Here is a 56,881-nt window from a genome sequence, read left to right on the forward strand (position 1 = left end):
AGCGCCCTGATCGCGGCCCTGCGGGATGCGCTCGCGCCGCTCGAAGGCGACGGCGCATCGAGATCGGCGGACTTCACCCTCCTCGCCCTGCAGCATCGCCAGACTATCGAATCGTTATCCTGTGACGATGAAGGCGTCGCCGTCGCATTCGACGGCCGGCACGGCCGTGCCCTCGCTGATGCTTTCGACGATCTGGTTGATGCGGGTGAGCGCAGCGGCCTGACGGTCAGGATCGCGGACTATCCGGAAACCTTCGAGGCCGCGTTCGGCGATCGCGTGGTGCGCCGGCCGCAGGCGACATCGGCAAGCCTGCGCATCTACGGACCGCTCGAAGCGCGTCTGACCCAATGCGACCGCGTCATCCTCGGCGGGCTCACCGAAGGCGTCTGGCCGCCCGCGCCGCCGACCGATCCCTGGCTCAGCCGGCCGATGCGGCACGAACTGGGGCTCGATCTTCCGGAACGGCGCATCGGACTGTCCGCGCACGATTTCACGCAACTGTTCGGCGCCGAGGAGGTCATCCTCAGCCATGCCGCCAAGGCCGCAGGCGCGCCGGCGGTGGCGTCCCGTTTCCTGCATCGGCTCGAAGCCGTCGCGGGCGCGACACGCTGGACATCGGCGAAACAAGCCGGCGCGCGATATATTCAGTATGCCGAAGCGCTCGATCGGCCCAGCGAGGTTACACCGATCGCGCAGCCCGCGCCGAAGCCGCCGCGCACGGCGCGGCCGACGCGCCTGTCCGTGACCGCGATCGAGGACTGGCTGCGCGATCCCTACACCATCTACGCCAGATACATCTTGAAGCTGCTGCCGCTGGAGGCCGTCGACATGCCCTTGTCGGCGGCAGACCGCGGCTCGGCGATTCACGACGCGCTCGGCGACTTCACCAAACGTTATCCGGCAAGCCTGCCCGACGATCCGGAAGACGTGCTGCGCGCCATCGGCGAAAGCCGTTTCGCGCCGCTGATGCAGCGGCCGGAAGCGCGCGCGCTGTGGTGGCCGCGCTTCCAGCGCATCGCGGCATGGTTCGCGGAATGGGAGCCGACGCGGCGGGCGCATCTGGTCAGGATCGACGCCGAGGTCAGCGGAAAAATCGAAATCCCGATCGACGGCGATCGCAGGTTCACTCTGTCGGCGCGCGCCGACCGTATCGAACATCTCGGCGGCGGCCGCTTCGCCGTTCTCGACTACAAGACCGGCAGTCCTCCGAGCAGCAAGCAGGTGCGGCTCGGCCTGTCGCCGCAGCTCACGCTGGAATCCGCGATCCTGCGCAACGGCGGCTTCGCGGGCATTCCCCCCGGCGCATCGGTCAGCGAGCTGGTCTATGTCCGGCTCAGCGGCAACAATCCTGCCGGCGAACCGAGACCGGTCGATCTCGATAACGGCAAAACCGCAACCCGGTCGCCCGATCAGGCGGCCGATGTCGCGCTTGAAGAACTCACCGCGCTGATCCGTGCCTTCGACGACGAGCAGCAGGGCTACGCATCGCTCGACCTGCCGATGTGGAAGGCCCGCTACGGGGTCTATGACGATCTCGCACGGATCAAGGAATGGTCGGCGGCGGGCGGGCCGGGGTCGGAGGAATGGTGAAAGCGCCGCGCCCCGTTCATCCCGACGCCAGCGCGCGCCAGCAGCGTGCGTCCGATCCGGCCACATCGGTGTTCGTGTCGGCCAACGCGGGATCGGGCAAGACGCACGTTCTCGTTCAGCGCGTGATCCGCCTTCTGCTCAACGACGTCGACCCCGCGCGCATCCTCTGCATCACCTTCACCAAGGCCGCCGCCGCGAACATGGCGGAGCGGGTATTCTCGACGCTGGGTCACTGGGTCACGCTCGACGATGAGGCCTTGAACGGGGCGCTGCGCGATGTCGGCATCGCGCAGCCCGGCGCGAGATGGCGCGAGCGGGCGCGAAAGCTGTTCGCCTCCGCGCTGGAAACGCCGGGCGGCCTGAAAGTGCAGACCATCCACGCGCTCTGCACGCGGCTATTGCAGCAGTTTCCGTTCGAGGCCGAAGTGCCGGCGCGTTTCACCGTGCTCGACGAGCGCGACCAGACCGAAATGATGGAGCGCGCCAGCCTTAAGGTCATGCTCGACGCCTCGCAAGATCCGGACAGCCCGTCCGGCCTCGCGCTGCGATACGCCATGAGCGCGGCCACCGATTCAACGCTGCGCGACGTCCTCAATCAGGCCTGCCTGAGCCGGGATCATGCCCTGACCCAGACGGACGACCGCGGCATCGCGCAGGCGATCCGGGACGCCGCCGATGCGCTCGGTGTGGACCCAGCCGAGCGCGTCGAGGACGTCGAACGCGAGATCGTCGACGGGCCGAACCTGCCGCGAAGCAAGTGGCTCGATACGGCGGCGCTGATCGCAACAGGCAGCTCGAACGACGTCAAACAGGCCGAACGGCTGCGTGCCGCCCATGCGGAAGCGGGCGACGCCGCGCGGGCCGATCGCTATCTCGACGTCTTCCTGACGGGTGATGGCAGCCCGCGCAAATCCTTCGTCACCAGGAAGATCAGCGATGCCCGGCCTGATGTCGCTGAAATGCTTGCCGATGAATGCCAGCGCGTGATCGCGCTGCTCGGACGCCGCCGCGCGATCAACATCCGCGACCGCACGCAATCCCTGCTCGTCATCGCCGCCGCGGTCGCCGCCCACTACCGGCGCGAGAAACACGAGCGCGGCCTGCTCGACTATGACGACCTGATCGACAAGACGCTTCGGATGCTGGAGCAGACCTCGCCCGGCTGGGTTCACTACAAGCTCGATCGCGGCGTCGATCACGTGCTGATCGACGAGGCGCAGGATACCAGCCCGAAGCAGTGGGACATCGTCGAGCGCATCATCGCGGACTTCACCACCGGCGAAGGCGCGCGCGAGGGCGTGCGCCGGACCGTGTTCGCGGTCGGCGACGAGAAGCAGTCGATCTTCTCGTTCCAGGGCGCGGCGCCGCGCGAGTTCGACGAAAGGCGGCGCAAGCTGGAGAGGAAGTTCACCGATGCAAAGCTTCCGTTCCGCAAGGAGGATTTCATCTACTCGTTCCGGTCCGGCAAAACGATCCTCGAATCGGTCGACCATGTGTTCCGCGATCCCGCGATCTACGCCAGCATCCACGCGGTCGGCGCCCACCCCGTGCATGAATCGCTGGCGGACGCCGCACCCGGCATCGTCGATCTCTGGAGCCTTGAGGAGCGGGACAAGCGCGAGGAGATGGAGGGCTGGCGCGCACCGTTCGATGCGGTCACCGCAACCAGCCCCGAGGTCAAGCTCGCACGACGCATCCGCGACGAGATCAAGTCGCTGATCGCGCAAGGCGCCATGACCGGACACCTCGGCAACCGCCGTCCGCTCGGTTATGGCGACATCCTGGTGCTGGTGCGGCGGCGGGGCAACGCGTTCGACGCCGTCATCCAGGCGCTGAAGCAGTCCGGCATTCCGGTGGCCGGCGCGGATCGTCTTAAACTCACCGAGCACATCGCGATCATCGACCTGATGAACCTTGCGGATGCGCTGCTGCTGCCAAGGGACGATCTGGCGCTGGCGGTGGCGCTGAAAAGCCCGCTGTTCGGCCTCGACGACGACGACCTGTTCAAACTGGCGTGGCAGCGCAAGGGCACGCTGCGCGACGCGCTCGCCGGGCACGCGACAGCCGATGACAAATTCCGCGACGCCTTCGAAAGCCTGAAGCGGTGCGAAAGTCGCGCCGCGCGCGATACGCCGTTCGCGTTCTTTGCATGGCTTCTGGGCGAGGAAGCCGGACGGCGGCGGATCCTGCGCCGGCTCGGCCATGAAGCCAATGATGCGCTCGATGAGTTCCTCGAACTGGCGCTGACCTGTGAGCGCAAGGCCCCCGCGTCGCTGCAAGGCTTCATGGCGTGGCTGCGCGCCGCCGATACCGAGGTGAAGCGCGACATGGAAATCTCGCGCGACGAAGTCCGCGTGATGACCGTGCACGGCGCGAAGGGACTGGAGGCCTCGGTGGTGTTTCTCGCCGACACCTCGACGTCGCCGGCCGACACCGAACGTCTGAGCCTGATCCGCATGGGGCGCGGCAACGCACCCGCCGGCGTCGCCGGGGTGACGATCTGGGCAGGCAGGAAGGCCGAGGACCCGCCCTGCGTGGCGCAGGCCCGCGCGGCCATGACCGCGGAAACCGAACATGAGTATCGCCGCCTGCTTTACGTCGCGATGACGCGCGCGGCGGACCGCCTGATCGTCGGCGGCTGCAAACCGGCCAACCGCAAGGATGTCCGGGAGTTCTCCTGGTACCACCTGATCGAAAAAGGTCTGGCCAATTCCGGCCTTGCGATGCAGGAGATCGAAACCGCAAGCGGCAAGGTCAAGCGTTTCACCCGGCCAGATCACGATGATCCTGGATCGAATCGATCCAGGATCATGAACGTGATCGATTCTAATATTTTAGAGCGGGATGCGGGCGGAAAACCGCTGCACACTTTTCCTCATCCCGCTCTAGAGGAAGCCGAACCGGATGCCGCGGGCCCGGCACCGCCGGCGTCCCCCGGCGCTACCCGGATCCCGTTGCCGCCGTGGCTGCATCTCGCAGCCGCGCCGGAAGCACCCGCGCGCCGATCGCTGTATCCATCGGATGCCGACGAGGCCGCGCATCAACGCGCGCCGGCCGGCGCCATCCCGGATCAGCGCCACCGCGCGCGACTGCGCGGCACGCTGGTCCATCGCCTGCTGCAATCCCTGCCCGAGGTGCCGCGGGACCGCCGCCGCGAGGCGGCGCTGTCCTATCTCGGGCGCAACGCGAGCGGCTGGGGCAAGACCGAGCACGACGCGCTCGCGGCGCGGGTCGTGGCGGTGCTCGATGATGCGAGGTTCGCCCCCGTTTTCGCGGAGGGCAGCCGGGCCGAGGTCGCGATCGTCGGGCGGCTGACGACGCGGCGGGGCGATCCCCTGCCGGTCTCGGGCCAGATCGACCGGCTCGTGGTCACTCCGCACGGGGTTCTGGTCGTCGACTACAAGACCAGCCCCGCACCCGCGAGCCTGGCCGACGTTCCGCCCGCCTATATCCGCCAGCTCGCGCTCTATCGCGCGATGCTCGCGGGCCTGTACCCGGAACTGCCCGTCAACGCGGCGCTGCTCTGGACCGAGACGCCTGAAATGATGGAGATTTCCGCCTCGACGCTGGATGCCGCCCTGGAAGCCATCATCTCGGTGTGAGAAACCTTGACCCGGGAAGATCGCCTTCTTAACTACATCCGCAGTTTCAAGCGCATTCTTTCGTCGCGCATCTCATCGAGACAACGAGGTATTCCATGGCTGTTGGCAAGGTTTCGGACGCCAATTTCGAAGCGGAAGTGCTCAAGGCGACTGGCCCGGTCGTGGTTGATTTCTGGGCGGAGTGGTGCGGCCCCTGCCGCATGATCGGCCCGGTGCTGGACGAAATCTCCAGCGCCATGGGCAGCAAGGTCAAGATCGTGAAGCTGAACGTCGACGAGAGCCCGAGGACGGCCTCGAAATACGGCGTGATGTCGATTCCCACTTTGATGATCTTCAAGGACGGCGAACTGGCCTCGCGTCAGGTCGGCGCGGCGCCCAAGCAGAAACTTGAGCAATGGATCACCGCCACGGTGTGATCTTTCCGCATTGAGATTTTTTTTCAAGCGGCCGGCGTCAATTCGCCGGCCGTTTTTGTTTGGGTAAGGAGAACGTTGAGGTCAGGGCGCACCCTCCCTTCTCGTCATGCCCGGCTTATTCTCGGTATACACGTCTTTGGAATTTCACGAAGCAAGACGTGGATGGCCGGAATACACCCATTCGAACACAGGATTCTACGCCGGCGGCGTGCCGTTTTCCGACAGCACGTGGCCGGCGAGATACAGCGATCCCGTGATCAGGATGCGCGGCGGAATCTCATAAGCGAGCCGCGCGACCGATCGCAGCGCGGCGGCGACGCTCACCGCGGTTTCGGCGCGCATGTCGAGCGCGCGCACCGCTTCCGCCAGTACCTCCGGCGGCATCGCGTTCTCCATGTTCGGAATCGGCACGGCAATGACATGCCGCGTCAGGCCGGCGAAGTTGGCGAGAAAACCCTTCGCGTCCTTGTTGCCCATCATGCCTGTTATCACCACCAGCGGTCGCGACACCCGCTCCTCGAGATCGCCGAGCGCCGCCGCCGCGATCCGCCCGCCATCGGCATTGTGCCCGCCGTCGAGCCAGAGCTCGGCGTCGCGCGGCGCCTGATCCACGATCCGGCCGGATGTCAGCCGCTGCATCCGCGCCGGCCATTCCGCGCCGGTGACGCCGCGCTCGAACGCCGTTGTCTCGATCGAGAAGCGATCCTGCGCCCGCAGCGTCGCGATCGCGAGGCCCGCATTGTCGAACTGATGCCGGCCGAACAGCCGGGGCGCGGCGAGGTCGAGCAGGCCGCTTTCGTCCTGATAGACCAGTCGTCCGTGTTCCGCGTGGACGTGCCAGTGCTGGCCGGCCGCGTGCAGCGGACTGCGCATCCGCTTCGCCCGCTGCTCGATCACAACTTCGGCTTCGGGCGACTGCTCCGCGCAGATGACGGGCACGCCAGGCTTGATGATGCCGGCTTTCTCGCCGGCGATCTCCGCCAGCGAGCCGCCCAGAAACTCGACGTGATCGATGCCGACGGGCGTGATGACGCTCGCCAGCGGCGTCTCGACCACGTTGGTGCTGTCGAGCCGGCCGCCGAGGCCGACCTCGAGCAACAGCACGTCGGCGGGACTTCGTGCGAACAACAGAAAGGCCGCCGCGGTCTTTATCTCGAAAAGGGTCAGCGGCTCGCCGCCATTGGCGCGCTCGCATTCAAGCAGCGCGTCGCGCAGGGCATCGTCGGCAACCAGCGTTCCGGCCAACCGCACGCATTCGTTGATCCTCACCAGATAGGGCGAGGTAAAGACATGCACGCGCAAACCGGCGGCCTCGAGGATCGCGCGCAGGTAGGCGACGGTGGAGCCCTTGCCGTTGGTGCCGGCGACGTGAATGACCGGCGGCAACCTGCGTTCGGGATGATCGAGCCGCTCAAGGACGCGCCACATCCGGCCGAGCGTGAGATCGATCCTTTTCGGATGCAGCTTCGATATCCGCGCAACAGCATCGTCGAGCGGGCTTTGCCGGGGCGGAACAGCGCTCACGCCGGAGGCGCGGCAGGCGCCGCCGGTGGAGCTTCCTGAGTCGCGGCAGGCTCGTCCGGCTCATCCGGCGGAACGGGAGCGGAGGGTTCCGGCTCCTGCTCGATCATTTCCGGCGCCTTGGTCAGCAGCCGGCACACCCGCGCCAGCGTCGGCCGCAACTCGTGACGATGCACCACCAGGTCGATCATGCCATGGTCGCGCAAATACTCGGCCCGCTGAAAACCGTCCGGCAGTTTCTCGCGGATGGTCTGCTCGATGACGCGGGCTCCGGCGAAGCCGATCAGCGCGCCGGGCTCCGCGATCTGAACGTCCCCGAGCATCGCATAGGAGGCCGTGACGCCGCCGGTGGTCGGATTCGTCAGCACTACGATGTAGGGCTGCCTGGCCTCGCGCAGCATCTGCACCGCGACGGTGGTGCGGGGCAGCTGCATCAGCGACAGCACGCCTTCCTGCATCCGCGCGCCGCCCGACGCCGCGAACACGATGAAGGGGCACCGTTTCTCGACCGCGAGTTCGAGCCCCCGCACGATCGCCTCGCCCGCCGCCATGCCAAGCGAGCCGCCCATGAAATCGAAATCCTGCACCGCGACCACGACGGCGGACCCTTCCAGCCTGCCGAACCCGACCTTCACGGAATCATGGAGTCCGGTTTTGGCGCGCGCGTCCCTGATGCGGTCGACATACTTGCGCTCGTCACGGAATTTCAGCGGATCGGCAGTTACCTCCGGCAACGCCACATCGTACCATGTCTCGTTGTCGAAGATCGACTTCAGCCGCGCATCGGCGCTCATCCGCATGTGGTAGTTCGATCCGGGGATGACGAACTGGTTGCTCTCGACGTCCTTGTAGAACACGAGCTGCCCGGTGTCGGGACACTTGATCCAGAGATTATCCGGCGTTTCCCGCTTGAGGATATTGCGGATTTTCGGCCGGACAACGTTGGTCAACCAATTCATGCCTTACTCCGTAACACCGCACCATCTGGCGACGGCCCGAACCTTCTCCCCTTGCGGGACAGGGTGGCAAAGCACCGCGAGGCAGGGTGCGAGCCGGGTGAGGGTTCTTCTAGAGCCTTTTCGCTTCTGATGGAATCAGAAGCGAGGCTCTATAATCTTGATTTGACGCGTTTTCTTCACGCGAACCGGTATCCACTTTGCTCGAAAACGCTCTATCGCAATCAGGATGACGGGACGACCCCTCACCCACCTCGCCGCATACATGCGGCTCGGTACCCTCCCCCACAAGGGGAGAGGGAAAAAAGCCTATTCCGCTGCTTGCCGCGCCGACCGCACGCCCTCGGCCAGCGCCGCCGCGAGAGAGGCGACCGCCTGGACGGTTCCGGACGTCGCCTTGCCTTCGGCGTCGAGGCTGGCGCTGAGCGCATCGACCAGCGCCGAGCCGACCACCGCGCCGTCCGAGCGCTCGGCAATGCCGCGCGCGGCATCCGGAGTGCGGATGCCGAAGCCGACGCAGACCGGCAGGCTCGTATGGCGCTTGATGCGCCCGACCGCCGCGCCAACCGCCGTCGAATCCGCCGCCGCGCTGCCGGTGATCCCGGTGATCGAGACGTAGTACACAAAACCCGACGTATTCGCGAGCACCGCCGGCAGACGCTTGTCATCCGTCGTCGGCGTCGCCAGGCGAATGAAATTCAATCCGGCTTTCATCGCCGGGATGCACAACTCGGAGTCTTCCTCCGGCGGCAGGTCGACGACGATCAGGCCATCGACGCCCGCCGCCCTGGCATCGTCAAGAAATTTCTCGACGCCGTAGATGTAGACCGGATTGTAATAGCCCATCAGCACGACCGGCGTCGAATCGTCGTCCTTCCGAAACTCGCCGATCATCCGCAGCGTGCCGGTCAGGGTCATGCCCGCATCGAGCGCGCGCCGCCCGGCCGCCTGGACCGCCGGACCATCCGCCATCGGATCGGTGAAGGGCATTCCGATTTCGATGATGTCGGCGCCGGCCCTGGGCAACGCCTTGATGATGGCGAGCGAGGTCGCGGGGTCCGGATCGCCGGCCATCAGAAAAGTGACGAAGGCCGAGCGTCCCTGCTTGCGCAACTCGGCGAAGCGCGTGTCGATACGGGTTGTCACTTCTTCCTGCCCTTCAGGATATCGCCGACCTGCGGCACGTCCTTGTCGCCGCGGCCCGAGAGGTTGACCACCATCAGGTGATCCTTCGTCCGCCCTGGCGCGAGTTCGATGACGCGCGCGATCGCATGCGCCGATTCCAGCGCCGGGATGATGCCTTCCAGCCGCGACAGCAGTTGAAACGCGCCAAGCGCTTCCTCGTCGGTCGCGGAAAGATAGGTGACGCGGCCGGTCTCGTGCAGCCATGAATGCTCCGGCCCGATGCCGGGATAGTCCAGGCCTGCGGAAATCGAATGCGCGTCCTCAATCTGACCGTCGCCATTCATCAGGAGATAGGTGCGATTACCGTGCAGCACGCCGGGCCGCCCGCCGGTGAGCGAGGCCGCGTGCTGCTTGTCGAGCCCGTGTCCCGCCGCCTCGACGCCGAAAATCTCCACCGAGGATTCATCGAGGAAGGGATGAAACAATCCCATCGCGTTGGAGCCGCCGCCGATGCAGGCGATCAGCGAATCCGGCAGACGGCCTTCCGCCTCCTGCATCTGCCGTCGTGTTTCCTCGCCGATGATCGACTGGAAGTCGCGCACCATCATCGGATAGGGATGCGGCCCCGCCACCGTACCGATGCAATAGAAGGTGTCGTGCACGTTGGTCACCCAGTCGCGCAGCGCCTCGTTCATCGCATCCTTCAGTGTCCGGGTGCCGGACTGCACCGGCACCACTTTCGCCCCCAGCATTTCCATGCGGATGACGTTCGGCTCCTGCCGCGCCACGTCCACCGCACCCATATAGACCACGCAGTCCAGGCCGAAGCGCGCGCACAGCGTCGCGGTGGCGACGCCGTGCTGGCCCGCGCCGGTCTCGGCGATGATGCGCTTCTTGCCCATGCGCCGCGCCACCAGAATCTGGCCCAGCACATTGTTGACCTTGTGCGAGCCGGTGTGGTTGAGCTCCTCGCGCTTCAGGTAGATTTTTGCGCCGCCGGCGCCGCCCGAGGCCGCGGAAATCTCCCGAAGGTGGTCGGTCAGACGCTCGGCGAAATACAGGGGCGACGGCCGGCCGATATAGTCCTTGCGATAGCGCGCCATGTCGCGCTGGAACGCGGCGTCGCTTTTGGCGTCGGCATAGGCCCTCTCAAGATCGAGGATCAAGGGCATCAGCGTTTCCGCCACGAAGCGGCCGCCGAACATGCCGAAATGCCCGCGCTCGTCGGGGCCGGACCGGAAAGAATTGGGGAGAGAACTCATTGTCACCCTTCGTCATGGCCGGATTTATTCCGGCCACCTACGTCTTGCGTGCTCTGAATTTCAGTAGAGATCGATGCCCGCGGCGCAGACAAGGTTACACAATCTGCGCCTGCTCTACGCGGGCATGGCGGCTGCCGTAAACTACGGCACATGTGACGTCGCTTCGCGTAAACTGGTTTCCGCCGCTCGCGCAGCCCGAATAAAATCCCGGACCATGCCGGCGTCCTTCACCCCCGGCGCGCTTTCCACCCCTGAGGACACATCGACGCCGCCGGCGCGCGTGATGCGGACCGCATCATCGACGTTGCCTGCCGCCAGGCCGCCCGACAGCATGAATGGAATATCGACGGACAGATTCGTCAGAAGACGCCAGTCGAAGGGTACGCCGAGCCCGCCCGGCCGGGTCGCGTGCTTCGGCGGACGCGCATCGAAGAGCAGGCGGTCGGCGACAGCGGCATAGCGTGGCAGGTCCGCAAGATCGGCGGCGATCTCGACGCCGATCGCCTTCATCACCGGCAGGCCGAAGCGCCGCTTGATCTCGCGGATGCGCGGCACGGTTTCCTTGCCGTGCAGTTGCAGCAGATCCGGCCGCAAGGCCTCGATAATGCCGCAGAGCGTCTCATCATCGGCGTCGGCCGTCAGCGCGACCTTGGCCGCCCGGCCTCGCACCTGCGCGCCGAGCTCTTGCGCGCGCGCAAGCTCAAGATGCCGCGGCGACGGCGGAAAGAACACGAATCCCACCATATCGGCGCCGGCCTGCAACGCCACATCGAGCGTCGAAGGGGTGGACAGGCCGCATATCTTGACGATCAATGACATGGTCTCGAATGGTCCGGCACAACCCGACCAATGGCAGGCCGGCGTGCTGCAATCAGCGCGATGGGCCGGTTCTACAACGTCGCAAGCGGCTTGTCTCGCTTGCGTGGACGCGGCCCGAACGTTCTTTCCCTTTGCGACGGGGACGCAGAATCATGGCGATCGCGGGATGCGGGTCACAAGCCCGAGGACATGCTCGACAGCGCTATAACACCGCTACCCGGCCCGCCGGGTCAGTTCCGGCAGCCGCGTCACCTCTTGCGACTCGTAGCGTGATCGCAAATCAGCAAGCTCCACATGCGCTTTCCGCGCATCCGATTCGTATTGACGGGCCGCGTAGCGCCAGCGGCGCTGCCCCACCCAGGTCGCGACGCTGCCGGCGACCACGCCGAAAATAGCCACCGAGATGATCAGAATGAACAGCGGCAGCGTGACGCCGGTCTGAGGGTCGGACCCGCCGAAGGGGTCGAACGTCACCGTGACCAAACGGCGGTTGGCGAACGCGAACACGATGAAAATAACACCAAGCGGAATCAGGATCAGGCCGGTCAGGAATTTGCGCATGATCTCTCTCGCGACGCTGCGTCAGCCGGCACTCATGCTGACAGGTTCGCTTGCCGATTGATGGGGCCGCTCCCCTGGACGTTCCTAGTGTAGCGGTTCAGAAGTTCGCTTCAATTTCCCAGCGAGTCCTTCAAGCGAACCTATGAACCTAAGCTACACTAGATTCATAGAGTTGCTAGTGTCCCGAATCCGAAGTTCGCCCAGGAGCGAGGCCGCGAAAACAAGGCGAACTTCGGATTCGGGGCACTATGCGTTCGCTTCGCTCGTCGCATTGTCACGATTGAGCCGCTCACGCATTTCCTTGCCGGTCTTGAAAAACGGTACACTTTTCTGGTCGACCGGAACGTGTTCTCCCGTGCGCGGATTGCGGCCCGCGCGGGCAGGACGATGTTTGACTGAAAACGCACCAAAGCCACGCAACTCGACGCGATCACCCCGCGCAAGAGCGGCGACAATCTCATCGAGGATCGCGTTCACGATGTTCTCCACATCCCGCTGGTAGAGGTGCGGGTTATGTTCGGCGATGCGCTGAACGAGTTCGGATTTGATCATCGAGACAAAGGCCCATGCGTGGGATGCCCATTTCCGTGAAAATGGTCAGGACTGTCAAGACAGTAAATGTGATTCGGGATCGTTGGAAACCCGGCCGCGAGAGCTTGCGTTGCAACATCCATCGCTTTTCGCAGCGCGAAATGCCTGTTCACGAACGGCTCGACCTCAATTCGACGGCGCGGGATGCCAAAGCGCCAGCATTCCGTCGAGATTCAGGCGATCCGCCGCTCGCACGATCCCGGCCTGCTCGACCTGCCGCGCAATACTGCCCAATCCCAGCGCGTCAAACGCCACCGACGCAGCGGTGCGGATGAAGGTCAGATCAGTGAAGCGCGGCGTCAACTTGAAATCGCGCACCGGAAGGTCGGGCGCGACTTTCTTTTCCGCCACAAGCCAGGCGATCGCGACCTTTTCGTCGCCAAGCTGATCGATCAACTTGAGATCCAGCGCCTGCCGTCCGGTGAAAACGCGCCCGTCGGCGACCTTCTCGAGCTGCGCATCGTCCATGCCGCGCCTGTTCTGCACCAGACCGCGAAACCAGGCGAAGGAATCCTTCACCAGGGCGTCGATCGCGGCCCGTGCTTCCGGACTGGTCGGTTCATATCCGCTCGGGGCCGCCTTCAGCGGCGAGGATTTCACCGCCTCCACCTTGACCCCGACCGTTTTCAGAAGTTCGGTGACGTTCGGATACTGAAACAGCACGCCGATCGAGCCGACCAGCGCGGTTTGCTGCGCGACGATGTGATCGGAGGCAAGCGCGGCGATATATCCGCCCGACGCGCCGAGCCCTTCCACCACCACGACCATCGGTTTTTTGGCCTTCAGGCGCGTCAGGGCCTCATAAAGCTCTTCCGACCCGGCGGTGGTGCCGCCCGGCGAGTTGATGTGGACGATGACCGCCGGCGCCTTCGACTTTCCAAGCCGCTCCAGGGCCTCGACCCGCTTCTGATCGCTGCGGATCAGACCGTCGATGTTGACGCGCTGGATCGCGGAAGAGCCTGTCAGCCTGCCGCCCAAAGGCGAGGCGTAAGCGCCGAGCGCGACGACCGCGCCGATCACGATCAAAGCCGACGCCACGCGCCAGAAGGTGAGCTTGCGGCGCAGCCTGCGACGATCGACGATCATGTCGGATTCCATCGACATCGACATTTCTCCTCCATAGCGTTTTCCGGCGAAGCATGTCCCCGCGCTTGACCCGAGGACAGATATCGGCTCGCGTCAAGAAAACGCGTCAAAACAACGATCTGGAACTTCGCTTCTGATTCAATCGGAAGCGAAGCTCCCGGATTGCGCTCGATTACACCGTCGCCGGTGCGTGCGTGGTACCAGAGGCCCGCCAAGCTACACCAATCGCGGCCCAATATGAAGAAAGCATGGCCGGAGTACGACACCGCGCCGTCTCGATATTCGACCTTGCCAACGCTAGCGGCTGCGCCGATCCGGCGCGATCAGTTCCGGCCGCGGCCCCGACAGCCGCTTGTGCAAGTGGACCATGAAGGCCATTCCGAACAGCGGCGTCGCCAGATTGACGACCGGAATCGCGACAAACGCGGCAATGATCAGGCCGGCCATAAAAATGGTCGAGGCATTATCGCGGCGCATCGCCTTGGCTTCCGCCGGCGAGCGGAAGCGCATCGCCGCAAGCTCAAAATATTCCCGGCCGAGCAGCCACGCGGTCGCGATGAAGAACGCGATCACGCCGGCGCCGGCCACGAACACGAACGGCAGCGCAATCAGATAGACGAGCAGCGTCAGCAGCGCCGCCTTGATGCTTTCGGTCATCGCAAGGCCGATCGGCAGCGCCGCGCCCGGACGGTCGGCCGGGTAATGCTCGTGCTCGACGATCTCCGCGACATCGTCGACGAACACGCCCGCCACCAGCGAGGTGATCGCGGGCATCAGAAACACCGCGCCGAACACGATGCCGAGGCCCGCGGCGATTGAAAGAATCCAGGCGAGGATATTGAGCGGCGTGTGGAAGGAGGGCCCCAGCATGGTCTCCGCCCAGACTTCGCCCGATCCGGCAAGCCAGCTCAAAAGCCGCTGCAGTCCGACAGCGGCGACGACGATCAGCACCAGCGCCAGCCCGATCACGCGCCACAGAATGGCGCGCATCGGCAGCGAAAGAATCTGCGTAAGGGCGTTGACAGCGGCGCCGATCATGACGGAGCGTTCCCCGGAGAATCCCTGCGCTCAGATAAACGCCGCAACCCCGGCCGGCAAGAGCGCGAGGCTTCTCGCGCTGGACGGATCAAACGGTGCGCAAGCAAATTTTTTGTTTGAGCATGATCTTATCCGAAAACCGGTCTCCACTTTGCGCTGGCGCGGCCTTCGGGTCGGGATCATGCTCTAGGCGGCGTAGGTCTGCGCGCCCGCGAGTTCGGCCGCGATCATGGCGCCGAGCGCCATGTCGCTTTGCTGGCCGAATCCCTGATGAACGATGCGGCCGTTGCGGCCGATCAGGATGCTGGTCGGCGTGCCCTGCATTCCATAGCGGCCCATGGTGACCGGCAGCGGTGTGCCGTCGCCCGCGGCATCGACGCCGATCGGAAACGTCAGCCGGTATTCGTGAATGAAGGCTTGAAGCGAAACCGGCGTCATCGCGGCATGATGTTCGAACACCGTGTGCAGACCGATCACCTGAAGATCGGTCGCCTTGAACAACTCATGGGCGCGCTGGGTCTGCGGCGTGCCATGCGCGACGCAGCCGGGACACAGCATCTGGAAGGCATGGAGCAGCACCGGGCGGCCACGCAGCGCCGCCAGCGTGATGGGCTCGGCCGTGTTGAACCATTGCGAAACGGCAAGTTCGGGAGCGGGAGCGTCAGCTGTCATGGATGGCCTCGCAAGGCCATTCGCGGCCCGGTTTCCAACACGATCTTCCCGCGTCGGATGGACCGATGATAGCGGGCCGATCCGGCGATGCAATGCGCGATCGCGTCACCGAGGGCTGCGCTCGTGGTGGAACGTCGCGCCGGTATGGGTTGGTCTTGCGCCGGACGCGCGTCGCGGCGAGCGCGCCCTCGCGCCGCGGATGTGTGCCGTATCTCCAGTTTCGGATTGCGCGCGCGGCGGGACACTTTCTTCGGCGCTCACTTCTTCCACCGTCACCGGCGAATCATGCGGCGCGGGATCAAACGACGGAGCGCCGGCTCCGGCCTGAAACGGATCTTCTCCATGCACGGATTCAGCGAGCGGCTTCGGCGTGTCGGCCCAATGCAGCGAGCGATAGTCGAAGCCCCGCGCGATCGTGGGTTTGACGATCTCGAAATAAGGCGAGATGTCGAAATCCCGCGGCATATAGAGAGAAGAATCCCGAATGTGCAGGATCTCGCGCCGCGCGCTGCGACTGCCAGCGCGCGTGATCTTCGGCAGGACCGGATAGCGCACCGCGCCGAAAGCTTGCGCGATCAGCGCCGAGCAGATCATCTTGGTCGGATCACCGGAGCCGAACGCGATCATGCGCCGCCGCCAGCGCTGCGGGAAGGGTAACGGAACCAGGTACCGCATCAGATCGATGATGTTCTTGGTGTCGTAGCCGAAGCCGATCCGGTTGATGGCATAGCGGCACACCGTCACGCGGTCCTCGTGAGACAGGCCGACCGGACGGCACACCCGGCTGTGATAGGGAAAATACTTCGACAGCGGCGCCGAGACGACGCCTTCGCCGACATTGGCTTCGATCAGCACATGCGGCTCGCCGTCAGCCTCGCTGGCGCCATCGATCGGGCCGACATAAAGTGCGGAGTGCGACCACGTCGATTGCGTGAGATATTTGATGATGCCGGAGATTCGGCTGTTGCCTTCGACCAGGAGAACGTCGCCCTCCTCTATCAGGTCGCGCAGATGCTCCGGATCGCTGGGCGCGAACGGCCTGTATCCCGGTATCTCCTTCTGAAGATACGCCGCGATCCATTTTCCGACCGTATCGAGTACGAGACCCATGAAGTCTCTCTCCGCGTTTCGCGCCTGACCGGTTTTCCCTCCTTACCATGGACAGAACCCGTTGCAATTTGGTTCATGGCTGCAATCGCGAAATCACCATTGATTCACCATGACGGTTGCCGCAGGCTCAGTGATGCGGCAAGCTGGCCGCGTTCCAGCATCCGAACGCGCAGCAAGGGGCAAGCGATTTTTGAATCACCGCGCCGATCATTCCTGCATCTGAGTGCGGGAACCGGGCCATGAGAATAACGCGCCGCGATTTTCTCTCGGCGTCCGCCGGCTGTGCGGCGGGAATGAGCATCGGTCGCGCGCGGGCCGCGCCGCTGCCGCGCGACCCCGACGTCATTGTGATCGGCGCCGGCGCGGCGGGCATCGCGGCGGCACGGCGCGTTCAGGCCGCGAACCGCACCGTGCTGGTGCTGGAAGCGGCAGGCAGGATCGGCGGACGCTGTCACACCGATACCACGACTTTCGGAACGCCATTCGACCGCGGCGCGCGCTGGCTATTCGAACCCGACACCAACCCGATCATCCGGCTGGCGCGAAGCGCCGGCATGGAGGTGTTTCCGTCCCCGCTCGGCCAGAAGATCCGCATCGGGCGGCGTAACGCGCGGGCTGGCGAAACCGAACAGTTCCTCGCCGCACTGATGCGCGCCAAGCGCGCCATCGGCGAGGCGGCGCGAAGGAAGGTCGACGTCGCCTGCGCCTCGATGCTGCCCGAGGATCTCGACGTCTGGGCCGAGACCATCGATTTCGTGCTCGGCGCCAGCGCCACCGGAAAGGACCTGAAAGATCTCTCGGTGATGGATCGGGCGAGCGCGCCTGAGCGCAACGTCGCGATCGACTGCAGGCAAGGCCTTGGCGTGCTGCTCGCAACGCTCGGCCAGGCCGTCCCCGTCAGTCTGTCGACGCCCGTCACCCGGGTGACGTGGACCGGCCGCAGCCTCACGGTCGAGACGTCCGCGGGCCGTATCGATACACGCGCCGTCATCGTCACCGTCTCCGTCAACGTGCTGACCTCAGGCCATATCCGCTTCACGCCCGAATTGCCGAAACGGCAACTCGACGCGGCCGCGAGACTGTCGCTCGGCAGCTACGATCGCATCGCGCTATGGCTGCCCGATAACCCGCTCGGCCTCGGACCCGGCGAGACCATGATCGAGCAGAGCAGCGACGGAAAGACCGCGCTTCTGGTGGCGAACGCGCATGGATCGTCGTTGTGCACGGTTGATATCGCCGGCGGCTTCGGCCGCGATCTGTCGGCGCAAGGAACGAGCGCGATGACGGCCTTCGCCACCGAGTGGCTGACGAAACTGTTCGGCAGCGACGCGGCGGACGCGGTGAAGCAGTCTGCCACGACCCGCTGGAACGCCGATCCCCATGTGCTCGGAGCAATGTCGGCCGCGGAACCCGGCGGCCATCCGTCGCGGAAGATCCTGATGGAGCCGCTGGGCAACCTGTTTCTCGCCGGTGAAGCCGCGCACGAAACGCTGTGGGGCACCGTCAACGGCGCATGGGAGAGCGGCGAGCGCGCCGCCGACGCCGCGCTGCGGAAGATCGGCGCGAGCAGGGAAAAGGAGCCGGCACAGCCACAGGCGTCGAAGCATAAGCAGCCCCGAGCCCAGAGACGGACGCCCTCGCGGCGCGGGAACGACGCCTTCGGCTTTCCGCTGCCCCGATGACGCGACCGAAGGCGCTGATCTCATGGTCGTCCGGAAAAGACAGCGCCTTCGCGCTGCATGAAATCCGCCGCGAGGGCGCGTTCGACGTCGTCGGCGCATTGACCACGGTGAACGAGCGCTTCGGACGCGTCTCGATTCACGGCGTTCGCCAGGAGTTGCTGGATGCTCAACTCACCGCCGCGGGATTGTCGCCACGCGTCGTGCCGATTCCCGATCCGTGCCCGAACGACGCCTATGAAGCGCGGATGACCCGGACGATGGCGGATGCAAAGCGATCCGGCATCACGCATATCATTTTCGGCGATCTGTTTCTCGCGGACATCCGCGCCTATCGCGAACAAAAACTCGCCGGCGCCGGGATCACGCCGGTGTTTCCGTTGTGGGGCCGGCCGACCTCGACGCTCGCGCGCGAGATGATCGCGAGCGGGCTGGAAGCGCGTCTGGTCTCGGTCGACCTGGCGAAGCTCGACCGTTCGCTCGCCGGCCGCGACTTCGATGAGCGGCTGCTGGAAGACCTTCCCGCCGGAATCGATCCGTGCGGCGAGAACGGCGAGTTTCACACTTTCGTTTCCGCCGCGCCGGTGTTCTCGCAACGACTCGAGGTCTTATGTGGCGACGTTGTCGAACGCGGCGGATTCGCCTACCGCGATCTCGTGCCGGCGTAGTCGTTCCTGATTCTCGGGCGCGTCGTGATGCGAGCTGCTATCCGCTTTGCGTCAAGACGCTTTAGAAATTATTGTCTGGTCGCATTTTCTTGCGGCGAACAGGTCATCCACTTCGCCGGAAAATGCTCTAACCGCGAAGGCTTCCGCCGGTTCTCTTCGCGACTTCGGCGACGATTTTCCCCGCCACCGCCTCGATCTCCTGATCGGTGAACGTCCTGTCACGCGGCTGCAGCCTCACCGCGATCGCGACCGATTTCTTGTCCGCATCGATGCCCTTGCCTTCATAGATATCGAACACGGTGACGCCGGAGACGAGCTTCCTGTCCACGTTCTGCGCCGCGCGCACGATATCGGCTGCTTTCACGGTGCGATCGACAATGAAGGCGAAGTCGCGCGACACCGGCTGGAACGCCGGCAATTCCAGCACCGGTTTCGCGCGCGTCGGTTTCTGCTTGGCCTCCGGGATACGGTCGAGAATCACCTCGAATCCGAGCAGCGGGCCTTCGGCCTTCAGCTCGTCCAGCACGCGAGGGTGCAGCTCGCCGAAATAGCCGAGCACGTTGTGGGGGCCGATCTGGATCGCGGCGGAGCGTCCCGGATGCAGCCATGCGGGAAAATTCTTCGATTCATGGCTGGTGGCGATCTGCAAGGCGGCGGCCGGCGCGCCCGCGGCAGCCAGCACGGCGAACGCGTCGGCTTTCGCATCCAGCGCATTAGCCGTGGCGGAGCCCGACCAGTGCCGTCCAAGGCCCGCCGACGAGGCGATGCCGCGGCGAAGCCCCGCGGCGGCCATGAACTGATCCTGCGGGCCGTCGCCTCTGAAGATCTGCCCGACCTCGAACAGCGCGACATCGGCAAAGCCGCGGTCAGCGTTGGCCTGCGCGATCGCGACGAGGCCCGGCAGCAGGCTCGGCCGCATGTCCGAGAGATCGGACGCGATGGGATTAGCCAGTGCCAGTTCGCTTGAGCCGCCGCCGAACAGTTCAGCCTGCGTTCTTGAGATGAACGACCAGTTCACGGCCTCGACCATGCCGCGCGCCGCCAGCGCGCGCCGCGCCTTGCGCGTACGCGACTGGATCGACGTCAGCACGGGCTTGCGCGGAGCCTCTCCGCGATCGAACGGCGTCATCGGCACCTTGTCGACGCCGACGATGCGCACGATCTCCTCGACGAGGTCGGCCTTGCCCTGAACGTCGGTGCGCCAGGTGGGAATGGCGACCTTCACCACCGGACCGCTGCCGGCCACCATGAAACCCAGATGGCCGAGAATGCGCCGCACTTCCACCAGAGGCACGTCGATGGCCGCGAGCCGCTTGATCTCGCTCAAGGGGAAATCGATCACCCTGTCTTCGGGCAGCGCCTGTCCGGCAACGACATTCTCCGACGGCGAGCCGCCGCACAATTCCATCACCAGCCGCGTCGCCATCTCAAGCCCCGGCACCATGAAGGCGGGATCGACGCCGCGCTCGAAACGATAGCGTGCATCCGAATTGATGCCGAGCCTGCGCCCGGTCTGCGCGATGTTGATCTCGCTCCACAGCGCCGATTCGATCAGCACGTCGGTCGTGGTCTCGTCGCAGCCGGTTTCCTCGCCGCCCATGATGCCGGCAAGCGATTCGACGCCCTTGTCGTCGGCGATGACGCAGACATTCGGATCGAGCGTATAAATGCGGCCGTCGAGCGCCTTAAGCGTCTCGCCGTCGCGGGCGCGGCGTATCGTGAGATCGCCATGCACCTTCTTCGCGTCGAACACATGCAGCGGACGGGCGCGGTCGTAGGTCATGAAGTTGGTGATGTCGACCAGCGCATTGATCGGACGCAGGCCGATCGAGGTCAGACGCTTTTGCAGCCACTCCGGCGACGGGCCATTCTTCACCCCGCGCACCATTCGCAGCGCGAAGCCGGGGCATAGCGAAGCATCTTCCACGGTGACCTTCACCGGACAGGGGAATTCGCCGGTGACCGGCTTGATGGTCGGATCCTTGAAGCGGCCCATGTCGGCGGCCGACAGATCGCGCGCGATGCCGTGCACGCCGGTGCAGTCCTGCCGGTTCGGCGTCAGGTTGATCTCGATCACGGGATCGCCGAGCCCGGCCCATTCGGCGTAGCCGGCGCCGACCGGCGCGTCGGCGGGCAGTTCGATGATGCCGTCGTGATCATCCGATATCTCAAGCTCGGCCGCCGAGCACAGCATGCCTCGGCTCTCGACGCCGCGGATGGTGCCGACACCGAGCGTGATGTTCTTTCCCGGAATATGGGTGCCGGGCGGCGCGAACACGCTGATCAGTCCCTCGCGCGCGTTCGGCGCGCCGCACACCACCTGAATGTAAGACGGATCGCCCTTGTCGCTGGTCTCGCCGGTATCGACCATGCACACCCTGAGACGATCGGCGTTCGGATGCTGAACGGCGGAGACCACCCGCGCGATGGTGAAGGGCGCGAACGTCTTCGACTTGTCCGCGATGTGCTCGACCTCGAGTCCGATCATGGTGAGCTTGTCGGCGAGTTTTTCCAGCGGCTCGTCGGTGTCGAGATGATCCTTCAGCCAGGAGAGAGTGAATTTCACGACGACAACCCCCCCGCCAGCGTCGGGATTTCGAGCGGCCTGAAGCCGTAATGCGTGAGCCAGCGCACGTCGCCCTCGAACAACTGCCGCAGATCGGCGATGCCGTACTTCAACATGGTGATGCGATCGATACCCATGCCCCAGGCGAAGCCCTGATAGACCTCGGGGTCGATGCCGCACAGCTTCAGCACGTTGGGATGCACCATTCCGCAGCCGAGAATCTCCAGCCAGTCCTCGCCCTCGCCGAAGCGAATCTCGTGCTTGTCGCGGCGGCACTGGATATCGACCTCCAGCGACGGCTCGGTGAACGGAAAGAACGACGGGCGGAAACGCATGTTGACGTTGTCGACCTCGAAGAACGCCTTGCAGAACTCGTGCAGGATCCATTTGAGGTGGCCGAGATGCGATGACTTGTCGATCACCAGCCCTTCGACCTGATGGAACATCGGCGTGTGGGTCTGGTCCGAGTCGCTCCGATAGGTGCGGCCCGGACAGATGACGCGGATCGGCGGCTTCTGGCTGAGCATGGTACGCACCTGCACCGGCGAGGTGTGAGTGCGGAGCAGGAGGCGCGAGCCATCGTCTTTTGGATTGAAGTAGAAGGTGTCGTGCATCTCACGCGCCGGATGGCCCTCCGGGAAATTCAGCCGCGTGAAATTGTAGTCATCGGTCTCGATATCGGGGCCTTCGGCGACCGCAAAACCCATGTCGGCGAAGATCGTGGTGACCTCGTCCCACACCTGGCTCAGCGGATGGATGCGGCCGGCTTCCGCGGGCGTCTCGCGCAAGGGGGGCGTGACGTCGATGGTTTCCGACGCAAGGCGCGCATCGAGCGCGAGAGCCTTCAGCACCTCGCGGCGCGCGGCCAGCGCCCGCGTCACCGTATCCTTGGCGAGGTTGATCTTCGCGCCTTCGGTCTTGCGCTCGTCCGGCGACATCTTGCCGAGAGTCGCAAGCAGCGCCGAGATCGAGCCTTTCTTGCCGAGCGCCATGACGCGCACCGCCTCCAGGGCGGCCTCGTCGGAGGCGTTCGCGATGTCGGCAAGGATATTGGATTGAAGAGCGTCGAGATCGGACATGAAGCGCCACCACTTGCACAACGTCATGCCCGGACCTGATCCGGGCATTCACGTCTTGCGGCGCATCCACGATCAATAGACGTGGATGGCCGGGACAAGCCCGGCCCATGACGGCGTTAGCGATCGATGCCGGGCAATAACGATCAGGCCGCGAGCGCGGCCTTGGCCTTCTCGGCGATCGCCTGAAACGCGGCGGGCTCGTTGATGGCGAGATCCGACAGCACCTTGCGGTCGACCGTGATGCCCGACTTCGACAGTCCGTCGATGAAGCGGCTGTAGGTCATACCGAACGGCCGAACGGCCGCGTTGAGACGCTGGATCCACAGCGCGCGGAAAGTCCGCTTCTTGCGCTTGCGGTCGCGGAAGGCGTACTGCCCGGCCTTGTCGGCGGCGGCCTTGGCCGCGCGGATGGTGTTCTTCCGGCGGCCGGAAAACCCCTTGGTGACCTTGTAGACTTTCTTGTGCTTGGCGTGAGCCGTCACACCGCGCTTGACGCGAGCCATGACTGAACTCCTCTCAAAATCAACGGGTTAAATACGGGATGCCGCGTTAAGGCGGCGAACGGACGTCAGGCGTTGGGCAAGAAGTATTTCTTGATGTTGTCGCCGTCGGTCTTGAACAGGACGCGGGTGCCGCGGAGCTGACGAATCTGCTTCTTGGTCCGCTTGATCATGCCATGGCGCTTGCCGCGCTGGGCATGCTTGACCTTCCCGGTGGCCGTGATCTTGAAGCGCTTTTTCGCGCCCGATTTGGTCTTCAGCTTGGGCATTTGGCTCTCCTGTCGCCACGACGAAACCCGCCCTGAGGGCGGCCCACTGGCTAAAAATGCTCGTTATTTTGCATGATCTTACCCGAAACGGTTTTCACCTTTCGGAACCATGCTTCAGAGCGTTGAAAGTGCCCGGCGTTTCCCGAAAGAAATCCCGGCACGATCGTCGCCACGGCAGCCCTTGAATCAGCCGGGCGACGAAGACTGGGCTTATGGCAGAGGTTTTGCCGATTGGCAACGATTTAGCGAAAGAACGACCGCTGCTCCTCGTCGAAAACGGCCCGCCATATGCCTGGCGGGCCGTTTTCGATCGAACCTCAAACTGGGGTCAGCGCGGCGCCAGCACCATGACGACCTGGCGGCCCTCGAACCTGGCGTCCTGCTCGACCTTGGCGTAGGCGGAAACGTCGGCCTTCACCTTGTCGAGCAGCTTGGTGCCGATCTCCTGGTGAGCCATCTCGCGGCCGCGATAGCGCAAGGTGATCTTCACCTTGTCACCCTCCTCGAAGAACCGCTGCATCGCCTTCATCTTCACGTTGTAGTCGTGATCATCGATCATCGGGCGGAGCTTGATCTCCTTGATCTCGACGATCTTCTGGCGTTTGCGCGCCTCGGCGGCTTTCTTCTGGGCCTGAAACTTGTACTTCCCGTAGTCCATGATCTTGCAGACGGGAGGACTGCTGTTCGGCGCGATCTCCACGAGGTCCATGCCTGCTTCCATGGCCATCTTGATCGCGGCGATCGTTTCCACGGTACCTTGATTGGTACCTTCCTGGTCGATCAGTTGAACCTGGGCATTGCGGATTTCATCGTTGGTGCGCGGTCCGTCTTTCGCGACGGGCATTGGCGCTCTGTTGGGACGGCGAATGGGTGGCTCTCCAATGTGGTGACGGAAGCGCCTACTCTGAAGGAATAAGCGGCTCCGGGCAAGCGGCTGGATCAACGTGCCGGCAAAACCATCGACCGCGAGGTATTTTGGTCACGCCGGCCGGCTCGGTCAGAACCCGGAAGCCCGCCGCTTGTTCCGCACACGGCCAGGCTCGTGAGATACAATATAAGACGGGGGACCTGATGACAGACGGGACGGCGACACAGTTCATCGAAGTCGGCGGCGGCGACGCCGCGCGCCGGATCGCGGTGCGGGCGCGGCGCGGCGGCGCGGCGGGTCTGTTCTGGCTCGGCGGCTTCAGGTCCGACATGGCCGGCACCAAGGCGCTCGCGCTCGATGCATGGGCCGCCGAGCACGGCCGGGCCTGCGTGAGGTTTGACTACTCCGGCCACGGGGAAAGCGGCGGCGAGTTCACCGAGGGCACCATTAGCCGCTGGCTCGAGGAAAGCCTCGCGGTGTTCGATGCCTTTTGCGAGGGACCGCAGGTGGTGATCGGCTCGTCGATGGGCGGCTGGATCGCGCTCCTGCTGGCGCGCGCGGTGGCGCGACGGGCATCCTCCCGCGCCACGCTTTCCGGCCTCGTGCTGATCGCCCCGGCCCCCGATTTCACCGAGGAACTGATGTGGAAGGCGTTTCCGCCGGAAGCCAGACACGCCCTCGAAACGCACGGCGTCTGGCTGCGGCCGTCCGACTACGGCGATCCCTACCCGATCACGCGCAAGCTGATCGAGGACGGGCGCAACCATCTGCTGCTAGGCAAAAGCATCTCGACCGGCTGTCCGGTACGCATCCTGCAGGGCGCCCAGGACACGGACGTACCGTGGCGACATGCCTTCGCGCTGACCGAACGGCTGCCGAGCGATGACGTGGTGCTGACCATGATCAGGGACGGCGATCACCGGCTGTCACGTCCGCAGGACATCGCGCGGATTCTCGCGGCGGTTAGGGAGTTCTGAACCGGCCGGTCGCGCGGACCCTTGACTGTTCAAGCCCTCGGACCAGACCGCTTCATCTGCGCTTCACGATGAGTTTGGCCGCGCCTTCATTGTTGCGGTAGAACGTGTCGTAGAAACCGGGAACGCCCAGCACCGCATCGTTGACGAACACGAGCAGCTCGCCGCTGCGCGTCGGACGGATCACCGCCTCGATGGTGCCGTCTTCGGGATCGGGATCGAGAAACACTTCTTCGCCGCCGACCGCGCCGTAGCGCAACACCAGACGGAACCACGGCCGCGTCAGTTCGCGGCGCAAGGGGACGCCGAGCACCAGCGCAAGCTGCTGATGCCAGTCCGGCGCATCGGTCGAGTAGAAGCCGCCGAGCGGGGACGCAATGCCGCCGTCACGGAACGGCTCGGTGGTTTCCACCTTGACCAGATAGCGCGCTCCGTTGCCTTCGACGAATATGCCGGTGTTGTTGCAAAGGCCGGAGGTGGCGAAGGTCGCGCTGGCCTCCTCGCCGCGCGCCAGCCTTTTAGTGTCCGGGCTCTCCCGACAGGTGAAGCCCGCGATGTCCTGCACATTATAAAGGAGATGGCTCGTCAGCGTGACGCCTAGATAGACAAACAGGAGCGCGAAGAACGCCGGCGCGCCGCGCCGCTTCAGCCAGTCGTGAAAAGCGGTGTAGATGCGGCTGGTGCGCAGCCGATAAATCCAGTTTGTCGGGCGCGTGACGGGCGCGGACGGCGCGCGCCGCCAGATCGCACCCATCGTATCGGAGATGCCGGCCGCGAGCCGCCCGCTCCAGGCGATCAGCACGATCACGGCGGCGAACAGAAGTGAAAACTGCACCGGGCTGCGGGCGTAGCCGTCGATCCAGGTCTGCGCGAATCCCGGCAGGAAGCCGCCGACCAGGCGGATGATGTCCGAGATCCAGCGGAACGGGCTGAGATACTCGTCCTTGGCCGGCAGCTTGCGCAACAGCGGATACAGCGCGAGCCAGAGCGAAACGCCGACGGTGAGGAAGTAGACGATGCGCCGCTTCCACACCTCGTTCCAGACGTGCTCCTGCGCCTCGGCGCGCGTCGCCGCCTCGCCCGAGGTCTCAAGCCCGAACGCATCCGGCGTGACGATCCGCCCGTCGTAAGTCGCGACATCGTAAACCGCCGGAAGCCCCACCGGCGCATAGGCATGGACGCGGCTCGCGATGCGGCATAAGGCGCTCTCGTGAACCTTCGGCCGCGCCACCGACACCACGTCGCGTTTCGCGTAAATATAGTTGGAGAGAAGCTCAATCTTGCGCGGGCCGTAGCGATAGTAGCCGCCAACGCCCTTGCGCGGATCATAGAGCCGGCCGTCCTTGTCGCAGTTGACGATGGCATGCTTGAAGGTGTCGGGATCGGCCGGCGGAGTCCCCTGATCCGACTTGAAGCGCAAGCCGCAGGCCTCGGCCTCCCGCAGCATCCAGACCAGCGGGATATAGGCCAGCGAATCGTCCGGATAGCCGCCCCCGACATTGGAGTGAACGCCGGGAAACCAGACCTGACTCACCTGCTCGTCGGCGAGATAGCGCTCGCCGTCCCGCCGTGGCGAGGCGGACCGTGCGCCGCACTCATCCCACAGTTCGGGATGAAAAGTGGTTCGCTCCTCGTCGATCGACAGCGCCTGGCAGGCCCGCACCACCCGCGTCAGATCGAGCCTGTGGTCGGGAAATTGCAGCGGCCAGATGAAGCGGCTGATCCCTCGCGTCATCTCGTCGATCGGCAACCCGTAGGCGGCGACCGTATCCCACACGCCGATGAAGCGGATGCGCTGGATCACGCGATTGTCCGCCTTGTCGTAATCGTCGCGCCGCACCAGATCGCGCAAGCTCCGGAACAGATGCTCGACGCGCCAGACGGTATGATAGCGCTCGCGGCGATAGGCGCGATAGGCGGCGCGCGCCTTGCGGTCCAGTTCCTTCTCGGTGGCGGCGACGATCAGTCCCTGATTGAGAATCAACCCCATCACCACGCGAATGGTGAAGGCGCCCCGGCTGAAGCCGAAACCGAAGATCTCGTCGCTATCGTCGCGCCAGTTGCGGCAGGCGAACTTGTAGATGTCGATGACGTTGCGTTTCAGCCCGAAGCCGAAGGCGCCGCCGAGCATCGCCAGCGGCTTGAACGACGAGGTGCCCACGCCATCGTCGTAGAACGCGACCTGATCCGATCCCGAAACATCGAGCGCCTCGAACGTGCGCCAGACATTGGTGCGCCAGACTTTCGCCGCGGAATTTCCGGTGCCGTCGGACAGCAGAACGATTTTCCGGCCCATGCCAGCTCCCGGAACGATGTTCGCCCGATGTTGATCCCTGCACTCTTGTTCCAAAACGAACGACGCCCGTTGGGGCGTCGTTCGCATCGGCATCAATTTAACCCTGACCGTGACATAACTTGCGAGTTAGGCGCCTTCCGGCTGTGATCGGCCTTGGTCCTATCCGGGGCCGATCTCTCCTTTTGCGCCGGTTGCGTCCCTTTCGGGTCGTTCCTGTGATCGTCACGACGGGTTCGAGGTCATCCCCAAATTATCGACCATCAAACCCGTCGTTCCCTGAGTGACGTAACCTGATCGTCACAAGAAGTTGGCGACAGCTCTCGTCGAGGACGCCACCGCGGAGCTGAATCCCTCACGAAGGTTCGTCAGGAACTGAGCGAGGGGCGACGGACCAGCGTTGACGCTCTTGCGACGGCTTTCCAGCCGGCTCATGCTCAAGCTCTGCTCGTCGGCCTGCTTGGCCATCGACACGGGTGCTTCCTGGATGGGAGCACTCATTTCTTCGCTGGCGGCGGCTGCCGATTCGATCACCATGGCGTACTGGACAACCTTGGTCGTCTTGCCCTGGGCGTCGAGGACCGGGATGTACGAAGCCCGGATCCGAACCTCGCTGCCGTCCTTGGCGACGCGCTTGAACTCGGCCGACTGAGCCTCGCCGCGATTGAGCTTGCCCCAGAACTCGCGATAGGCAGAACCGGAACGCTCCGAAGACTCGACGAACATTCCGTCATGCTTGCCGCTAACCTCGCCGAGGGTGTAACCCATCGCCTTCAGGTACTTGTCGTTGGCGGCGATAATGGTGCCGTCCGGCCTGAACGAAGCGATCGCCTGGGCGCGTTCGATAGCGGCGAGCTGACCCTCGTTCTCCAGGGCCTTGAGCTTCCTGGCCGTGATGTCGGTCGCGATCTCAACCACCTTTACAGGCTTGCCCCTCGAATCCAGAACCGGATTGTAGGAAGCCTGCAGCCAGACGGTCTTGCCGTCCTTGCCGATACGCTTGTACTCGGCCGACTGAGCCTCGCCGCGAGCGAGCCTGGCCCAGAAGTCGCGATAGGCGGTGCTGGTCCGCTCGGCAGCCTCCACAAACATGTTGTGGTGCTTGCCCTGGATGTCCTTGAGGAGCGCGTAACCGAACGTTTTCAGGAAGTTGTCGTTCGCGGTCAGGATCTTTCCATCCATGCCGAGTTCGACGACCGCCTGCGACTTTCCGATGGCCGTGATCTGGCCTTCGAGATCAGCCGACTTCACCTTCTGCTTGGTGACGTCGGTCGCGAACGCAACAACCTTGAAGGGCTTGCCGCTCTCGTCCACGATCGGGTTGAAGGTCGCCAGCAGCCACACTTCGTTCCCGGCCTTATTAATCCGCTTGTATTCAGCGGATTGAGGCTCACCGAGATTGAGCCTGGCCCAGAAGTCGCGATAGGCGTCGCCAGCCCGCTCCGATGACTCCACGAATACCCGGTCATGCTTCCCCTGCATTTCACCGAGGGTGTAGCCCATCACATTGAGGAAGTTCTTGTTCGCGGTAATGATCGTGCCGTCGAGGTTGAATTCGACCACGGCCTGCGCGCGCTCGATGGCGGAGACCTGACCCGCGTTCTCCAGCTCCTTGATCTTCTTGGCGGTGATGTCAGCCGCCAGCGCGATGATTTTTTTCGGATTCCCTCTCGAATCCAGCACCGGAATGTAGGAAGCCTGAACCCAGACCTCGTCGCCGTGCCTGTCGATACGTTTGAATTCGGCCGATTGGGTCTCACCCTTGTTCAGCCTGGCCCAGAAGTCGCGATATGCGGCGCCGGACCGCTCGTCCGCCTCCACAAACATGCTATGGTGCTGGCCGCGAACATCCGCCAGCGTGTAGCCGAATATGCTGAGGTAGTTCTCGTTAGCCGTGACGACCGTTCCATCAAGACCGAGCTCGATGACGGCCTGCGATTTTCTGATTGCTGCGGTTTTCGCAGCATCTTCTTTTGCGATCGACCACTTTTTGAAGAAAAACATTGATCCTCCCCAGGAGTTAGATCCAAGAACACCGAGGCTCCGACTCGCGGGCGAAACCTTGGTATACCGATCATGAATGGAATCGGTTAAAACGAGGTTAATTCTTTAACCATCGCGGCCGGAGTTCTGATCTGCGTCGCGGGGCCGGTCTGAGGAGGCCTTGTCGGCCGGTCGCCATGACATTTATTACGTCTTTTCAATAGGATAGCTATCGTCAACTCGCCCGCAACGAAGCCGGCGGCGGAGGTTTCCCGTCTTTGTTGAATGCGAGGACGGCGACCCGGTTTTCCTTAAGAAAGACAGCATCATGGCCGCAGCCGCAGGCGGCGTTAACAATTCAGGGCGGGGGAAAACTGGCCGGCTCCGGAGTGGGGAAAGCCCGCCGGGCATCAAAAAAATCTTCCCGGCCTCTCTGATAAAATCAGAAGCGAAAGTGCCTGGAGAACCCGACGGAGCATCGACAATCCGTTCCGTCTGGCCCACTCCCCACGGAACGAGCCGGTTTTCGGTAACGGATATTGAGACGGATATGGAAAGGCGTCTCTTGAAATCTGGAGCGGGCGAAGGGATTCGAACCCTCGACCCCGACCTTGGCAAGGTCGTGCTCTACCCCTGAGCTACACCCGCATCCGAAAACAGGCGGCCGATTGCGGGCCGCCGGAGGGCAGAGCTATGCCAAATGCCGCGTGCGAATGCAACAGCCAGATCGGGATATTAATGTCACCCGCCGAAGTCTCCTGGCGGGGACGGCCGCGAAGACCGAGCGAACCCGACCGCCGATTGCAAAATTTCCGCACAGGGACCATTTTAGGGGCCGGAGCGTGCTAGCGTGACGGTTCAGACTTTGCTTCGTCTCGGCGCTTTCGCCTCGGCGAAATCCCAGCGAGTTGCCGATGACGGGGTTTACGTCTCGGAGTGCTGGCCAAGCATCGGCGAACGTCGGATAACGGCACCAGACCGCTCATTCCGGGGACATCAGGCGAGGATCACGTGACCATAGTCGAGCACGACGGCGGGCCGCCACCACAGGCGCCGGATCTGATCAACGAGACGACGACGCAGACCTTCATGAAGGATGTCGTCGAGGAATCGATGCACCAGCCGGTGCTGGTCGATTTCTGGGCGCCGCGGAGCGGACCGAGCCGCCAACTGAGCCCGCTGCTGGAAAAGGCGGTGCGCGCCGCCGCCGGCAAGGTCAAGCTGGCGAAGATGAATATCGATCAGCATCCCGCCATCTTTCAGCAGCTCGCGGCCCAGATCGGCAGCCATTCGATCCCGGCGGTGTTCGCCTTCGTCGGCGGGCGGCCGGTCGATTATTTCACAGGCGCGGTCCCCGAAAGCCAGGTCAAGGACTTCATCGACAAGCTGACGCAAGGCGCGGGGGCGGCGCCGGGCGCCCCTAACATCGAAGAGATCCTGCAAGAGGCTGACGCCGCGCTCGCTGCAGGCGATCCGGCCACCGCGGCCGCGGTTTATGCCGAGGCTCTCGGGATCGACGCCGCCAATCTTCGGGCGATCGCCGGGCTGGCGCGCTGCTATGCCAGCACCGGCGCGATCGACAAGGCCAAGCAAACGCTCGCGCTGGTTCCGGAATCGAAGCGTGGCGACGCCGCCGTGACAACCGTTCAGGCCATGATCGACCTTGCCGAACAGGCGAGCTCGCTTGGACCGATCGCCGAGCTTGAGCAGAAGGTCGCGGCCGACCCGCTCGATCATCAGGCACGCTTCGACCTGGCTACGGCATTGAACGCCGGCGGCAAACGCAGCGAGGCCACCGATCACCTGCTTGAAATCGTGAAGCGCGATCGCAAATGGAACGATGATGCCGCCCGCAAGCAGCTTGTGCAGTTTTTCGAGGCATGGGGCGCCACAGACGAGGCCACCGTGGAGGGGCGCAAACGACTGTCGACGATTCTGTTTTCCTAAAGCGGGGATGAGGAAAAGTGTGGTGCGGTTTCCGCCCTCATCCCGCGTCTCAGAATACTGCAATCGATCACGTTCATGGTTCTGGATCGAATCGATCAAAACTATTCGATCAAAACCATCGTGATCTAGCGCCGGACCAACCCATGCCCATCAACGCCGATTACCGTGGTCCCGCCGACCTTCCCGAAGTGATACCGGTGTTTCCGCTGCCCGGCGCGCTGCTGCTGCCGCGCGGGCAAATGCCGCTCAACATCTTCGAAATGCGCTATCTCGCAATGGTCGACGACGCGTTGCGGGACGGCCATCGCCTGATCGGCATGATCCAGCCCGACCTCACCCATTCCGCGAGCGAGGACAAGCCGGAGCTGTTTCATGTCGGCTGCGCCGGACGCATCACCCAGTTCGCCGAATCCGGCGACGGCCGCTATATCCTCGAACTCACCGGGGTGTCGCGTTTCAAGGTCGTGGAAGAACTGACGGTGCTGACGCCCTACCGCCAGTGCAAGGTCGATTTCTTCGCTTACGCCGACGATCTGACCGCGCGCAAGGGCGAGGACGAGGTCGACCGCAAGCGGCTGCTCGAAGTGCTGACCGATTTTCTCAAGGTCAACAATCTGAAGGTGGACTGGAACGGCATCGAGAACGCCCCGAACGAGGCGCTGGTCAACGCGCTGGCGATGATGTCGCCCTACGGCCCCCCCGAGAAGCAAGCAATGCTGGAGGCGGCCGACCTGAAAACCCGCGCGGAAATTCTGATCGCCGTCACCGAAATGGACCTCGCGAAGAAGCGCACCAGCGGCGACCCCGGATTGCAGTAGACAGGCAAGCGCCTGACCTGACCTCTCGAAGAGACCCGCATGACACCGCCTCACTCCGATCGTCCCGAAGATACCGCCGATCCAAAGCTTTTGGAGATTCTAGTCTGCCCGGTCACCAAGGGTCCGCTGGAACTGGACGGCGCGCGGCGGGAATTGATTTCACGCTCGGCGAAGCTGGCCTATCCGATCCGCGACGGCATTCCGATCATGCTGCCGGAAGAGGCAAGGAAGATCGAGTGAGACGATGCACGTCGCGTCGTTTCAAAAAAATTATCTCGCAACAACAAGCGTAACAAATCGTCATAGCGCGTCGCTGTCGGTCTCGCCGGTGCGGATGCGCAGGGCGTGATCGATCGGCAGCACAAAGAGCTTGCCGTCGCCGATCTGGCCGGTGCGTGCGGCGGCGGCGATGGCCTCGACAGCCTTGTCCGCGAGTTCCGACGCCACCGCGACCTCGATCCTCAGCTTGGGCAGGAAGTTCACGACGTATTCGGCGCCGCGATAGATCTCTGTATGACCTTTCTGACGTCCATAGCCCTTGACCTCTGTCACGGTCATGCCGTGCACGCCGAGCGCGGTCAGCGCCTCCCGGACCTCGTCAAGCTTGAAGGGTTTGATAATGGCGACGACGAGTTTCATGGTCCGGCCTCTTTAATGTTGCTCGGCAATCCGGTGATAACCGGATACGTTCCGGCCAATCTGCCATCTTTCGCGGTCGCGAGCACCGCGAATTTGCAGATCACAACATGCGCGCGAATTGGCCGCCGCCGCGCCAACGGGCCGGATTTTTTCATGAACCAGCGGCGTCTTCTTTCCGACCAATCATCGTTTCCGGCGGCGAGGCCGTAGGATTTGAGGGGCATGCATGCCGAATCGTCAGTGGTTTTTTGCTTCCGGTAATACTCAGCAGGGTCCGTATTCCCAAGACCAGTTGCGGGATTTCATCGCTCGCGGCGCGGTCAGAGCCGACACGCGCGTCTGGACCGAGGGCATGTCGGACTGGCAGAGAGCGGGCGATATTCCGGGCCTCCTGTCCGGCGGTTCGGCCGCTCCGGCTATGCCGCCGGCCTCGGCGCGTGAGAGCGAGCCGCTGGCCAGGGGCACCGAACCCATCGGCGCTCCGCTGTCCGTGGATCTCAACATCTGGGGGCTGCTTGGACGCACCCTGATCTTCGTGATCGGCTTTCTGCTGGTTCTTCCGGCGCCGTGGGTGGCCACCAGCTTCTACGGATGGCTCATCTCTCGGGTGCGGGTGCCGCAGCGTCCCAACCTGAGCTTTACGGGCCAGCCGACGGACATCTGGTGGGTGTTCGTGCTGCTCGCGCTGTGCGCCTACTCCGGCCTGACCGACATACCCTATATCGGGATCATTCTGATTCCGGTGCAGGCCTGGCTGTCGTGGATGACGATCAAATGGGTCGTGGCGAACATCAGCGCCAACGGGCAGCCGCTTCGCCTTTCATTCCGGGGCGAGGCGTTGCATTACATCGGCTGGTTCGTGCTGCTCAACCTCTCCTTCATCACCATCATCGGCTGGGCATGGGTCACCACGGCGATGACGCGCTGGATGTTCCGCAACATCGACGGCACCCGGCGCGAGATCATCTTCAACGCCAGCGGCCTTGAAGTGTTGTGGCGAACGGTGGTGGTTGCGATCGGCTGCATCCTGATCATCCCGATCCCGTGGGTGCTGGGCTGGATCGCGCGCTGGTACGTCTCGCAGGTCGCGCTGGCGCCGCGGACGGCATGATGCGGATTACAATAGCGTTTTCAAGCGAAGCATGTCCTCGGGCTAGACCCGAGGATGGAAACCGGTTCGCGTGAAGAAAACGCGTTAAATCAACGTTATGAAGCCTCGCTTCTGATTCCATCAGAAGCGAAAATGCTCGAGCTCCGCTCACGCACCGAGCCTTCCTGCGCCACCGAAGCGATCAGCGTGCCGTCCTGCCTAAAGATCAGGCCGCGCGCGAGGCCACGTCCGCTCTGCGCGCTCGGCGAATCCTGCGCATAGAGCAGCCATTCGTCGGCGCGAAACGGGCGGTGAAACCACATGGCGTGATCGAGCGAGGCCGCCAACATGTGCTTGTCGAACAGGGTGCGGCCGTAGCGCGCCATCACCGCATCCAGCAGCGCGAAATCCGACGCATAGGCCAGCGCGCACATGTGCAGCGCCGGGTCGTCGGGCAGGTTCGACGCGGTGCGGATCCAGACATGGACGCGGCCGTCCTCGATCCGCTCGCCGAAGTAGCGGTTGAGCTCGACCGGGCGCAGTTCGATCGGCCGGTCCGATTCATAGTAACGGCGGATGAACTCCGGCATCTCCTTGAACGTCGGCTGCTTGGCGAATTCCTCCGGCGAAAGCTGCTCGGGCGGCGGCACGTCCGGCATCTTCTCCTGATGATTGAAGGCGCCCTCCTCGTCCACATGGAACGAGACCATGATCGAGAAGATGGCGCGGCCGTGCTGGATCGCGGTGACGCGCCGCGTCGAATAGCTCCTGCCGTCGCGCAGCCGCTCCACCTGATAGATGATCGGAACGGCGGGGTCGCCCGGCAGGATGAAATAGCAATGCAGCGAGTGCGGCAGGCGGCCTTCCACGGTGCGGCAGGCCGCCGCCATCGCCTGCCCGATCACCTGCCCGCCGAACACCCGCTGCCAGCCGGTCTTCGGGCTGCCGCCGCGAAACAGGTTTTCCTCGATCGGCTCCAGATCGAGGATCGAGATCAGATCGGTCAGGCTTTCGGACATCGGGGCGCTTTCAACGTGAACTGATGCGTTGTCATATCGTTAGTCCGGGTTCGCGGCTTCCAAGCGCCTGAAACGACGATACGGTCCAGGCGGTTGCTAAGGAAGCAACGTTTGGAAACCCGTTTAGCCCGACTATACTGTAGTGGCACAGGAGCAAGGCGTAGGTACCATGACGACACGACAGAGCATTGTCATCTGCGGCGGCGCATTTGCCGGTCTGGCGCTGGCGCTGGCGCTGCGCCAGGGGCTCGGCAACGAAATTCCGATCGTGGTCGCCGATCCGATGCTGGCGAACCGGCCGAGCCGCGATCCGCGCGCCACCGCCATCGTGGCGGCGTGCCGCCGCCTGTTCGAGGCGCTCGGGGTCTGGGACGAAGTGGCCGCGACCGCGCAGCCGATGCTTGACATGGTGGTCACCGATTCGAAGCTTGAGGACGCCACCCGTCCGGTGTTCCTGACCTTCGCCGGCGACGTCCAGCCCGGCGAGCCGTTCGCGCATATGGTGGAGAACCGCTATCTGATCGAGGCGCTGGCGTCGCGCGCGGAAACCGCGGGCGTTGACCTGCGCGCCACGGCGGTGACGGGAAACGACGCGAAGCCCGGCGGCGTCACCGTCTCGCTGGCCGACGGCTCCACGATCGAGGCGAGCCTTCTGGTCGCGGCCGACGGCGCACGCTCGAAGCTGCGCGAGCGCGCCGGGATCGCCACCCACGGCTGGGAATATGATCAGTCCGGCATCGTCGTCACCGTCGGCCATGAGCGCGATCATCAGGGCCGCGCCGAAGAGCATTTTCTTCCCGCCGGGCCGTTCGCGATCCTGCCGCTGACGGGCAGGCGCTCGTCGCTGGTGTGGACCGAGAAGCGGGCGGACGCCGCGCGCATCGTCGCGCTTGCGGAAGAAGAATTTCACGCCGAGCTGGAGCAGCGCTTCGGCCTTCACCTCGGCGAGGTCAGGGCGCTCGACAAGCCGCGCGCGTTTCCGCTTCAGTATTTCGTCGCGCGTTCATTCATCGCGGAGCGGCTGGCGCTGGTGGGCGACGCGGCGCATGTGATCCATCCGATCGCGGGACAGGGTCTCAACCTCGGACTGAAGGATGTCGCGGCGCTTGCCGAGGTCGTGGTCGATGCCGTCAGGCTCGGCATCGATCCGGGGCAGGCGGACGTGCTGGAGCGCTATCAGCGCTGGCGGCGCTTCGACACCATGGCGATGGGCTTGGCCACCAACACGCTTAACGTGCTGTTCTCCAACGAATCGACGCTGTTGCGCGGCGTGCGCGACATCGGGCTCGGTCTGGTCGACCGAATGCCGCCTTTGAAGAACGCCTTCATTCGCCAGGCGGCCGGACTGACCGGCGAGGTGCCGCGGCTGTTGAAGGGCGAGGTGTTGTAGGGTGGTGAGAGCGGCGTACTTGAGCGATAAAGTCCTGTAAGCGCTTGGTCTTTATGGTTTTCGAGAGTCGCGTCTAACATCTTGGAATCACAATCGATTCAGTTGACTTATTATTATAAGCCTCTAAGTACGAGGTGAAGGGGCGCTTTCGCGCCCCTTCGGTAATGAGGTGTTTCGGAAATGACTTCGACGCGCGAACGCCGAAGCCATCACCACGGTGGCGGGATCGTTTCCCATCACCGTGCGCGCCGAACTCGCGTCGCCCTCTACTATGTCTGGCGACATAGTGGCTTTTCCTTTCCCCAACGCTGACGCTCGTTGGAAGCGACCCTTTGCAAGGTGCAGGCCCCGAACCATTCGGGGCCTAAACTTTTAGTCGCGCCTCTCAACAAACAGCGAAGGTTGCTGGGGCAGCAGGAACCACTTCTTTCCTCTCAGACCGATCTTATGATCGCGATCTTTCAGCCTAGATAGTTGAGGCGACAAACTGGACCGAATGATCCGGTCGCCGAAGTATCTCGTGTTTATCTCCGCTAGAATTTCAAGTGCCGTCAGGCCTTCCGGCCGATCCTTAAGGACTTCAACCACTGCTTCCATGATGGTGATCTGAGGCCGCTTGTCTGCGTCCTCCACCGCTTTGAGGGCGAGATTGATTTTCTCGATATCGCTCGCCAGCTCGGCGAGGCGTTGCTGTTTCTCGTACATTTCGAAGCGCATCGCTTTGATGTCGGTTTCTAGCGGACGATAAACTTTGAGCAGGGCCTCTCTTTCCTCCAGAAGCATGTCTCTAAATTTGCTCATGGGACGGATTTAGGTGAGTCGCCGACTGATTTCAAGTCTTCAACCATATTTGAATTAGAGAAGCCAACGGGAATCCGTTAACCATAACGAATCATTAATCGGATTCCAATAAAAAGTTGGCACGATCTGTGCTACGCGCGCGGTAGTAGTTTAGATCCTGTGTTATAGGTTTGTATTCCTACAATAGGTAGCAAAGGAGCATTATAACCTTGACAAAGCAGATACCATGATTAGTAGTAAAGCCGCCCCGCAAGGGGATGGCGCGCCCGATGTTTCCTATCGTGGTGTTGTGCTCCCAGCGGGCATGACGCCAGCTTGCTTGGATGAGGTGTCTCGAATCATCAACGCCCATCAGCACGAAGACTGCGACGACTTAGACGCTGATTGCGCGGTCAAGGTGTTCGAAGCTGTGCGAGCACATCGGGAGTCATGATTTTCTTTGTGACTCTGGCGAGTTCAAAGTGTTTCTTATTTGTCTCATCCGCGAAGCTGATCAACATCCCAACACTGCCGATATGCATGCTGGCCTTATAGGTATCCTGTGATTCGGCTTTGATGGAGCGCCAAACCCCCTTCTTTGTCTTTGGGTCAAAGCTAGCAAGGATAGAGTGCAGGAAAATATTTCTAGTTCGGCTTAGACTGAGTATTGGCCCAGCCAGACATCGAAACTCGTCAGCGAAGACACTCAGGACAGGGTGTTGGTTAAACCATCTTTTAAGCAGCTTAATTTTGCTTTTGAAGCCTACTGGGTGATCTGGTTCATATAGGTTCTTGGAATAATGGGGCCGGTTTAAAAACATCAGAACCATGTCCAGGTGCATCTCTAGCCGCATCCAGGAACTGGATGCTATGCCAAGCGCTTTGAATAGTTCGCCTGCGGTTTCTATATCTGACGGGCTATCAAGTGGGGTGCCGGTTAGTGTGATAGACAGAATGTCGGCATCAGTGGGCTCGGACATGGCAAAAACCCCCGTAAAGGAAATAGAGTTTCACCCTGACGCGATGCAGCGCTTTGAGCGCGCCGTGAATGTGGTCGCGAAAAGCCCGCCGCAGCATCGGGCAAAGGAAAAGCCGAAGGGGAAGAAGGCGACGAAGAAGAAAGCGGTTAAATGACTGCGCAACGACGGGCGCGCGCAATCGAGCTATCTGCCCGCTTCGCCTCAATAGGCGAGGATGCAATGGTGAGCGTTGCGCGGGCAGATTTGTTCTATGAGTTTCTTAGCGGGTCTCTGCCTGCGCGGCGATCCGCTGCTGGGCTTCCTTTACCTGCTGAATTTCCATCAAAATGCGCCCAAGCGTCTGATTTATTGCCTGAAGTGCCTGAACCTTCTGACTCTCGTAAGCGTCGTTAGCCATTCCATTCTCCGAGGTTGTGATCATGAACGCCCACAATCTAGGAGTCTGGAATGGCTGGAGTCGAGTCGCTTGGCTATTTTGTCCTCCAGTATTTGACAAGCTTTCGGCTTAGGTTTGGGTTGTTTACGCTTCCAGCGCAGGAAGCGTAGCGCCTTAAGTTTGAACGTCCTTTGAGTTAGGCCGTCGATACGTTAATCGTTTTCCAACGATGCCCTTAGCCAGTTCGTTGGCGCGGTCAGTATCATTTACGCCTAACGCGATGCGGTTGTTGTAGCGGAAATCAAACTCCGCGAGGTAGCGGTGCAGATGTTTTTCGGAGCAATGCTGATAGGTGCCGCGCATACCGCGCTTGAAAACTGAGAAGTAGCTTTCAATCGTGTTAGTCGTCACATCGCCGCGCGCATATTCTTTTGCGCCGTGGTTGACGGTCTCATGTGCGGCGAAGTCAGCGCCAACTTTGGTGTAGAGGCGGCTTTCATCGGTTTGTAATCGGCTTTCCTTGTGAACGTTCGCGTTTACAATACAGGCCACAGTTGAACTATCCGCAACCGCGACATGAAACGAACGAACGTTACCGCCGCGCTCTACAAGGGAAACGATAGGGCGGTCATTTTTAATCTTGCGATTTTTGGTGAAGGTACGGCCCTTGCGCTGCGGTGAGACGCGCTGAGTGTCGGCTTTGCCGAAATAGGTCTCATCGGCCTCAACGATTTTGCCTTCGCCACCAAGCGGCTCAAGTCCGCCTGTACGCATTGCCTCACGCAAGCGGTGCATCAGGAACCAAGTAGATTTGTAGCTAATACCCAACATGCGGTGAACCTGATGCGCGCTCACGCCTTTCTTGGAAGCGGTCATGAGGAAAAGCGCGGCAAGCCACTTAGTCAGCGGGATTTTGGAGCGCTCGAAAACGGTGCCCACGGTCACGGTGAACTGTTCGCGACAGGCGGGTTCGTTGCACTGGTACACGCCGGGGCGGTGCGCCTTGCCCTCAAGTTTAGTGATCTTTTCCTGATCGGCGTTTCCGCAATGCGGGCAGACCCGACCGTTGGCCCAAACGCGCGCTTCAAGCCAATCGCGGGCCTTGGTCTCGTCTTGGAAAATAGGGTTTTTTAGTAGATCGGTCATGGGCTTGCTCCAATACGAGCAATCTACCCAATGCTACTCTGCTTTGTCAAGGTTATAATGCTGTAGCAAAGCTTAGAATGGAGGAGGCGAAAGCTGGGATACGACGGGCTCAAATGTTCTCCGAGGTTACAACAGAACAAAACAAGAAAATACGCTCTTTCACCGATGGTTAATCGTGTCTTAACCCCGCCGCAGCTAAGGTTGCTCAGCCCTCTTTCGTCCGGCCTCGACCTGCGGCCGAACGTGTTGAAAGTATTGATGCTTAACCGATGGCAACCCCCGCTTCATCGCGCGCGGCGCAAGGCGACGCCAGCCCGACCCAGCTCGACGCCGGCGCGTTCCTGTCCGCCGCCGGCCCGGCCGCGCTGACGGCTGCAAGCGAGCGGTCGCCATTCGCGCGGACGGCGGAGCTGCTTGCGCCCTACCAGCCGGAACAATCCCTGATCAACCTGTCGCTGGGCGAGCCGCAGGACCCGCCGCCCGATTTCGTCGGCCCGATCCTGTCCCGGCATATCGACGAGTTCAGGCGATACCCGATGGCGCGGGGGATCGAGCCGTTCCGCCGCGCCGCCGCCGAATGGCTGTCGCGGCGCTTCGCGCTGCCGCGCGCGATCGATCCCGATGCCGAGATCCTGGCGCTGAACGGCAGCCGCGAGGGGCTGTTTTACGCCGCGATCGCCGCCGCGCGCTACGTCGCGCCGCGCAAGGGCGCGCCGGCCATCCTGATGCCGAATCCTTTCTACCCGGCCTATGGCGCGGGCGCGCGCGCCGCCAATTGCGAAGCCATTTTCCTGCCGGCCACGCGCGCCAACGGCTTCCTGCCCGACCTCGATTCTCTCGATGACGCCACGCTGGCGCGGACGGTCGCGATCTATCTCGCCTCGCCCGCCAATCCGCAAGGCGCGGTGGCCTCGCGCGATTACCTCTCGCGCCTGATCGCGCTGGCGCGCCGTCACGGCTTCCTGGTGTTCTCGGACGAATGCTACTCGGAGATCTACACGCAAAGTCCGCCCGGCAGCGCGCTGGAATGCGCGGGGCCGGACTTCGCCCACGTGGTCGCGTTCCAGTCGCTCTCCAAACGCTCGAACCTGCCGGGGCTGCGCGTGGGCTTCGTCGCCGGAGACCGGAATTTCCTCACCGCGTTCCATGAACTGCGCAACGTCGCCGCGCCGCAGGTGCCGGCGCCGCTGCAGCATGTCGGCGCGGCGGCCTATGGCGACGAGGCGCATGTGGAGGAGAACCGAAGGCTCTACCGGCTCAAGTTCGATCTCGCCGACGGGATCATCGGGACCCGTTTCGGTTATGCGAGGCCCGCCGGCGGCTTCTGCCTCTGGCTGGATGTCTCCGCATATGGCGGCGACGAGGCCGCGACGATCAGGCTTTACAGGGAGGCCGGCCTCCGCGTCGTGCCCGGAAGCTATCTGGCGCGTCCGCAAGGTGACGGCGGCAATCCCGGCGCGGGCTATATCCGCCTGGCGCTGGTGGCGGACATCGAAACCACGGCCGAGGCGTTGCGTCGGCTGGTGAAAACACTCGGTTAGTCGCGGGGCACCATGAGCATGGCAGCGATCGAACGTCTTCTTCCCATCGTCGATCAGATACCGCCGTCGATCCGCGAGCCGCTCGCCCGTCGCCTGCGCGAACTGACCGGGCTCGGCCTGATCGGATTGTCGGGCGCGGCCGCAGCCGCGCTGATGACGTGGTCGGTGCAGGACCCGAGCCTGAGCCACGCCACCTCGCGCCCGATCCACAACGTCCTCGGCTATCCCGGCGCGATCGGCGCGGATCTTCTGATGCAGCTTCTCGGTCTCGGCGCGATCATGCTGATCCTGCCGGTGGCGATCTGGGGATGGCGGATGCTGACCCATCGCCCGTTCGACCGCGAGGCTTCGCGTCTCGCCTGCTGGATTCTCTGCACCACATCCGCCGCCGGCTTCGCCAGTTGCTGGCCTCATAACGGCGCCTGGCCGCTGCCCACCGGTCTCGGTGGCGTGGTCGGCGACGCGCTGGTGCGGGCGCCCGCGATCCTGTTCGGCCCGGCGGGCGTGCTGCAAAGCATCCTGCTCGGCGCGATCATGCTTCTGGTCATGGCGGCGACGTTCCTATGGGCCAGCGGCATACGATCGCGGCCGGCCGAAGAATTGCCCGAAATCGAGGACGACGCGCCTTTCGATGAGGGCGACGACCACGCCTCGGTCTCGCTGGGCTGGGCGGTTCACGCGCTGATGAGCGCGAAGGCGCGGCTCAAGCGCCTGAAGATCGGCGCGCTGCTTGCGCTCGCCTACAAGTCGCTGGTGTCGAGCGCGCCACGGAATTCCGGTGCGCTGGCGTTCGAGCGTCAGGAGCCCGTTCTCGGCGGCGGACCCGTCGCTCCCTCCCTGGCGCCGGGTCGCGCGGGCCATGACGACGACATCGATGACGAGCCTGACGACGATCCGGAGGACGAAGCGGAAGACGAGGAGGACAACGATGCGCCGCCGGTTGTCGCCGCGCCGCGCCGGAAGGCCGCTCCCCGCCAGCCCGCGAAGAAGGCCGGCAAGTTCGAGCTGCCCTCTGTCAACGTTCTGAGCGCGCCGCGCGCCTCCGACCGCCAGCCGCTCAGCAAGTCCGAGCTGGAAGCGAATTCCCGGGCGCTGGAAGGCGTGCTTGGCGACTTCGGCGTGCGCGGCGAGATCGTGAAAGCCAATCCCGGACCGGTGGTGACGCTGTATGAACTGGAGCCCGCGCCCGGCATCAAGTCGGCGCGCGTCATCGGCCTCGCCGACGATATCGCCCGCTCGATGAGCGCGCTGTCCGCGCGCGTCGCCGTCGTTCCCGGCCGCAACGCCATCGGCATCGAACTGCCGAACGCGCATCGCGAGAAGGTGTACCTGCGGGAGCTGCTCACTGCCAGGGAGGCGACCGAGTCGGTCGCCAAGCTGCCGCTCTGCCTCGGCAAGACCATCGGCGGCGACCCCGTCATCATCGATCTCGCGCGCACCCCGCACATGCTGATCGCCGGCACCACCGGTTCCGGCAAATCGGTCGCGATCAACACCATGATTCTCAGCCTGCTGTACCGGCTGCGGCCCGATCAGTGCCGTCTCATCATGGTCGATCCGAAGATGCTCGAACTCTCGGTCTATGACGGCATCCCGCATCTGCTGACGCCGGTCGTCACCGACCCGAAGAAGGCGGTGGTCGCGCTGAAATGGGCCGTGCGCGAGATGGAAGAGCGCTACAAGAAGATGGCCAAGCTCGGCGTGCGCAACATCGACGGCTACAATACCCGTCTCGTCGACGCCAAGGCCAAGGGCGAGGAACTGACCCGCACGGTGCATACCGGCTTCGACAAGGAAACCGGCAAGGCGATCTACGAGGAAGAGAAGCTGGAATTCGAGCCGCTGCCCTTCATCGTCATCATCGTGGATGAAATGGCCGACCTGATGATGGTCGCTGGCAAGGATATCGAGGGCGCGGTCCAGCGACTTGCGCAGATGGCGCGCGCCGCCGGCCTTCATGTTATTCTCGCGACCCAGCGCCCGTCGGTCGACGTCATCACCGGCACCATCAAGGCCAACTTCCCGACCCGCATCGCCTTCCAGGTGACGTCGAAGATCGACAGCCGCACCATTCTCGGCGAAATGGGCGCCGAGCAATTGCTCGGCCAGGGCGACATGCTCTACATGGCGGGCGGTGGTCGCATCTCGCGCGTGCACGGGCCGTTTGCGTCGGATGAAGAAGTCGAGAAGGTGGTCCGCCACCTCAAGACGCAGGGCGCGCCCGAGTATCTCGAGGCGGTCACGGCTGAAGAACCCGCCGAGGGCGAGGATGGCGCGGTGTTCGACGGCACGAGCATGGGCAGCGACGGCGGCGGCGATCTGTTCGCGCAGGCGGTCGCGATCGTGAAGCGCGACCGCAAGGCCTCGACCAGCTACATTCAGCGCCGTCTCCAGATCGGCTACAATCGCGCCGCTTCGCTGATGGAGCGCATGGAACTCGAAGGCATCGTCGGGCAGGCCAATCACGCAGGAAAGCGCGAAATCCTGATCGAGGAAGAAGAAGGCCAATTCTGATCATGACGATCACGATGATCAGGTTTTTCGGAGTCGCGAAATCGCCACAGCGCTGCGCGAGACCCATTCGACCGCGCGTCGCGGATGTGAATGTTAGAATCGGACCACTAGAGCGTTTTCGAGCGAAGCATGTCCCCGGGCTTGAGCCCTAAGGATGGAGTCCGGTTCGCGTGAAGAAAGCGCTTCAGAACAATATCTGAGTGCCCCGCTTCTGATTCAATCAGAAGCGGAAAGGCTCTAGAAAGCACACCTCGGGCGGACAGGACGAAACATTGAGCAGAGACGTGACACATCCCGCCGCCAGCCGCCCGATCCGCGTCCGTGCGCGCTTCGTCATGGCCGGACTCGCCGCGGCGCTGACCGCGAGCCTTTTTGTTCCGCCCGCCCTCGCCGAAACCGTGCCGATCCCGCAACCGGCGCCCGAGGTTCTTCGCGCCGCGGAGCCCGCGATTCTGCTGGCTCAGGCCGGCAAGCTTGAGGTCACGGGAACCACGCGGCCGCCCGACCCGATCATTCCCGACCCCCGCCGCAACGTACCGGCCAGTATTTTCGCGACTTTCGACGCGAATCAGAAGGCGGCGGCGGCCCGGGTCAGCAGCTACCTGTCGTCGCTGCGGACGCTTGCCGGAAAGTTCGTGCAGGTAGGTCCTGACGGCAGCCGCTCGACCGGCGAATTCTACATCCAGAAACCGGGCAAGGTACGGTTCGAATACGATCCTCCGTCGCCGATCGCGATGATCTCCGACGGCTCGTCGCTCGTCATTCGCGACACCAGGCTAGCGACGCAGGATGTGTACCCGCTGTCGCAAACGCCGCTGCGCTATCTGTTGTCGGACCGGATCGACCTGATGAGAGACACCAACGTCGTCGCCGTGACGTCGGACGATCTCTACATCAGCGTCATCATCGAGGAGAAGCAGGCGCTGGTCGGCACCTCCCGCCTCATGTTCATGGTCGGCGTCAAGGACGGCAAGCTCAAGCAGTGGACCATCACCGATCCGCAAGGTTACGACACCACGGTGGCGATCTACAATCTGAACCCGACGGCGAAGCTCGATCCCGCGCTGTTCAGAATCAACGGCACCATGCATCCGGCATCGACCAACAATTGAGCGCTGAAGTCCTCTTCCTTTCCCTCTCGCCTTGTGGGAGAGGGTGCCCGAGCATCCGCGAGGGCGGGTGAAGGTAAGAACCATCGACCGTACCAAGCACCCCATGCACCTCACCTTGACCACCTGGAATATCAACTCGGTGCGGCTGCGCATCGATCTGGTCGCCAGGTTTCTGAAAGCGCAGCGGCCGGACGTTCTGTGCCTGCAGGAGACCAAATGCCCCGATGACGCGTTTCCGCTGAAACGCTTTCACCGGCTCGGCTATGAGCACATCGCGCTCAACGGCCAGAAGGGATATCACGGGGTGGCGGTGGTCTCGAAGCTGCCTTTCGACGCCAGCAACATCCGCACATTCTGCGACAAGATCGACTCCCGCCACGTCAGCGTGATCCTCGGCGGCGAGGCGGGTCTCGCCGCGCCGCTGGTGCTGCATAACTTCTACGTGCCCGCGGGCGGCGACATTCCCGATCCCGCGCTCAATCCGAAGTTCGCCCACAAGCTGCAGTTTCTCGACGAGATGAAAGGCTGCGCGCCGCTGCATCCGGACAACGGCGACCGGCATGTGCTGGTCGGCGATCTCAACGTCGCTCCGCATGAGAACGACGTCTGGTCGCACAAACAGCTCCTCAAGATCGTCTCGCACACACCCATCGAATGCGAAAAGCTGCTCGGCGTGCAGGATCGCGGCAACTGGGTCGACATCGCGCGCGCGCGGATCCCGATGTCGGAGAAAGTCTATACGTGGTGGAGCTATCGCGCCGCCGACTGGGTCGCCGCCAATCGCGGCCGCAGGCTCGATCATATCTGGGTCTCGGAGGCGCTGCGCGACGGAATCCGCGACTTCCGCATCACTCGCGACGCCCGCGGCTGGGAGCGTCCATCCGATCATGTCCCGGTGACAGCGGTGATCGAGGTGTGAGCACCTTTGCCGCGGTGGGGTGAGCAACCCGTGTGACGGCAACGCCGCTATAGTCTTTTCGCTTCCGACGAAATCGGAAGCGAGGCTCTGAAAAACGCGATGATCAGCTGCTCAGCTTCGCCGACGCCATCAGGATGTCGCTGGTCGTTTGCCGGGTGCGATTGGCGAATTCATCGCGAAGGCGCTGGGCGGCGGCGGGATAGCTGTCGAGCACGCGCAGAAACAGGGTGCGCGGAATGCGGATGACCATCGAGTATTCACGCGCGATCGCGGTGGCCGGCCGTGATATCGGCACGATCAGGGCCAGTTCGCCGATCAGCGTGCCGCGCTCGGCGACAACTTTCCGATCGCGGCCGTTCGGGACGTGGATGCGGAAGCCGCCTTCCTGAACCACATACCCGCCGTCCGCCTCGTCACCGGCGCGGAACAGGATCGACCCGCTGGCGAACTGCTGCTGCTCGGCGCCGATGGCAAGCACGCGCAGGGCCTCCGCGCCCAGCAGGCGCAGGGTCGGGACGCGCTCGAGCAGGACAACGTCATCGTCGATCGACATGCAAAACCGGTTCGATGATCCATCCCGGATCATCCAGATGCTGTTTTGACGGGAGCCGACATGAGTCGTCAACCTGTCGCGTTTTCTTTCCGCGAACCGGCATCCCTCTTCGGGTTCGGCCCGAAGACATGCTTCGCTCGAAAACGCTAGAACCTTTTCGCTTCCGACGGAATCAGAAGCGAGGCTCTATAACCTTGATTTAACGCGTTTTCTTCACGCGAACCGGTACCCACTTCGCTTGGAAACGCTATGAAATTCAGGGCACCAGCTTGTAGCCGCCGGCCTCCGTGACCAGAATTTCCGGATTGGCGGCGTCTTTCTCGATCTTCTGACGCAACCGGTAGATGTGGGTTTCCAGGGTGTGGGTGGTGACGCCGGAGTTGTATCCCCAGACCTCCTGCAACAGGGTGTCGCGCGACACCGACATCTGGCCTGCCCGGTACAGGAAGCGCAAAATCGCCGTCTCTTTCTCGGTCAGCCGCACCTTCTTGCCATTGCCGGTCGTCAGCATCTTGGCGCCGGGGCGGAAACTGTAGGGTCCGACCGAGAACACCGCGTCCTCGCTGGCCTCGTGCTGGCGCAACTGCGCGCGGATGCGCGCCAGCAGGACCGCGAACCGGAACGGCTTGGCGATATAGTCGTTGGCGCCGGACTCAAGACCCAGAATGGTGTCCGAATCGGTGTCGTGACCGGTGAGCATGATGATCGGAGCCTTGAAGCCGCCCTTGCGCAGGCTGCGCACCACTTCGCGCCCGTCCGTATCCGGCAGGCCGACGTCCATCAGCACGAGGTCGGGCGAACAGGATCTGGCGGCGCTGGCGCCCTTCGCGCCGGTATCCACGGCGGACGCCTCGAATTCCTCATGCAGCGACAGTTGCTCGACCAGCGTATCGCGCAGGTCGTTATCGTCGTCCACGATCAGGATTTTGCGGGCGTTGGCCATCTATGCAATCCTCCTGGCGGCTGAAACGCCCGGCGGGCGCGCCAGCGACCTTCATCAGGTGGTTTAAGTCCCGATTCGTCCGGGCACATGAACTTGCGGCGATTCATCATCGAAACGTGAGTCTACCCCAGACTAAGGCGAATTTGGATGAATCCCTGTCCATCAAGCGTACCGGGTCGGGTTTCGGGCTGAGAGAGTGCGCGGAACTTCCTCCATTCCATGCAAAGCTCATACTCTTCAATGCCTTGTACCACAAATTCCTGCGATCGGCCGCTCGCGGCGATCCGCATCCGGGCGGCCGCCGGGCGACCGCAGCGAGGCTGGCTGATCGCCGAGGGGCGGGCGATCGCGGTGGCGCTCGGCCGCGGCGGCATTCGGGCCAACAAGCGCGAGGGCGACGGCGGCACCCCGAAAGGCATTTTCCGGCCCGTCCGGTTATGGTGGCGGCCCGACCGGCACCCGCGGCCACGGACGTTTCTGCCGGTCCGCGCCATCACGCCCATGGATGGCTGGTGCGAGGACCCCGCCGACCGGCGCTACAACCGACCGATCCGGCTGACGCCCCATGCGACCGGCGACCGGCTGTCGCGCGACGATCATCTCTATGACTTCATCATCGAGATCGATCACAACACCCGCCCCCGCGTCGCGGGGCGCGGCAGCGCCGTATTCCTGCATCTGGCGCGCGACAACTTTGGCCCGACCGCCGGATGCGTGGCGATGACGCGCCCCGCCATGCTGCGGCTGTTGCGGCGGATAGGCCCATGTACGAAAATCGTAATCGGGTAGGGGGAGACCGCGCCGTTGTATCGAGAGGGTTTGACCGAGAACGTGATCGATGGAGTCCGCGCCTCGCCGTCAAGGCGGGGATGGCCGGAATAAATCCGGCCATGACGAACGGATGAAACCGGAGTCGCGCCCCGCTCCGCCTTTCACGACAACGGCGTACAGGATTCTACCGCGTCCCAAAAATCGCCGAGCCGACCCTGATATGGGTCGCGCCGAGCGCGATCGCGATGGCGAAGTCCGCGCTCATGCCCATCGACAATTGCTTGATCCCGTTACGCCTGGCGATTTTCGCGGTGAGCGCGAAATGCGGCGCCGGCGCATCATCCATCGGCGGAATGCACATCAGGCCCGAGATCGTCAGGCCATGGGTATCGCGGCAGCGCGCGATGAAATCGTCGGCATTGGACGGCGAGACGCCGGCCTTCTGCGGCTCCTCGCCGGTGTTGATCTGCACGAACAGGGACGGCCTCCGGTTCTGCCTGTCGATTTCCTTGGCCAGGGCTTCACAAAGGCTGACGCGGTCGACCGAATGGATGGCATCGAACAGCGCGACCGCTTCCTTCGCCTTGTTGGACTGCAACGGACCAATCAGATGCAGCGCGAGGCCGGGATGCGCCGCGATCAGCTCGGGCCACTTTCGCTGCGCCTCCTGCACGCGATTCTCTCCGAAAACCCGCTGCCCCGCGGCAATCACCGGCGTGATCGCATCGGCATCGAAGGTTTTCGACACCGCCACCAGCGTCACCGTGGAACGCTCGCGCCGCGCGTCCCGGCACGCCCGGACGATTTCAGCTTCCACGGATGCAAGGCCGTTGACCGGCGCCGTCTCACCCATCGTCATGGCCGCGCCGGAATTGCGAGGCCGCGCTGCACCGCCGGGCGCGCCAGACCTCGCTGCAGCCAGCCCCCGACATGGCGGAAACGATCGAATTCGACGAGATCTCGCGCATCGTAGAACCCGATCAGGTTGCGCACCCACCCCAGCATCGCAATATCCGCGATGGTGTAGTCGTCGCCCGAAAACCACCGACTCGTCGCCAGATGAGTGTCCATCACACCGAGCAGCCGCTTCGATTCGCTCACATAGCGGTCGCGCGGCCGCTTGTCCTGGAAATCCCTGCCGGCGAACTTATGGAAGAATCCCACCTGACCGAACATCGGCCCGACGCCGCCCATCTGGAAATGCAGCCACTGCAGGGCCTGCCAGCGCCGCGCCGGATCGGCGGGCAGGAACTGTCCGGTCTTCTCGGCGAGGTATTGCAGAATCGCGCCCGACTCGAACACGCCGAGCGGCTTGCCGCCGGGGCCGTCGGGATCGAGGATCGCCGGGATCCTGCCGTTGGGATTGAGCGAGACGAATTCGCGGCTCTTCTGTTCGTCCCTGCCGAAATCGACGAAATGCGGCTCATAGGGCAGCCCGGTTTCCTCCAGCATGATCGAGACCTTCACCCCGTTGGGCGTCGGCACCGAATAGAGTTGCAAACGTTCCGGGTGGGCCGCCGGCCAGCGGCGGGTGATGAGAAAAGCTGCGAGGTCGGCCATCGGGTGACTCCGGAAGGCGGGAAACGTCCCCGCTTACACCGCAAAACCACACCGCTTGCAAACCGCGAGCAACGCCCGCCCGACCCGTTGACCCCCGCTCCGCTTTCATGGCCTAGTCGAATATCCGCAAATCACGAAAAATTCCGCGTTTCCATGACCTCAGAACGTTACAACGCCCGTGACGCCGAACCGCGCTGGCAAGCCGAGTGGGACAGGCAGGCGATCTTCGCCACCAAGAACGATGACCCGCGCGAAAAATACTACGTGCTGGAGATGTTCCCCTATCCGTCCGGGCGCATCCACATCGGCCATGTCCGCAACTACACGCTCGGCGATGTGATCGCGCGCTACATGCGCGCCAGGGGCTACAACGTGCTGCATCCGATGGGCTGGGACGCCTTCGGCCTGCCGGCCGAGAACGCCGCGATCGAGCGCAAGATCGCGCCCAAGGCGTGGACCTACGACAACATCAAGGCGATGAAGAAGCAGCTCCGGTCGATCGGGCTGTCGCTCGACTGGTCGAGGGAGATCGCGACCTGCGATCCCGCTTACTACAAGCACCAGCAGAAGATGTTCCTGGACTTCCTGCGCGCCGGTCTCGCCGAGCGCGAGAAGCGCAAGATCAACTGGGATCCAGTCGATATGACCGTGCTCGCCAACGAGCAGGTGATCGACGGGCGCGGCTGGCGCTCCGGCGCCGTGGTCGAGCAGCGCGAGATGAACCAGTGGGTCTTCAAGATCACGAAATTCTCGCAGGAGCTGCTGGACGCGCTCGGCACGCTGGACCGCTGGCCCGACAAGGTGCGGCTGATGCAGCGCAACTGGATCGGCCGCTCGGAGGGCCTGTTGATCCGCTTCGCGCTCGACGCGACGACGACCCCGAACAATGAGAGCGAACTGAAGATTTTCACCACGCGCCCCGACACGCTGTTCGGCGCGAGGTTCATGGCGATCGCGCCGGATCATCCGCTCGCGCAGGCGGCGGCGAAAGACAATCCCGCGCTCGCCGGTTTCATCGCCGAATGCAAGCAGCGCGGCACCGCGCAGGCGGAGATCGACACCGCGGAAAAGATGGGCTTCGACACCGGCATCCGCGCGATCCATCCTTTTGATGCGGCGTGGGCGCTGCCGGTCTACGTCGCCAACTTCATCCTCATGGAGTACGGCACCGGCGCCATTTTCGGCTGCCCGGCGCACGACCAGCGCGACCTCGACTTCGTCAACAAATACGGACTTGGCAACACGCCGGTGGTCTGTCCCGAGGGACAGGATCCTGCGAGCTTCGTCATCACCGACACCGCCTATGACGGCGACGGGCGGATGATCAACTCGCGCTTCCTCGACGGCATGAGCGCTGATGCGGCGAAAGAGGAAGTCGCCAAGCGCCTGGAAGGCGAGACCCGCGGCAACGAACCCGTCGCCGAGCGCAAGGTGAACTTTCGCCTGCGCGACTGGGGCATCTCGCGCCAGCGCTACTGGGGCTGCCCGATCCCGGTGATCCACTGTCCCAACTGCGACGTGGTGCCGGTGCCGGAAAAGGACCTGCCGGTGACGCTGCCGGAGGATGTCACCTTCGACAGGCCCGGCAACGCGCTCGACCATCATCCGACCTGGAAGCACGTCGATTGTCCTAAGTGCGGCGGAAAGGCCACGCGCGAAACCGACACCATGGACACTTTCGTCGATTCGTCATGGTATTTCGCGCGCTTCACCGATCCCTGGAACGACAGCGCGCCGACCACGCGCGAGGTCGCGGACCGGATGCTGCCGGTGGACCAGTATATCGGCGGCGTCGAGCACGCGATCCTGCATCTGCTCTATTCACGCTTCTTCACCCGCGCGATGAAGGCCACCGGCCACCTCGGCATGGACGAGCCGTTCAAGGGCATGTTCACGCAAGGCATGGTGGTGCACGAGACCTACCGCAAACCCGACGGCGGCTGGGCCTCGCCGGAGGAGGTGCGGATCGAGGTCGACGGCAACAACCGCCGCGCCACGCTGATCACGACCGGCGAACCGGTCGAGATCGGCGCGGTCGAGAAGATGTCGAAGTCGAAGCGCAACACCGTCGATCCCGACGACATCATCGGCAGCTACGGCGCCGACACCGCGCGCTGGTTCATGCTTTCCGATTCGCCTCCGGACCGCGACGTGATCTGGAGCGAGGAAGGCGTGCAGGGCGCGGCGCGCTTCATGCAGCGGCTGTGGCGGCTGGTCAACGAAGCGGCCGACGCCGGCAAGGCCGCGCCGCAAGACAGGCCTGCGACTTTCGGCTCGGATGCGCTGACGCTGCGTAAAGCGGCGCATGGCGCACTCGACAGGGTCTCCACCGGGATCGAGCGGCTGCATTTCAACGTTTGCCTCGCCAATATCCGCGAGTTCGCCAATGAACTGGCCGACGCCCTCGCCCGCTCCCGGAGCAACAAGTCCGCCCCGGCGCGTGATCTGGCGCCGGACTTGAGTTGGAGCCTGCGCGAGGCGGCCATTATTCTGGTGCAGATATTCAGCCCCATGATGCCGCATCTGGCCGAGGAGTGCTGGCAGCGGGCGCTGGGGCAGACCGGGCTGGTCTCGCAAGCCCGCTGGCCACAAATCGAGCCCGATTTGCTGATTGAAGACAGCATCACGCTGCCGGTGCAGGTGAACGGCAAGAAGCGGGGCGAGGTGACGGTGGCGTCCGACGCCGGAAATCCGGAAATTGAGGCTGCCGTTTTGGCGCTCGATGCGGTAAAGCAGGCCCTGGGCGGCAAGCAGGCTCGAAAGATCATTATCGTCCCGCGGAGGATCGTGAGTGTGGTGGGGTAGATCGCCGGCGCGCCGGAGCGGAGAACGGACCGGTTCGCGCATCGCGCTCCGAATCGGCGTCGTGGCCGTGCTGGCCGCGCTGACGGCCGGCTGCTTCCGGCCGATGTACGCCGAGCGGGGCGATGGCGGTCCGGCTCTTCGCGACAGACTGATGGGCGTCGAGCTTCTGCCGATCGACAAGCCCAATGCGTCGCCGGACGCGCGGATCGGGGTCGCCCTTCGCAACGCGCTCGCGTTCAAGCTTTACGGCAACGCCACCGGCGCGCCGCCGACGCACCAGCTCAAGATCCGCTTCGGCATCAGCCGGTCGTCGCTGATGCTTGATCCCCGCACCGCGCTGCCCTCCAATGAGAGCTTCGGCATCGATGCGAGCTATCAGTTGATCGAGGTCGCCACCGGCAAGATCGTCCTCAACGCGACCACTTTCGCCCGCACCTCCTATGACATCCCCGGCCAGTTCCAGCGTTTCGCCCGCGCGCGCGCCTACCGCGACGCGGAGGACCGCGCCGCCGAGCAGATCGCCGAGAACATCAACACCCGGCTGGCCTCGTTCTTCTACGCCGGCACCTGATCGCCGGCGAATGGTCGCGCTGCGCGGAAAGGACATCGACGGCTTTCTCGCCCGGCCCGATCCGGCCCGGCCGATCATCCTGCTCTACGGTCCCGACGCCGGCCTGGTGCGCGAGCGCGCCAACGCGCTGATAAGCTCGGCCGTCGAGGATCCGAACGATCCGTTTTCGTTAGTCCGGCTCGACGGCGACGATCTCGCCGCCGAGCCCTCGCGTCTGGTCGACGAGGCGATGACGGTGCCGCTGTTGGGCGGCCGCCGCGCCATCCGGATCAAGGCGGGGTCACGCAGCTTCGCGAGCGGCGTCGATACGCTGGCGAATTCCACCATCCAGGATTGCCGGATCGTGATCGAGGCCGGCGAACTGAGGCCGGAATCGCCGCTGCGCAAGGCCTGCGAGCGGGCGAAGAACGCGGTGGCGATCGCCTGCTATCCCGACACCGAACGCGATCTGGCGCGGCTGATCGACGAGGAGTTGCGCGCCTCCGACCTGAAGATCGCGCCCGACGCCCGCGCGGCGCTGATGTCGCTGCTCGGCGGCGACCGTCAGGCCTCGCGCAACGAACTGCGCAAGATCGCCCTCTATGCCCATGGACAAGGCGAGATCACGCTCCTCGATGTCATGGCCGTGGTCTCCGACGCATCCGACTTCAAGCTCGATCCCGTCATCGACGCCGCCTTCGCCGGCCGGCCGGCGGCGGTCGAAGCCGAATTCGCCAAGGCCATGGTCGCGGGCACCTATCCGGGCCTCGTCATCTCGGCCGCGCAGCGTTTTGTCGCCGCCCTGCACAAGGCCGCGCTTTTGATGGAAGAAGGCGCGTCGGCCTCATCAGCCACTGAGCGCGGATTTCCGCGCCTGCATTTTTCGCGCAAGGCGTCCGTGGAAACGGCGTTGAGCCATTTCAGCGCCCCGCGGCTGGTTCAGGTGATGGACCAGCTCGCCCGCGCCGCATTGGAAACCCGCAAGCAGGCAGCGCTGGCGTCGGCGATCACGCAGCGCGCCCTGATGTCGATCGCGGTGAATGCGCGGCGGAGAGGATAGAGTTGATACGAAGCGCCTGCTCCTCCCCATCGTCCCGCTCTTGCGGCGAGAGGTGAAACAAGCTCGGGTCACCCCTTCGGATCCAGCCTTTTCAGAATCTCGTCAAGCTGGTCGAGATCGCGATAGCGAATCTGCACGACGCCGCCGGGATCTTTGTGATCCACCGTCACGGCGAGGCCGAGCGCGTCGCTGACGCGCTTTTCCAGCGCCAGCGTATCGGAGTCCTTCCGCGCCTTGTCGGCTCGCGCCTTCTGCGGCTTGCGCTCGGCGGCGCCATCCTCGTGCGCGAGCGCCTCGGCCTGCCGCACGTTGAGGCCTTCCGCGATGATACGCTTCGCCGCCGTGGAAGGATCAGGCATGCCGATCAGCGCGCGCGCATGGCCCGCCGACAGTTCGCCGGATGCAATCAGCGCCCGCACATCGTCCGGCAGTTTCGTCAGCCGCATCATGTTGGCGACATGGCTGCGGCTCTTGCCGACGATCTTCGCGATGTCGTCTTGGGTACGGTTGAATTCATTGGCGAGCGCGTGATAGCCCTGCGCCTCTTCCATGGCGTTGAGATCCTCGCGCTGCACGTTCTCGACGATCGCGATCTCGAGCGCGACATGATCGCTGACGTCGACCGGTACGATCGGGACCTCATGCAGCCCCGCGGATTGCGCCGCGCGCCAGCGGCGCTCGCCCGCGATGATCTCAAAGCGATCCTGCATCCCCTTCACGGGCCGCACCACGATCGGCTGGATGACGCCGTGCTGCTTGATGGAGTCCGACAGCTCGGCAAGCTCGACATCGGAAAACGTGCGCCGTGGATTGCGCGGATTGGGACTCAGGAATTCGATCGGCACCTTCCGCTGCACGCGCGGACGCTCGGCGTGGGCGGCCTCGCCGCCGACGTCGCCGATCAGGCTTGCAAGGCCGCGCCCCAGTCGCGAACGCGCTTCATCGGCCATCGCCGGCTTCCTCGGATTCAACTCACGCTCCTGACTTTGCCCTGAAGTCCGATCACTCGCGCACGACGCCGATCGTGCGGGATGGGAAAACCTAGAGCCTTTTCGCTTCTGATGGAATCAGAAGCGAGGCTCTAGATCATTGTTTTGACGCATTTTCTTCACGCGAACCGGTATCCGCTTCGCTCGAAAACGCTATAGAGCGGCGGCCGGTCAAATGGAATCAGCGCCGCCGCTCCAGTTAATTGATTGAGCATCGGATTTATCCCGAAACCGGTTCCCACTTTCGGGTCCGATGCTCTAATGCGCCATGCGCAATTCACGCTCGCGCTGGATCACCTCGGTCGCGAGTTTCAGATAGGCTTCGCTGCCGCTGCATTTGAGATCATAGACCAGCACCGGCTTGCCGTAGGACGGCGCTTCCGAAATACGCACGTTACGCGGGATCATGGTGTCGTAAACCTTCGAGCCCATGAACTGGCGCACGTCGGCGACCACCTGGTTCGACAGGTTGTTGCGCGAGTCGAACATGGTGAGCACGATGCCGTGGATCGACAGGTTGGGATTGAGCGTGGAGCGCACCTGCTCGACGGTCTGCAATAGCTGCGACAGGCCTTCGAGAGCGAAGAACTCGCATTGCAGCGGCACGAGGATCGCATCCGACGCCGCCATCGCGTTGACGGTGAGAAGATTGAGCGACGGCGGACAGTCGATCAGCACATAGGTGTAGTCGGCGGCATAGGCCGCGTTGCCGTTGAGCGCGGTGATCGCATCACGCAACCGGAAGGCGCGGTCCTTCGCGGCGCCAAGCTCAAGCTCCAGACCGGAGAGGTCCATGGTCGAGGCGGCGATGTGCAGGCGCGGCACCGCGGTCGGCACCACGGCGTCGCGCAGCGGCGCTTCGCCGATCAGCACGTCATAGGTGGACACGTTGCGGTCGCGCCGGTCGATGCCGAGCCCCGTGGAGGCGTTGCCCTGCGGATCGAGGTCGACGATCAGGACACGCTCGCCGATCGCGGCCAACGCCGTGCCGAGATTGATCGCGGTGGTGGTCTTGCCGACACCGCCCTTCTGATTGGCGAGCGAAATGATGCGGGGATGGCGGGCGCGCCACCGGCCTTGGTCGTCACGCGGGTCGATATCGTCAATTACCGTCATGAACCACGCCATGCCTGCCTTGCGCCACGACGATCGCGCCGCTCGATATGATCGAACTCGGCGATCCGGCCTTGTCCGCCGGTGCAGCTTGAATGAATCCGAGGTTCGATGTTCCAATATCTGGTGGCTTCCGTCAACTCAGCTTCTACATCTTGTCCTTTGAGAAACAAGGCCTTAGCACCCTTGTTCACCAGCGGCTCTACGAAACCAAGTAGCACTTGTAGAGGCGCCAGCGCGCGCGCGGTCACGCAATCGATCCGATCCTCCGATCTGTCCACATAATCCCCGATATCCATCAGGTGAACGGAGGCTGGCGACGCGGTGATCCGCACGGCCTCACGGAGAAAGGCCGCTTTCTTGGCATTGCGCTCGACCAGATCGACCCGCGCGCCTTCAATATCCGCCAGCGCGCAGGCCAGCACCACGCCGGGAAAGCCGCCGCCGCTGCCGAGATCGGCCCAGCATTTGGCCTGCGGAGCCAGCGCCAAAAGCTGAAGCGAATCGGCGATGTGGCGGGTCCAGAGCTGGGGCAACGTCGAGGACGCCACGAGATTGGTTTTTGTCTGCCATTGCACCAGCAGATCCACATAGGCATCCAGCCGCGCCTCGGTCTCGGACGAAACGGGGGTCAGCGCCAGCGCGGCCGCCTTGTCTGTGGCCGAACATGGCGAGTACTTTTGCAGGGGCGCGGACATTCCATCCAGCATAGACGCGTCTCGGATTCCTGGCCAGACGTTTAGGCGACGGGGATATGGATCAGTCGGCCATTGGCCGACAGCCCTCTGCCGCGTTGCGGCTACCTCCCTTTGCGGATGTTTCACGTGAAACATCCGATCCGATCGAGGACGATCATCACGCCGAGGCGGCTGTTCGCTGTCGTGCTTCCCGGCGCAGATAGGCCGCCAGAATCCCCAAAGCGGCGGGGGTGATTCCATCGAGGCGGCCCGCCTGCCCCACGGTAAGCGGCTGAGCCTTTTCCAGCCGGTTTCTCGCTTCGTTGGAGAGACCCGGCACCGCGCTGTAGTCGATCTCGGT

Annotated in this window: 53 protein-coding genes and 1 tRNA gene (2 of these 54 only partly in view); 20 read left to right on the forward strand and 34 right to left on the reverse strand. The window is 63.6% G+C overall.

Features of this window, described 5'->3' with window-relative positions:
- From addB to trxA, 3 genes are all read left to right on the forward strand, one after another.
- Window positions 1-1,590 carry the 3' portion of a double-strand break repair protein AddB gene (addB, locus tag NWI_RS00260; RefSeq protein WP_011313388.1) on the forward strand. The gene continues 1,572 nt to the left of window position 1, outside the view, so only the last 1,590 of its 3,162 coding nucleotides appear in the window; its start codon lies beyond the left edge, outside the window; its stop codon occupies window positions 1,588-1,590.
- Window positions 1,551-5,192: a double-strand break repair helicase AddA gene (addA, locus tag NWI_RS00265; protein ID WP_148203737.1), complete on the forward strand. Its 3,642-nt coding sequence runs from the start codon at window positions 1,551-1,553 to the stop codon at window positions 5,190-5,192. Before addB ends, addA begins: the two co-directional genes overlap by 40 nt.
- Before the next feature lie 95 nt (window positions 5,193-5,287).
- On the forward strand, window positions 5,288-5,608 hold the full coding sequence (gene trxA, locus NWI_RS00270) for a thioredoxin (RefSeq protein ID WP_011313390.1): 321 nt from the start codon (window positions 5,288-5,290) through the stop codon (window positions 5,606-5,608).
- A gap of 195 nt (window positions 5,609-5,803) precedes the next feature.
- Here trxA and NWI_RS00275 read toward each other — a convergent pair whose 3' ends face one another.
- From NWI_RS00275 to NWI_RS00330, 11 genes are all read right to left on the reverse strand, one after another.
- Window positions 5,804-7,132, reverse strand: a complete 1,329-nt coding sequence (locus tag NWI_RS00275) for a bifunctional folylpolyglutamate synthase/dihydrofolate synthase (protein WP_011313391.1) — start codon at window positions 7,130-7,132, stop codon at window positions 5,804-5,806.
- Window positions 7,129-8,088, reverse strand: a complete 960-nt coding sequence (gene accD / locus NWI_RS00280; protein ID WP_011313392.1) for an acetyl-CoA carboxylase, carboxyltransferase subunit beta — start codon at window positions 8,086-8,088, stop codon at window positions 7,129-7,131. The genes NWI_RS00275 and accD overlap by 4 nt, the downstream gene beginning before the upstream one ends.
- Window positions 8,089-8,394: 306 nt before the next feature.
- A complete protein-coding gene (trpA, locus tag NWI_RS00285; protein WP_011313393.1) occupies window positions 8,395-9,231 on the reverse strand; it encodes a tryptophan synthase subunit alpha in 837 nt (278 codons plus the stop codon).
- Window positions 9,228-10,472, reverse strand: coding sequence for a tryptophan synthase subunit beta (gene trpB, locus NWI_RS00290; RefSeq protein WP_011313394.1), 1,245 nt, complete (start codon window positions 10,470-10,472; stop codon window positions 9,228-9,230). Before trpB ends, trpA begins: the two co-directional genes overlap by 4 nt.
- A 141-nt stretch (window positions 10,473-10,613) precedes the next feature.
- A complete protein-coding gene (locus NWI_RS00295) occupies window positions 10,614-11,291 on the reverse strand; it encodes a phosphoribosylanthranilate isomerase (RefSeq protein ID WP_011313395.1) in 678 nt (225 codons plus the stop codon).
- Between the two features lie 213 nt (window positions 11,292-11,504).
- Window positions 11,505-11,852, reverse strand: coding sequence for a LapA family protein (locus NWI_RS00300; RefSeq protein WP_011313396.1), 348 nt, complete (start codon window positions 11,850-11,852; stop codon window positions 11,505-11,507).
- 246 nt (window positions 11,853-12,098) lie between these two features.
- On the reverse strand, window positions 12,099-12,404 hold the full coding sequence (locus tag NWI_RS00305; RefSeq protein WP_011313397.1) for an integration host factor subunit beta: 306 nt from the start codon (window positions 12,402-12,404) through the stop codon (window positions 12,099-12,101).
- 165 nt (window positions 12,405-12,569) lie between these two features.
- Window positions 12,570-13,547: a signal peptide peptidase SppA gene (sppA, locus tag NWI_RS00310; protein ID WP_041345252.1), complete on the reverse strand. Its 978-nt coding sequence runs from the start codon at window positions 13,545-13,547 to the stop codon at window positions 12,570-12,572.
- A 279-nt stretch (window positions 13,548-13,826) separates the two neighbouring features.
- The gene (locus NWI_RS00315; RefSeq protein WP_011313399.1) at window positions 13,827-14,567 is read right to left on the reverse strand and encodes a sulfate transporter family protein; all 741 of its coding nucleotides are present in this window, start codon (window positions 14,565-14,567) and stop codon (window positions 13,827-13,829) included.
- Between the two features lie 186 nt (window positions 14,568-14,753).
- The gene (locus tag NWI_RS00325; RefSeq protein ID WP_011313400.1) at window positions 14,754-15,239 is read right to left on the reverse strand and encodes a peroxiredoxin family protein; all 486 of its coding nucleotides are present in this window, start codon (window positions 15,237-15,239) and stop codon (window positions 14,754-14,756) included.
- 105 nt (window positions 15,240-15,344) lie between these two features.
- Window positions 15,345-16,349 (reverse strand): YiiX/YebB-like N1pC/P60 family cysteine hydrolase, encoded by a 1,005-nt coding sequence (locus NWI_RS00330; RefSeq protein WP_011313401.1) that lies wholly within the window; start codon window positions 16,347-16,349, stop codon window positions 15,345-15,347.
- Between the two features lie 239 nt (window positions 16,350-16,588).
- On the opposite strand from NWI_RS00330, the gene NWI_RS00335 reads away from it, so the two are divergent.
- Together NWI_RS00335 and NWI_RS00340 are read left to right on the forward strand one after the other, a co-directional pair.
- Window positions 16,589-18,031, forward strand: a complete 1,443-nt coding sequence (locus NWI_RS00335) for a flavin monoamine oxidase family protein (protein ID WP_011313402.1) — start codon at window positions 16,589-16,591, stop codon at window positions 18,029-18,031.
- Window positions 18,028-18,696 carry an ATPase gene (locus tag NWI_RS00340; protein ID WP_011313403.1) on the forward strand — a complete coding sequence of 223 codons (669 nt, stop codon included), beginning with the start codon at window positions 18,028-18,030 and terminating at the stop codon, window positions 18,694-18,696. The genes NWI_RS00335 and NWI_RS00340 overlap by 4 nt, the downstream gene beginning before the upstream one ends.
- 127 nt (window positions 18,697-18,823) lie before the next feature.
- Here the strand turns inward: NWI_RS00340 and pheT are convergent, their stop codons facing one another.
- The 5 genes from pheT to infC all read right to left on the reverse strand — a co-directional run bounded on the left by pheT (window position 18,824) and on the right by infC (window position 23,978).
- Window positions 18,824-21,262, reverse strand: coding sequence for a phenylalanine--tRNA ligase subunit beta (gene pheT / locus NWI_RS00345; protein WP_011313404.1), 2,439 nt, complete (start codon window positions 21,260-21,262; stop codon window positions 18,824-18,826).
- Window positions 21,259-22,341 carry a phenylalanine--tRNA ligase subunit alpha gene (pheS, locus tag NWI_RS00350; protein ID WP_041345256.1) on the reverse strand — a complete coding sequence of 361 codons (1,083 nt, stop codon included), beginning with the start codon at window positions 22,339-22,341 and terminating at the stop codon, window positions 21,259-21,261. The genes pheT and pheS overlap by 4 nt, the downstream gene beginning before the upstream one ends.
- Before the next feature lie 143 nt (window positions 22,342-22,484).
- On the reverse strand, window positions 22,485-22,844 hold the full coding sequence (gene rplT, locus NWI_RS00355; RefSeq protein WP_009796601.1) for a 50S ribosomal protein L20: 360 nt from the start codon (window positions 22,842-22,844) through the stop codon (window positions 22,485-22,487).
- Window positions 22,845-22,909: 65 nt separating this feature from the next.
- A complete protein-coding gene (gene rpmI / locus NWI_RS00360; protein ID WP_009796600.1) occupies window positions 22,910-23,110 on the reverse strand; it encodes a 50S ribosomal protein L35 in 201 nt (66 codons plus the stop codon).
- Between the two features lie 328 nt (window positions 23,111-23,438).
- Window positions 23,439-23,978: a translation initiation factor IF-3 gene (gene infC / locus NWI_RS00365; RefSeq protein WP_141383319.1), complete on the reverse strand. Its 540-nt coding sequence runs from the start codon at window positions 23,976-23,978 to the stop codon at window positions 23,439-23,441.
- 203 nt (window positions 23,979-24,181) lie between these two features.
- On the opposite strand from infC, the gene NWI_RS00370 reads away from it, so the two are divergent.
- On the forward strand, window positions 24,182-24,955 hold the full coding sequence (locus tag NWI_RS00370; protein ID WP_011313407.1) for an alpha/beta hydrolase: 774 nt from the start codon (window positions 24,182-24,184) through the stop codon (window positions 24,953-24,955).
- A 52-nt stretch (window positions 24,956-25,007) separates the two neighbouring features.
- Here the strand turns inward: NWI_RS00370 and NWI_RS00375 are convergent, their stop codons facing one another.
- From NWI_RS00375 to NWI_RS00385, 3 genes are all read right to left on the reverse strand, one after another.
- Entirely contained in the window at window positions 25,008-27,248 is a 2,241-nt protein-coding gene (locus NWI_RS00375) for a DUF2235 domain-containing protein (protein ID WP_041344622.1), read from the reverse strand.
- A gap of 297 nt (window positions 27,249-27,545) precedes the next feature.
- Window positions 27,546-29,249 (reverse strand): PAS domain-containing protein, encoded by a 1,704-nt coding sequence (locus NWI_RS00380; RefSeq protein WP_011313409.1) that lies wholly within the window; start codon window positions 29,247-29,249, stop codon window positions 27,546-27,548.
- A gap of 552 nt (window positions 29,250-29,801) precedes the next feature.
- Window positions 29,802-29,876 (reverse strand) — tRNA-Gly (locus NWI_RS00385).
- Window positions 29,877-30,239: 363 nt separating this feature from the next.
- Between NWI_RS00385 and NWI_RS00390 the strand changes: the two genes are divergently transcribed.
- From NWI_RS00390 to NWI_RS00400, 3 genes are all read left to right on the forward strand, one after another.
- Window positions 30,240-31,175, forward strand: coding sequence for a thioredoxin family protein (locus NWI_RS00390; RefSeq protein ID WP_041345258.1), 936 nt, complete (start codon window positions 30,240-30,242; stop codon window positions 31,173-31,175).
- 143 nt (window positions 31,176-31,318) lie between these two features.
- Window positions 31,319-31,993: an LON peptidase substrate-binding domain-containing protein gene (locus NWI_RS00395; protein WP_011313411.1), complete on the forward strand. Its 675-nt coding sequence runs from the start codon at window positions 31,319-31,321 to the stop codon at window positions 31,991-31,993.
- 39 nt (window positions 31,994-32,032) lie between these two features.
- Entirely contained in the window at window positions 32,033-32,233 is a 201-nt protein-coding gene (locus NWI_RS00400) for a Trm112 family protein (RefSeq protein ID WP_011313412.1), read from the forward strand.
- A 60-nt stretch (window positions 32,234-32,293) separates the two neighbouring features.
- Here NWI_RS00400 and NWI_RS00405 read toward each other — a convergent pair whose 3' ends face one another.
- Together NWI_RS00405 and NWI_RS17790 are read right to left on the reverse strand one after the other, a co-directional pair.
- Complete coding sequence (locus NWI_RS00405; RefSeq protein ID WP_011313413.1) at window positions 32,294-32,632, reverse strand: P-II family nitrogen regulator; 339 nt, start codon at window positions 32,630-32,632, stop codon at window positions 32,294-32,296.
- A 12-nt stretch (window positions 32,633-32,644) separates the two neighbouring features.
- Entirely contained in the window at window positions 32,645-32,815 is a 171-nt protein-coding gene (locus NWI_RS17790) for a hypothetical protein (RefSeq protein WP_187147996.1), read from the reverse strand.
- Window positions 32,816-32,858: 43 nt separating this feature from the next.
- On the opposite strand from NWI_RS17790, the gene NWI_RS00415 reads away from it, so the two are divergent.
- A complete protein-coding gene (locus tag NWI_RS00415; protein WP_011313414.1) occupies window positions 32,859-33,743 on the forward strand; it encodes a DUF4339 domain-containing protein in 885 nt (294 codons plus the stop codon).
- Window positions 33,744-33,838: 95 nt separating this feature from the next.
- Here NWI_RS00415 and tesB read toward each other — a convergent pair whose 3' ends face one another.
- Entirely contained in the window at window positions 33,839-34,741 is a 903-nt protein-coding gene (tesB, locus tag NWI_RS00420) for an acyl-CoA thioesterase II (protein WP_011313415.1), read from the reverse strand.
- Between the two features lie 169 nt (window positions 34,742-34,910).
- On the opposite strand from tesB, the gene NWI_RS00425 reads away from it, so the two are divergent.
- Entirely contained in the window at window positions 34,911-36,131 is a 1,221-nt protein-coding gene (locus NWI_RS00425; protein ID WP_011313416.1) for a ubiquinone biosynthesis hydroxylase, read from the forward strand.
- Between the two features lie 372 nt (window positions 36,132-36,503).
- On the opposite strand, the gene NWI_RS00430 is transcribed toward NWI_RS00425, so the two are convergent.
- Entirely contained in the window at window positions 36,504-36,914 is a 411-nt protein-coding gene (locus NWI_RS00430) for a hypothetical protein (RefSeq protein ID WP_187147997.1), read from the reverse strand.
- 410 nt (window positions 36,915-37,324) lie between these two features.
- Complete coding sequence (locus NWI_RS00435) at window positions 37,325-37,891, reverse strand: hypothetical protein (protein ID WP_041344624.1); 567 nt, start codon at window positions 37,889-37,891, stop codon at window positions 37,325-37,327.
- Between NWI_RS00435 and NWI_RS17795 the strand changes: the two genes are divergently transcribed.
- On the forward strand, window positions 37,890-38,045 hold the full coding sequence (locus tag NWI_RS17795) for a hypothetical protein (RefSeq protein WP_187147998.1): 156 nt from the start codon (window positions 37,890-37,892) through the stop codon (window positions 38,043-38,045). The two genes, NWI_RS00435 and NWI_RS17795, sit on opposite strands and share 2 nt — an antisense overlap.
- A 105-nt stretch (window positions 38,046-38,150) precedes the next feature.
- Here NWI_RS17795 and NWI_RS17800 read toward each other — a convergent pair whose 3' ends face one another.
- The gene (locus NWI_RS17800) at window positions 38,151-38,288 is read right to left on the reverse strand and encodes a hypothetical protein (protein WP_187147999.1); all 138 of its coding nucleotides are present in this window, start codon (window positions 38,286-38,288) and stop codon (window positions 38,151-38,153) included.
- 153 nt (window positions 38,289-38,441) lie between these two features.
- Window positions 38,442-39,413, reverse strand: a complete 972-nt coding sequence (locus tag NWI_RS00440; protein ID WP_011313418.1) for an IS1595-like element ISNwi1 family transposase — start codon at window positions 39,411-39,413, stop codon at window positions 38,442-38,444.
- A 269-nt stretch (window positions 39,414-39,682) separates the two neighbouring features.
- Between NWI_RS00440 and NWI_RS00445 the strand changes: the two genes are divergently transcribed.
- The 4 genes from NWI_RS00445 to NWI_RS00460 all read left to right on the forward strand — a co-directional run bounded on the left by NWI_RS00445 (window position 39,683) and on the right by NWI_RS00460 (window position 45,499).
- Window positions 39,683-40,954 carry an aminotransferase class I/II-fold pyridoxal phosphate-dependent enzyme gene (locus NWI_RS00445; protein WP_011313419.1) on the forward strand — a complete coding sequence of 424 codons (1,272 nt, stop codon included), beginning with the start codon at window positions 39,683-39,685 and terminating at the stop codon, window positions 40,952-40,954.
- 12 nt (window positions 40,955-40,966) lie between these two features.
- Window positions 40,967-43,468 carry a DNA translocase FtsK gene (locus tag NWI_RS00450; protein ID WP_011313420.1) on the forward strand — a complete coding sequence of 834 codons (2,502 nt, stop codon included), beginning with the start codon at window positions 40,967-40,969 and terminating at the stop codon, window positions 43,466-43,468.
- A 335-nt stretch (window positions 43,469-43,803) separates the two neighbouring features.
- Window positions 43,804-44,580 carry an outer membrane lipoprotein carrier protein LolA gene (locus tag NWI_RS00455; protein ID WP_011313421.1) on the forward strand — a complete coding sequence of 259 codons (777 nt, stop codon included), beginning with the start codon at window positions 43,804-43,806 and terminating at the stop codon, window positions 44,578-44,580.
- A gap of 103 nt (window positions 44,581-44,683) precedes the next feature.
- Window positions 44,684-45,499 (forward strand): exodeoxyribonuclease III, encoded by an 816-nt coding sequence (locus NWI_RS00460; protein WP_041344625.1) that lies wholly within the window; start codon window positions 44,684-44,686, stop codon window positions 45,497-45,499.
- Window positions 45,500-45,602: 103 nt separating this feature from the next.
- Here NWI_RS00460 and NWI_RS00465 read toward each other — a convergent pair whose 3' ends face one another.
- Together NWI_RS00465 and NWI_RS00470 are read right to left on the reverse strand one after the other, a co-directional pair.
- A complete protein-coding gene (locus tag NWI_RS00465) occupies window positions 45,603-46,052 on the reverse strand; it encodes a cyclic nucleotide-binding domain-containing protein (protein WP_041344626.1) in 450 nt (149 codons plus the stop codon).
- Window positions 46,053-46,308: 256 nt separating this feature from the next.
- Entirely contained in the window at window positions 46,309-46,995 is a 687-nt protein-coding gene (locus NWI_RS00470) for a response regulator transcription factor (protein WP_011313424.1), read from the reverse strand.
- A 240-nt stretch (window positions 46,996-47,235) separates the two neighbouring features.
- Between NWI_RS00470 and NWI_RS00475 the strand changes: the two genes are divergently transcribed.
- Window positions 47,236-47,784 (forward strand): L,D-transpeptidase family protein, encoded by a 549-nt coding sequence (locus tag NWI_RS00475; protein WP_148203738.1) that lies wholly within the window; start codon window positions 47,236-47,238, stop codon window positions 47,782-47,784.
- A gap of 166 nt (window positions 47,785-47,950) precedes the next feature.
- Here the strand turns inward: NWI_RS00475 and NWI_RS00480 are convergent, their stop codons facing one another.
- Window positions 47,951-48,625, reverse strand: a complete 675-nt coding sequence (locus NWI_RS00480; RefSeq protein ID WP_011313426.1) for a YggS family pyridoxal phosphate-dependent enzyme — start codon at window positions 48,623-48,625, stop codon at window positions 47,951-47,953.
- Window positions 48,622-49,326 carry a glutathione S-transferase N-terminal domain-containing protein gene (locus NWI_RS00485; RefSeq protein ID WP_011313427.1) on the reverse strand — a complete coding sequence of 235 codons (705 nt, stop codon included), beginning with the start codon at window positions 49,324-49,326 and terminating at the stop codon, window positions 48,622-48,624. Before NWI_RS00485 ends, NWI_RS00480 begins: the two co-directional genes overlap by 4 nt.
- 153 nt (window positions 49,327-49,479) lie before the next feature.
- Here NWI_RS00485 and leuS point away from each other — a divergent pair, with 153 nt between their 5' ends.
- From leuS to holA, 3 genes are read left to right on the forward strand one after another with little or no spacing between them, the layout of a single operon-like run.
- Entirely contained in the window at window positions 49,480-52,131 is a 2,652-nt protein-coding gene (gene leuS, locus NWI_RS00490; RefSeq protein ID WP_011313428.1) for a leucine--tRNA ligase, read from the forward strand.
- Window positions 52,118-52,702: an LPS assembly lipoprotein LptE gene (lptE, locus tag NWI_RS00495; protein WP_011313429.1), complete on the forward strand. Its 585-nt coding sequence runs from the start codon at window positions 52,118-52,120 to the stop codon at window positions 52,700-52,702. The genes leuS and lptE overlap by 14 nt, the downstream gene beginning before the upstream one ends.
- A 10-nt stretch (window positions 52,703-52,712) precedes the next feature.
- Window positions 52,713-53,741: a DNA polymerase III subunit delta gene (gene holA, locus NWI_RS00500; protein WP_011313430.1), complete on the forward strand. Its 1,029-nt coding sequence runs from the start codon at window positions 52,713-52,715 to the stop codon at window positions 53,739-53,741.
- 68 nt (window positions 53,742-53,809) lie between these two features.
- Here holA and NWI_RS00505 read toward each other — a convergent pair whose 3' ends face one another.
- From NWI_RS00505 to mnmG, 4 genes are all read right to left on the reverse strand, one after another.
- Window positions 53,810-54,691 (reverse strand): ParB/RepB/Spo0J family partition protein, encoded by an 882-nt coding sequence (locus NWI_RS00505; protein ID WP_011313431.1) that lies wholly within the window; start codon window positions 54,689-54,691, stop codon window positions 53,810-53,812.
- Between the two features lie 297 nt (window positions 54,692-54,988).
- Window positions 54,989-55,846 (reverse strand): ParA family protein, encoded by an 858-nt coding sequence (locus NWI_RS00510; protein ID WP_041345263.1) that lies wholly within the window; start codon window positions 55,844-55,846, stop codon window positions 54,989-54,991.
- Window positions 55,843-56,541, reverse strand: coding sequence for a 16S rRNA (guanine(527)-N(7))-methyltransferase RsmG (gene rsmG, locus NWI_RS00515; protein WP_148203739.1), 699 nt, complete (start codon window positions 56,539-56,541; stop codon window positions 55,843-55,845). The genes NWI_RS00510 and rsmG overlap by 4 nt, the downstream gene beginning before the upstream one ends.
- A 157-nt stretch (window positions 56,542-56,698) precedes the next feature.
- Window positions 56,699-56,881 carry the 3' end of a tRNA uridine-5-carboxymethylaminomethyl(34) synthesis enzyme MnmG gene (gene mnmG / locus NWI_RS00520; protein ID WP_011313434.1) on the reverse strand. The gene runs 1,689 nt beyond the window's last position, so the window shows 183 of its 1,872 coding nt (coding positions 1,690-1,872); its start codon lies beyond the right edge, outside the window; it ends in the stop codon at window positions 56,699-56,701.

The sequence above is a fragment of the Nitrobacter winogradskyi Nb-255 genome, from assembly GCF_000012725.1.
Taxonomy (GTDB): domain Bacteria; phylum Pseudomonadota; class Alphaproteobacteria; order Rhizobiales; family Xanthobacteraceae; genus Nitrobacter; species Nitrobacter winogradskyi.

Coding starts and splice junctions, on each gene's coding strand:
- addA (WP_148203737.1), top strand. CDS start 1,551: ATGGTCGGCGGCGGGCGGGCCGGGGTCGGAGGAATGGTGAAAGCGCCG.
- trxA (WP_011313390.1), top strand. CDS start 5,288: ATGGCTGTTGGCAAGGTTTCGGACGCCAATTTCGAAGCGGAAGTGCTC.
- accD (WP_011313392.1), bottom strand. CDS start 8,088: ATGAATTGGTTGACCAACGTTGTCCGGCCGAAAATCCGCAATATCCTC.
- trpB (WP_011313394.1), bottom strand. CDS start 10,472: ATGAGTTCTCTCCCCAATTCTTTCCGGTCCGGCCCCGACGAGCGCGGG.
- NWI_RS00295 (WP_011313395.1), bottom strand. CDS start 11,291: ATGTCATTGATCGTCAAGATATGCGGCCTGTCCACCCCTTCGACGCTC.
- NWI_RS00300 (WP_011313396.1), bottom strand. CDS start 11,852: ATGCGCAAATTCCTGACCGGCCTGATCCTGATTCCGCTTGGTGTTATT.
- NWI_RS00305 (WP_011313397.1), bottom strand. CDS start 12,404: ATGATCAAATCCGAACTCGTTCAGCGCATCGCCGAACATAACCCGCAC.
- sppA (WP_041345252.1), bottom strand. CDS start 13,547: ATGTCGATGGAATCCGACATGATCGTCGATCGTCGCAGGCTGCGCCGC.
- NWI_RS00315 (WP_011313399.1), bottom strand. CDS start 14,567: ATGATCGGCGCCGCTGTCAACGCCCTTACGCAGATTCTTTCGCTGCCG.
- NWI_RS00325 (WP_011313400.1), bottom strand. CDS start 15,239: ATGACAGCTGACGCTCCCGCTCCCGAACTTGCCGTTTCGCAATGGTTC.
- NWI_RS00330 (WP_011313401.1), bottom strand. CDS start 16,349: ATGGGTCTCGTACTCGATACGGTCGGAAAATGGATCGCGGCGTATCTT.
- NWI_RS00335 (WP_011313402.1), top strand. CDS start 16,589: ATGAGAATAACGCGCCGCGATTTTCTCTCGGCGTCCGCCGGCTGTGCG.
- NWI_RS00340 (WP_011313403.1), top strand. CDS start 18,028: ATGACGCGACCGAAGGCGCTGATCTCATGGTCGTCCGGAAAAGACAGC.
- pheS (WP_041345256.1), bottom strand. CDS start 22,341: ATGTCCGATCTCGACGCTCTTCAATCCAATATCCTTGCCGACATCGCG.
- rplT (WP_009796601.1), bottom strand. CDS start 22,844: ATGGCTCGCGTCAAGCGCGGTGTGACGGCTCACGCCAAGCACAAGAAA.
- rpmI (WP_009796600.1), bottom strand. CDS start 23,110: ATGCCCAAGCTGAAGACCAAATCGGGCGCGAAAAAGCGCTTCAAGATC.
- NWI_RS00370 (WP_011313407.1), top strand. CDS start 24,182: ATGACAGACGGGACGGCGACACAGTTCATCGAAGTCGGCGGCGGCGAC.
- NWI_RS00375 (WP_041344622.1), bottom strand. CDS start 27,248: ATGGGCCGGAAAATCGTTCTGCTGTCCGACGGCACCGGAAATTCCGCG.
- NWI_RS00380 (WP_011313409.1), bottom strand. CDS start 29,249: ATGTTTTTCTTCAAAAAGTGGTCGATCGCAAAAGAAGATGCTGCGAAA.
- NWI_RS00395 (WP_011313411.1), top strand. CDS start 31,319: ATGCCCATCAACGCCGATTACCGTGGTCCCGCCGACCTTCCCGAAGTG.
- NWI_RS00400 (WP_011313412.1), top strand. CDS start 32,033: ATGACACCGCCTCACTCCGATCGTCCCGAAGATACCGCCGATCCAAAG.
- NWI_RS00405 (WP_011313413.1), bottom strand. CDS start 32,632: ATGAAACTCGTCGTCGCCATTATCAAACCCTTCAAGCTTGACGAGGTC.
- NWI_RS00415 (WP_011313414.1), top strand. CDS start 32,859: ATGCCGAATCGTCAGTGGTTTTTTGCTTCCGGTAATACTCAGCAGGGT.
- tesB (WP_011313415.1), bottom strand. CDS start 34,741: ATGTCCGAAAGCCTGACCGATCTGATCTCGATCCTCGATCTGGAGCCG.
- NWI_RS00425 (WP_011313416.1), top strand. CDS start 34,911: ATGACGACACGACAGAGCATTGTCATCTGCGGCGGCGCATTTGCCGGT.
- NWI_RS00430 (WP_187147997.1), bottom strand. CDS start 36,914: ATGCTTCTGGAGGAAAGAGAGGCCCTGCTCAAAGTTTATCGTCCGCTA.
- NWI_RS17795 (WP_187147998.1), top strand. CDS start 37,890: ATGGCAAAAACCCCCGTAAAGGAAATAGAGTTTCACCCTGACGCGATG.
- NWI_RS00435 (WP_041344624.1), bottom strand. CDS start 37,891: ATGTCCGAGCCCACTGATGCCGACATTCTGTCTATCACACTAACCGGC.
- NWI_RS17800 (WP_187147999.1), bottom strand. CDS start 38,288: ATGGCTAACGACGCTTACGAGAGTCAGAAGGTTCAGGCACTTCAGGCA.
- NWI_RS00440 (WP_011313418.1), bottom strand. CDS start 39,413: ATGACCGATCTACTAAAAAACCCTATTTTCCAAGACGAGACCAAGGCC.
- NWI_RS00445 (WP_011313419.1), top strand. CDS start 39,683: ATGGCAACCCCCGCTTCATCGCGCGCGGCGCAAGGCGACGCCAGCCCG.
- NWI_RS00450 (WP_011313420.1), top strand. CDS start 40,967: ATGAGCATGGCAGCGATCGAACGTCTTCTTCCCATCGTCGATCAGATA.
- NWI_RS00455 (WP_011313421.1), top strand. CDS start 43,804: ATGGCCGGACTCGCCGCGGCGCTGACCGCGAGCCTTTTTGTTCCGCCC.
- NWI_RS00460 (WP_041344625.1), top strand. CDS start 44,684: ATGCACCTCACCTTGACCACCTGGAATATCAACTCGGTGCGGCTGCGC.
- NWI_RS00465 (WP_041344626.1), bottom strand. CDS start 46,052: ATGTCGATCGACGATGACGTTGTCCTGCTCGAGCGCGTCCCGACCCTG.
- NWI_RS00470 (WP_011313424.1), bottom strand. CDS start 46,995: ATGGCCAACGCCCGCAAAATCCTGATCGTGGACGACGATAACGACCTG.
- NWI_RS00475 (WP_148203738.1), top strand. CDS start 47,236: ATGCCTTGTACCACAAATTCCTGCGATCGGCCGCTCGCGGCGATCCGC.
- NWI_RS00480 (WP_011313426.1), bottom strand. CDS start 48,625: ATGACGATGGGTGAGACGGCGCCGGTCAACGGCCTTGCATCCGTGGAA.
- NWI_RS00485 (WP_011313427.1), bottom strand. CDS start 49,326: ATGGCCGACCTCGCAGCTTTTCTCATCACCCGCCGCTGGCCGGCGGCC.
- leuS (WP_011313428.1), top strand. CDS start 49,480: ATGACCTCAGAACGTTACAACGCCCGTGACGCCGAACCGCGCTGGCAA.
- holA (WP_011313430.1), top strand. CDS start 52,713: ATGGTCGCGCTGCGCGGAAAGGACATCGACGGCTTTCTCGCCCGGCCC.
- NWI_RS00505 (WP_011313431.1), bottom strand. CDS start 54,691: ATGGCCGATGAAGCGCGTTCGCGACTGGGGCGCGGCCTTGCAAGCCTG.
- NWI_RS00510 (WP_041345263.1), bottom strand. CDS start 55,846: ATGACGGTAATTGACGATATCGACCCGCGTGACGACCAAGGCCGGTGG.
- rsmG (WP_148203739.1), bottom strand. CDS start 56,541: ATGTCCGCGCCCCTGCAAAAGTACTCGCCATGTTCGGCCACAGACAAG.